This window comes from Bartonella vaga, from assembly GCF_037070895.1.
Classification (GTDB): domain Bacteria; phylum Pseudomonadota; class Alphaproteobacteria; order Rhizobiales; family Rhizobiaceae; genus Bartonella.
Genome location: NZ_JAYMZK010000006.1, coordinates 3,780 through 61,450, shown reverse-complemented (window position 1 = coordinate 61,450; position 57,671 = coordinate 3,780). Strand labels below are relative to the sequence as shown.

At 36.9% G+C, this 57,671-nt stretch carries 35 protein-coding genes, 1 tRNA gene and 3 pseudogenes; 26 read left to right on the top strand and 13 right to left on the bottom strand.

Annotated features, from left to right (window positions below):
- Positions 1 to 1,940: 1,940 nt before the first annotated feature.
- Complete coding sequence (locus WCP76_RS04900; RefSeq protein WP_336294567.1) at positions 1,941 to 5,039, bottom strand: autotransporter family protein; 3,099 nt, start codon at positions 5,037 to 5,039, stop codon at positions 1,941 to 1,943.
- 707 nt (positions 5,040 to 5,746) lie between these two features.
- The gene (locus WCP76_RS04895; RefSeq protein WP_336294566.1) at positions 5,747 to 11,155 is read right to left on the bottom strand and encodes an autotransporter outer membrane beta-barrel domain-containing protein; all 5,409 of its coding nucleotides are present in this window, start codon (positions 11,153 to 11,155) and stop codon (positions 5,747 to 5,749) included.
- A gap of 264 nt (positions 11,156 to 11,419) precedes the next feature.
- Here WCP76_RS04895 and WCP76_RS04890 point away from each other — a divergent pair, with 264 nt between their 5' ends.
- The 5 genes from WCP76_RS04890 (at position 11,420) to WCP76_RS04870 (ending at position 15,255) form a co-directional block, all read left to right on the top strand.
- The gene (locus WCP76_RS04890) at positions 11,420 to 12,349 is read left to right on the top strand and encodes a siderophore ABC transporter substrate-binding protein (protein ID WP_336294595.1); all 930 of its coding nucleotides are present in this window, start codon (positions 11,420 to 11,422) and stop codon (positions 12,347 to 12,349) included.
- 92 nt (positions 12,350 to 12,441) lie between these two features.
- Entirely contained in the window at positions 12,442 to 13,398 is a 957-nt protein-coding gene (locus WCP76_RS04885) for an ABC transporter permease (protein ID WP_336294565.1), read from the top strand.
- Positions 13,391 to 14,341 carry an iron chelate uptake ABC transporter family permease subunit gene (locus tag WCP76_RS04880; RefSeq protein WP_336294564.1) on the top strand — a complete coding sequence of 317 codons (951 nt, stop codon included), beginning with the start codon at positions 13,391 to 13,393 and terminating at the stop codon, positions 14,339 to 14,341. Before WCP76_RS04885 ends, WCP76_RS04880 begins: the two co-directional genes overlap by 8 nt.
- Complete coding sequence (locus tag WCP76_RS04875; RefSeq protein WP_336294563.1) at positions 14,338 to 15,096, top strand: iron ABC transporter ATP-binding protein; 759 nt, start codon at positions 14,338 to 14,340, stop codon at positions 15,094 to 15,096. The genes WCP76_RS04880 and WCP76_RS04875 overlap by 4 nt, the downstream gene beginning before the upstream one ends.
- Positions 15,097 to 15,181: 85 nt before the next feature.
- Positions 15,182 to 15,255: transfer RNA gene (locus WCP76_RS04870), tRNA-Gln, on the top strand.
- Between the two features lie 901 nt (positions 15,256 to 16,156).
- Here the strand turns inward: WCP76_RS04870 and WCP76_RS04865 are convergent.
- Positions 16,157 to 17,284, bottom strand: a complete 1,128-nt coding sequence (locus WCP76_RS04865; protein WP_336294562.1) for a metallophosphoesterase — start codon at positions 17,282 to 17,284, stop codon at positions 16,157 to 16,159.
- A 1,487-nt stretch (positions 17,285 to 18,771) separates the two neighbouring features.
- On the opposite strand from WCP76_RS04865, the gene WCP76_RS04860 reads away from it, so the two are divergent.
- From WCP76_RS04860 to WCP76_RS04850, 3 genes are all read left to right on the top strand, one after another.
- Entirely contained in the window at positions 18,772 to 21,879 is a 3,108-nt protein-coding gene (locus WCP76_RS04860) for an autotransporter outer membrane beta-barrel domain-containing protein (RefSeq protein WP_336294561.1), read from the top strand.
- 518 nt (positions 21,880 to 22,397) lie between these two features.
- Complete coding sequence (locus WCP76_RS04855; RefSeq protein WP_336294560.1) at positions 22,398 to 24,677, top strand: autotransporter outer membrane beta-barrel domain-containing protein; 2,280 nt, start codon at positions 22,398 to 22,400, stop codon at positions 24,675 to 24,677.
- 134 nt (positions 24,678 to 24,811) lie between these two features.
- Positions 24,812 to 27,820, top strand: a complete 3,009-nt coding sequence (locus WCP76_RS04850) for an autotransporter family protein (RefSeq protein ID WP_336294559.1) — start codon at positions 24,812 to 24,814, stop codon at positions 27,818 to 27,820.
- Between the two features lie 295 nt (positions 27,821 to 28,115).
- Here WCP76_RS04850 and WCP76_RS04845 read toward each other — a convergent pair whose 3' ends face one another.
- From WCP76_RS04845 to WCP76_RS04825, 5 genes and pseudogenes are all read right to left on the bottom strand, one after another.
- Positions 28,116 to 28,556, bottom strand: coding sequence for a flagellar protein FlgN (locus tag WCP76_RS04845; RefSeq protein WP_336294558.1), 441 nt, complete (start codon positions 28,554 to 28,556; stop codon positions 28,116 to 28,118).
- A gap of 1,268 nt (positions 28,557 to 29,824) precedes the next feature.
- Positions 29,825 to 30,826: a bifunctional riboflavin kinase/FAD synthetase gene (locus WCP76_RS04840; protein WP_336294557.1), complete on the bottom strand. Its 1,002-nt coding sequence runs from the start codon at positions 30,824 to 30,826 to the stop codon at positions 29,825 to 29,827.
- A complete protein-coding gene (locus WCP76_RS04835; RefSeq protein ID WP_336294556.1) occupies positions 30,826 to 31,671 on the bottom strand; it encodes a TIGR01459 family HAD-type hydrolase in 846 nt (281 codons plus the stop codon). The genes WCP76_RS04840 and WCP76_RS04835 overlap by 1 nt, the downstream gene beginning before the upstream one ends.
- A gap of 702 nt (positions 31,672 to 32,373) precedes the next feature.
- Positions 32,374 to 33,701, bottom strand: a pseudogene (locus tag WCP76_RS04830) (phage portal protein); the annotation flags it as partial.
- Between the two features lie 427 nt (positions 33,702 to 34,128).
- Positions 34,129 to 34,482, bottom strand: a complete 354-nt coding sequence (locus tag WCP76_RS04825) for a hypothetical protein (protein WP_336294555.1) — start codon at positions 34,480 to 34,482, stop codon at positions 34,129 to 34,131.
- Positions 34,483 to 35,601: 1,119 nt separating this feature from the next.
- On the opposite strand from WCP76_RS04825, the gene WCP76_RS04820 reads away from it, so the two are divergent.
- Entirely contained in the window at positions 35,602 to 35,826 is a 225-nt protein-coding gene (locus WCP76_RS04820; protein WP_336294594.1) for an EexN family lipoprotein, read from the top strand.
- Here the strand turns inward: WCP76_RS04820 and WCP76_RS04815 are convergent.
- From WCP76_RS04815 to WCP76_RS04795, 5 genes are all read right to left on the bottom strand, one after another.
- A complete protein-coding gene (locus tag WCP76_RS04815) occupies positions 35,801 to 36,262 on the bottom strand; it encodes a hypothetical protein (RefSeq protein WP_336294554.1) in 462 nt (153 codons plus the stop codon). The two genes, WCP76_RS04820 and WCP76_RS04815, sit on opposite strands and share 26 nt — an antisense overlap.
- Complete coding sequence (locus WCP76_RS04810; RefSeq protein ID WP_336294553.1) at positions 36,259 to 36,399, bottom strand: hypothetical protein; 141 nt, start codon at positions 36,397 to 36,399, stop codon at positions 36,259 to 36,261. Before WCP76_RS04810 ends, WCP76_RS04815 begins: the two co-directional genes overlap by 4 nt.
- Positions 36,400 to 37,231: 832 nt before the next feature.
- On the bottom strand, positions 37,232 to 37,411 hold the full coding sequence (locus WCP76_RS04805; protein ID WP_336294552.1) for a VirB4 family type IV secretion/conjugal transfer ATPase: 180 nt from the start codon (positions 37,409 to 37,411) through the stop codon (positions 37,232 to 37,234).
- A gap of 7 nt (positions 37,412 to 37,418) precedes the next feature.
- Entirely contained in the window at positions 37,419 to 37,772 is a 354-nt protein-coding gene (locus tag WCP76_RS04800; RefSeq protein WP_336294551.1) for a VirB4 family type IV secretion/conjugal transfer ATPase, read from the bottom strand.
- Positions 37,741 to 38,484, bottom strand: coding sequence for a hypothetical protein (locus WCP76_RS04795; protein WP_336294550.1), 744 nt, complete (start codon positions 38,482 to 38,484; stop codon positions 37,741 to 37,743). The genes WCP76_RS04800 and WCP76_RS04795 overlap by 32 nt, the downstream gene beginning before the upstream one ends.
- 367 nt (positions 38,485 to 38,851) lie before the next feature.
- Here WCP76_RS04795 and WCP76_RS04790 point away from each other — a divergent pair, with 367 nt between their 5' ends.
- The 17 genes and pseudogenes from WCP76_RS04790 to WCP76_RS04710 form a co-directional block, all read left to right on the top strand.
- Positions 38,852 to 39,169 carry a TrbC/VirB2 family protein gene (locus tag WCP76_RS04790; RefSeq protein ID WP_336294549.1) on the top strand — a complete coding sequence of 106 codons (318 nt, stop codon included), beginning with the start codon at positions 38,852 to 38,854 and terminating at the stop codon, positions 39,167 to 39,169.
- Positions 39,170 to 39,481 carry a VirB3 family type IV secretion system protein gene (locus WCP76_RS04785; protein ID WP_336294548.1) on the top strand — a complete coding sequence of 104 codons (312 nt, stop codon included), beginning with the start codon at positions 39,170 to 39,172 and terminating at the stop codon, positions 39,479 to 39,481. It abuts the gene before it with no gap.
- Positions 39,478 to 41,841 carry a VirB4 family type IV secretion/conjugal transfer ATPase gene (locus WCP76_RS04780; RefSeq protein ID WP_336294547.1) on the top strand — a complete coding sequence of 788 codons (2,364 nt, stop codon included), beginning with the start codon at positions 39,478 to 39,480 and terminating at the stop codon, positions 41,839 to 41,841. The genes WCP76_RS04785 and WCP76_RS04780 overlap by 4 nt, the downstream gene beginning before the upstream one ends.
- Entirely contained in the window at positions 41,838 to 42,284 is a 447-nt protein-coding gene (locus WCP76_RS04775) for a type IV secretion system protein VirB5 (RefSeq protein ID WP_336294546.1), read from the top strand. The genes WCP76_RS04780 and WCP76_RS04775 overlap by 4 nt, the downstream gene beginning before the upstream one ends.
- On the top strand, positions 42,271 to 43,236 hold the full coding sequence (locus WCP76_RS04770; RefSeq protein ID WP_336294545.1) for a TrbL/VirB6 family protein: 966 nt from the start codon (positions 42,271 to 42,273) through the stop codon (positions 43,234 to 43,236). Before WCP76_RS04775 ends, WCP76_RS04770 begins: the two co-directional genes overlap by 14 nt.
- 204 nt (positions 43,237 to 43,440) lie before the next feature.
- Complete coding sequence (locus WCP76_RS04765) at positions 43,441 to 43,755, top strand: type IV secretion system protein VirB7 (RefSeq protein ID WP_336294544.1); 315 nt, start codon at positions 43,441 to 43,443, stop codon at positions 43,753 to 43,755.
- On the top strand, positions 43,745 to 44,413 hold the full coding sequence (locus WCP76_RS04760; RefSeq protein WP_336294543.1) for a VirB8 family type IV secretion system protein: 669 nt from the start codon (positions 43,745 to 43,747) through the stop codon (positions 44,411 to 44,413). The genes WCP76_RS04765 and WCP76_RS04760 overlap by 11 nt, the downstream gene beginning before the upstream one ends.
- Positions 44,410 to 45,277: pseudogene (gene virB9, locus WCP76_RS04755) on the top strand (P-type conjugative transfer protein VirB9). Before WCP76_RS04760 ends, virB9 begins: the two are co-directional and overlap by 4 nt.
- Positions 45,270 to 46,427 carry a type IV secretion system protein VirB10 gene (gene virB10, locus WCP76_RS04750; RefSeq protein WP_336294541.1) on the top strand — a complete coding sequence of 386 codons (1,158 nt, stop codon included), beginning with the start codon at positions 45,270 to 45,272 and terminating at the stop codon, positions 46,425 to 46,427. The pseudogene virB9 and the gene virB10 overlap by 8 nt, the downstream one beginning before the upstream one ends.
- Positions 46,424 to 47,494, top strand: a complete 1,071-nt coding sequence (gene virB11, locus WCP76_RS04745) for a P-type DNA transfer ATPase VirB11 (protein WP_336294540.1) — start codon at positions 46,424 to 46,426, stop codon at positions 47,492 to 47,494. The genes virB10 and virB11 overlap by 4 nt, the downstream gene beginning before the upstream one ends.
- A 37-nt stretch (positions 47,495 to 47,531) precedes the next feature.
- Entirely contained in the window at positions 47,532 to 47,756 is a 225-nt protein-coding gene (locus tag WCP76_RS04740; protein ID WP_336294539.1) for an antitoxin VbhA family protein, read from the top strand.
- Complete coding sequence (locus tag WCP76_RS04735; protein WP_336294538.1) at positions 47,749 to 49,383, top strand: BID domain-containing T4SS effector; 1,635 nt, start codon at positions 47,749 to 47,751, stop codon at positions 49,381 to 49,383. Before WCP76_RS04740 ends, WCP76_RS04735 begins: the two co-directional genes overlap by 8 nt.
- Positions 49,384 to 49,575: 192 nt before the next feature.
- Positions 49,576 to 51,495: a Ti-type conjugative transfer system protein TraG gene (gene traG, locus WCP76_RS04730; RefSeq protein ID WP_336294537.1), complete on the top strand. Its 1,920-nt coding sequence runs from the start codon at positions 49,576 to 49,578 to the stop codon at positions 51,493 to 51,495.
- A gap of 598 nt (positions 51,496 to 52,093) precedes the next feature.
- Entirely contained in the window at positions 52,094 to 53,692 is a 1,599-nt protein-coding gene (locus WCP76_RS04725) for a BID domain-containing T4SS effector (RefSeq protein ID WP_336294536.1), read from the top strand.
- A 290-nt stretch (positions 53,693 to 53,982) separates the two neighbouring features.
- Positions 53,983 to 54,774, top strand: coding sequence for a BID domain-containing T4SS effector (locus tag WCP76_RS04720; RefSeq protein ID WP_336294535.1), 792 nt, complete (start codon positions 53,983 to 53,985; stop codon positions 54,772 to 54,774).
- Between the two features lie 269 nt (positions 54,775 to 55,043).
- Positions 55,044 to 56,180, top strand: a complete 1,137-nt coding sequence (locus tag WCP76_RS04715) for a BID domain-containing T4SS effector (protein WP_336294534.1) — start codon at positions 55,044 to 55,046, stop codon at positions 56,178 to 56,180.
- 341 nt (positions 56,181 to 56,521) lie between these two features.
- A pseudogene (locus tag WCP76_RS04710) lies at positions 56,522 to 57,671 on the top strand (hypothetical protein); the annotation flags it as partial.

Genomic DNA, 57,671 nt, shown 5'->3' with positions numbered 1-57,671 from the left:
TTTTAATCACAGCAAACGCCTTGGAAATACCCTACAACATACATCATAAAATGATCTGTTTTTTCCAATCGTAATATTAAAACTGTCAATATCATGTCTCTCATTAAACTGAAGACATTGACAGGAAAACTCTATTTACGGATCAAAAAAGTTTACACTCTATAGTAACCCCTTGACTAGAAAGTATGGATCATAAACACAAAAAAATCCCTAAAAAATTCATTTTATGCTGCATATTTTCATATATAGTCAGTTTCATTTATCGAATATACTTTCTTAGTTTTGTTCAACATCCAAAGGAAGCAGAGCTGTACGCACTTTTTGTACTTTTCAGCAAAATACCTCCTTCTATGTTATGATATTATAATTATATGCCCGTTTCCATAATCATATTCAAGTGCAGATAAGTTTGAAATACAACGATAATTTTCTGCCGTAGCTACGCAAAAAGTATAGACTTCATCAATTATTGAAAATTGACGAAAAACAGTCTGCGTAATTTCCAATAACTTAGTTTTGACTGCTAACATTCATTAAAACAACACAAATGCACCAGTTAGAAAAAAGAATGCCTAGCAATAACAATAGAATTGCGGCGTAACGAAAAAACTATCTCACTTGGATATAGAAGAATAACCTTTCGGTACAACAAAAACAAATGCAACAAGAGTAAAATCGGCATCAAGCGCAGTGGAACACTTCTCCTGGTACCTCAAGCTCAGTGACAACATACCTAACGGATATAGAAAAAGCAGAGCGACAACTCAGAAAACTGAAATTTAATGATAGCAGGTATAATAACAGTAAAAGCTAGTAAAGTAAGAAAGCTACTTGAATCTTCAATATTTTTTACAAAATCAATAAACGCGACCTTCATTTCAATAAGAGCGAGAAACAGATGAGGAAATATTTTCATAAAGAATGTGAATATAAACATAGTCAAATAAAGCACAAGAAGCAAATCCATATAACTTGTGAAATACAATTGAAAAACAATGTAGTGTAAAGTTCACTATAAAAATTAATATCCAAAAACAACTTTAATAAGCTTGCACCAATACACTACATGCTTTAGTTTTTAGGCTATTATCCATAACTCAACTCACAGCACTAATGCAGCAACGCACTTATATAAATTAAGATGAATAAATGTCTTGCAGACTATATCAATTGTTGTGTGCTAGCTTGAGAAAAAGTAATGCATATATTTTTATTTAAGAAATTTTTGAAACGGAAATATAAACTAATTTTGGAAGAATAGAGAAACATAAACCTTCATCTATTTTTATTAATCCTTGTATTCGACTTTTACGCTTTTCAAAATCCTTTAGAACCATATTTTTAAAAGAATTGAGATTGCACATCCCCTGATATTTTTGTTTTTTCCTTCTCTAATGGAGTCAAGCTCCTCACAAAAGAACGGTAGATGGCTACACAGCTGATTCGTCCACTTATTTTAAATAAAATACCTCTTGTTGTCCCTAGAGTTCGTCTCACGACACCATCTGTAAACAGTATAAGTAAAATCCATTAAACCCACTCTTTTTACTTTCATGAAAGAACAGGCTGATATTATTTTAGGTATCAGCTTTATGACTTCTCTATATTAAGACAATTTTTTAGGGCATGTTTCCTCCTTTTTTAAATGTTTTTTATTCACATACCTCTTTTGTGATACGTGAAAATAATTTTTATTTATTCATCGTGAGAAAAGTCAAAATGAGAGAATATTTGTGTATCCAGCACTCTTACTTAAGGTAAAATTAATTATCTTTTAAAAACAATGAATTGTAATAATACAGTAAATCTCCATCAAGCACATTTAATATATGGCAAGTGTCTATCACTTAAAAATGTTAGCAAGGTAAAGCTTACGAGGAAAAAAAAGTCGCAGGCATAGCTTGCGACTTTTAAAAATATAGATCAAAAATACTACAGCATTAAAAACGATAACGTAGCCCACCAGAAAAACTAGTTCCTGAAAAGCCGGCTTTAGTCAGCTTATGCTGATAAACCAAATCAGCGTGAAGCTCAAACTTTGGAGACAGTCGAGCATTAAAACCTAATCCTGTTTCTAATGCAGAACCCAAAGCTCCTAGCTGAAAAGCATCTTTAAAATGCACAAATTGTTTTCCTGCGAAACCATGGATAAGATGGAGCTTACCATACAAGGAAACAAGACGCGCCTCATCTATTGCAGTAAGTGTCTTTGTTAAACGTCCACCAACACGCATCACCCATTGATCAAGTTTCCCCATATCAATATCAAAATCGTCAATATCATGAGCCTTATCAAAGTAAAGACGCTGATAAACAACTTGAACTTGCGGATCAAACACAAAAGCGTCATCCCCTATGATAAACGCTTTACCAGAATTCAACGAAACGCTTAGAGGATTTCCTTTTAATGCCGCTGTCTTACCCCGTGCCCGTGTGAGAACATCACCCTTAAACAGACCATAGGATAAAAGACCATCAACATAAAAGCCTGAGTCATGCTGCATACCGCCATACGCAGTAACTGACCATTTATTAAACGCACTTTTTCGGCTTTGTTCAACATCTAAGGGTTGCAAGGAAAGCTTTTCGTAGGACCCTATAATCCCAAAAGATACGGTACTATATAGATTCTCGATTGTCTGCAGCAAAACACCTGCATCGATAGCGTTATAATCAAGATCACCTCCATAACCATATTCAGATGTGGACAAATTCGAGCTATAATGATGATTACCGCCATAACCACGCACAAAAAAGGCAGAGTTCTCGTTATTACTCAACACGCCCTCAGAAGTATTTCTCAAAATTTCTAACCGCTTGTTGTGATTTCCAACATTCATTAATCCTGTATGAAACAAGACATTCGGCAAAAGCAAATAAGTTGAAACTTGTGGAACAACGTCCTTCACCTCTGGCTTGGGAGCAGGTTCAGGATGGGGATGGGGAATCGGTATAAGATCAGGAACTGGACCAGGTTTAATATCAGAATCAATATACCTATTCTCGAGACGAAAATCCCAAAACTTTTTATCACCTTTAACTACTCTTTGAGAAATATCCGCCTCTCCTAAATCAGATTCTGGACCATAAGCATAAAGCTGATACCTATAAGGTGAATGTTCCAACGTAACATAACCACCATCTAGCTTAAAAGAATTTTTCTCCGCTTTTCCAGAAACCTGAATAATTGAGATACCTTGGCTATTTCCACCTTTCCCTGTATACCCCCCTGGACTTCCTGAAACAGGACGCACATGTACTGTCGATATTCCAGAAACATCACCATGAATTAAAATGCGATCGGTCTCTTGCTTATCAGGTGAACCACCAGTATTCAGATATGTGTTAAGATAAATATGCGCACCATCACTCACCTTATAAACTTCACCAGTTCCTTTTCCGATGTGGAGTGTTTGATATTCATAATTCGAAGAAGATTTTTGTTTTTTAAAATTGATAGAACTATCCTTTATAAGGCTTACTAATGAAACAAATGATTCATTTCTAGAACCAGGCGCATTCAGATTTCTGTGTTGATTTTGCTTCAAGATCCAGGTCGCACCATCACCTAAGTAAAGCTCAGAAGTAGAAACATCATCAACATAAGCTCCCCCTTCAAGGGTGGAAGCACTCGCCAAAACTTTTACCAAAGCGCCCTTTTCAACTCTTAACAATGCTTTCCCTGAAAGGGTACTTTGCATCAAATTAACAACGCCAAAAGTAGCATCGGTGCTGTAAATAGCCGTACTATCCGGAACTGCCAATGTTGTTTTTCTGATATTAACAGCCTCTATTCTGGATGGAATTTTTTCTTCTCCTAGATTTTCTCTACCCTGATATCCCCCAAACGGTGCCTCTCCCCGAAAATATATACCGTAAGATTTATCCCCATTCACTGTAATAGAAGAAGATTTAACATTAACCTCAGTTACCTTAGAATCCCTCGGTAAATTGCCACCCAATGGAACTGAGTTAAACGTACTTATTGTGTTTTCTAGCAATATAGCATGTCCATCAGTAACATCAACAATTCCATTAAAATTAACAGAACCACCTAAATCCATGAAAAAAACTGCATGTTTCTTGTCTTTGTCACCCTTACCAGTAACAGTAACATTACTCAAGTTAACCTCACCGCCTTGTGCTGTATAAACACCATGACTATTCGTGAAATTAACTTCTCCCTCTTTCATAAGGATCTTTGCATCGCCATAACTCCACAGACTGGCATTCCCATTGTCCGTCTTAATTTTTGTATTGCCTAAAATAACCAATGACTTTTCGATTGCTTTAACGGCCTTATTATTGTTCTCAATAATTCCCTTCTTTACCTCAATTATTCCATTATTAGCATAAAGACCTATACTTGCATTCTTGAGCATCAAGTTTGTTAAAGAAATATTTCCATTATCCAATACTTTTACACCATATGTAAAAGGCTTAGCTGGAATTTCACTGCTAATGGTTACATTTTTCCCTGAAACCTTCGCTCCATGCCCATGCACCTTTATAGCAAAATTAGAGGGATATGTCTCAACATTCTCATTCGTAATCTTATAAGAATGATTGTCGATATTACGATTTTTACACCCACTACACAGGTAGTATAATCCATCATGCACCACAAGCTGCAACTTGCCATCATGGCCGTGGATTGAATATTCCCTGGAGACTGGCTCACGCTCCCCACTCATCCCACTAAGAGGTTTTCTTTGGTCCCTATTTCCACCAAGAGGTGTTCTTTCTTCCCTATTTAAAGGATATCCTAGATTGCTTCTAGAAGCATCACTCTCCAACCTTTCAAGATGGCCATCGCTACCGACAGATCTTCTAGAAATATTTTCAGAAAGAGAATGAGGAGATACATTAAGTGGAAAAGAAGGAGGAGGCACAGGGGTAACAGTAATAGGAGTAACAGTAATATTGCAACCCTTGGGCTTGCACGCATTTGCATTAACCCATGCCCCAGCCTGTAGCAAAGAGAGGATAGCCGTTGTGAAAGTACATAAATACACATGATTTCTAAACAATTTAATCATAGTTCCCTCGAAACTTTATTCCCCTCTCATTGAAAACGAAAGTATCTGCAAAAACACACCAATGGCCATCCAAAAATACGAAAAAGATATAACCAAAAGGATGCGTCTACTGCTCATTTGAAGCGTGCAATGAATTATCCAAATAAACTTTTCGGAAGAGCTACGTACAACACACAAAACTACCTATAGGAGAATAATTACTCACACACAACTTATGCATGTATAGTGCATTATGAATTTCGTGTAAAGAAAAATAAAACCATCGCGTGTAATTAATTAACAACACAATCTATCTTTGCAATTTTTAAAAAATTGACTAAATCAGTAGAAAAATTAATTCTAAAAAAACTAGATTTAGTAAGAATATGGGGGATCAATTAGATTATTGTAATGCATGATTCTTTAAAAACTGCACACTGACACTGAGTTTCCTGCTGTTCTCTTTATTAAGGATTCTTCAAAATAAGATTACTCAATGTCTTATAATCCCTTTACAAAGAATTTTCAGAAACTCTATTTAATTAACATAAAAGAAAATTAATAAGCTCATAACGTGCTTTCACTCGCAAAACAAAAAGAAAAAATAACAATATTGTGTTTTTGCGATAATGTTGAAAGAGCAAAAAATTTTTTAATGAACACAGATATTAAAATATAAAAGGCAGCACAGTGTGCTGCCTTTTATATCAAAGTATGTATTATCTATACTAAAATTTATAGCCTATTCCCCCAGAAAAACTGACTCCAGAAAAACCAGCTTTACTAAGCCTGTGTTGATAAAGCATATCACCATAAAGCGAAAGCTTCGAAAACAACTTGGCATTAAAACCTAATCCAACTTCCAAAGCAGAACCAAAAGCACCTAATTGGAAAGCATCTTTAAAATGCACAACTCGTTTTTTCTCAAAATCATGAACAAAATGAATCTTGCTATAGAAAGAAACAGCGCGCTCATACCCGCCCCCCTCAGGAGTCTTGACTAAACGTCCACCAACACGCACCAACCACTGATGAAGCCTTCCCATATCAATGTCAACATGGTCAATATCGCGTGTATTATTAAACCGGAGCTGTTGATAAACAACCTGCACCTGAGGATCTAAAACAAAACCTTTATATCCTGTTGCAAATGCTTGACCGCTAGTCAACGAAACACTTAGGGGTTTACCTTTTAACGCTGCAGCCTTACCACGGGCAAGGGTAAGAACATCACCTTTGAGCAAACCGTAAGACAAAAGACCATCAACATATAAGCCCTCGTCACGCTGGATACTACTATATGCTGTAACTGACCATTTATCAAATGCACTTTTTTTACTTTGTTCAACATCTAAAGGACGCAGAGAAAGCTTTCCATAAGAGCCCATAGCCCCAAAAGACATAAAACCATACGTACTTTCAATTGTTTTCAGCAAAATACCTGCTTCTACAGCATGATAATCAAAATCGCCTCCGTACCCATACTCAAACGCAGATAAATCTGAAGCATAACGGTAATTACTTCCATATCCACGCAAAAACAAAGCAGAATTTCCATGCGTCCCAAACATTCTACCAGAATTCTTGCGAAGAGATTCTAACTGTTCGTTTTTATTCCCTATATCCGTCAAACCAGTGTGAAACAAAGTATTTGGTAAGAGAAGATAAGTCGGAATTTGCGGAACAACAGATCTTATACCCGGCATATGATGAGCAACACCAGGCGTAAAGTCAGTAACAATAGAATTATTTTCAAAATCAGCCACACCAACATATTGGTTTTCTAAACGGAAATTCCAAAACTTTTCTTCATTCTTAATGAATTTCTGACGGACATGATCCCCTTTCGAAGTAGCCTCTGGACCGTAAGCACGAAGAGTATATTTATAAGGTGAATTTCCCAGCGTAACGTAATCACCCTTTAGTCGGAAAGAATTTTCCGCTGCCTGCCCATAAACCTGAATAATCGAAACACTGTGAGCTCTTTTTTTGCTACGACCAACTTCTTGGACATTTCCTGAAACTGCTATCACATCTACAACAGTTTCTCCGGAAACATCACCAAGAATTAAAAGCCTATCACTTGCTTGAACATCGCTAGGAGTATTAGGATCCAAATGTGCCTTAAAATAAATCACAGGCTTACGCTCTGCCTTGTAAACCTTACCCTTTCCTTTTCCAATGCGGAGCGTTTGATACTTAGAATCCCTGGATAAAAACACAATCTCACTATCTGTAAGACTTACAGATGAAACACATGAACCCAAACAATCTGATGCTAAAATCTTTTGTTTATTATGTACACTAGTTGATATAAACCATTTTGATTTATTCAACAATTCAAATTCAGCAGAAGAACTATTATCAATATAAGCACTCCCTAAAATTATAGAATTATTAACTGAAAACGACACATTAGAACTATTTTTAGCTTGCAGTAAAATATCTCCAGAAAGAACTGTCTCCTTTTCTAACAAGAGACGACCAGTAGAATTATGACTATAAACAGCTACACTCCGTGGAACTTCAAAACGAGTTTTTTTCAATGAAACAACCCGTGTAGCACCAACATCCACAAGCGCTCTCTCCGGTGGACGCTCAGCACTCCGCTTACTCACTCTTCTTCGTTCACCAGAAGCTCTACCTTGGACAGGCAGCACTAAAGCACCAGAGACATTAGGTTTAGTTCGCCCCAGACGCTCATTTTGATTCAACTGATTCTGTCCTTCCCTTTTTGATCCATCAAAATACACACCATAGGATTGAGTACCCTCTACTTCAACAGTTGAAGAATCGATCTCAACACGATTAGGAAAGGAAAGAACACCAGCGTTTTCTCCCTCCCTAACGGCACCACCATTACTACTAAACCATACAGCATTGGCATCAGTAACAACATTTCCATCAGAAAAAATAACAGACCCACCATCACTTAGTAGAAAAGCCGCACGTCCAAGCGTTTTAGTAGGATCCAAATTTGAATATCCTTTTCTCACAGCCATGCTAACTTTATCTAGCCTCACACTCCCCCCTGTTTCTGCCCTAACACCCACCCCACTCATAGCAATAATCGACCCAGAATTCATTTCTATCGTACCACCATTGCTAGCAAGACCAGCTATAGCCATAGGCTCGCTCATGATAACATTTGTATTATCCAAACGAATAGATGAACTGGGACCTGTAAAAACTCCCACATAGCGAGCATCAATCCTTCCATCTTTCATTTCCACTTTTCCACCTCTTTGAGCCTCAAGCCCAATCATAGAAGAATTAACTACTGACTTATTGTTCAAAATAACACTTGCATCCTTCTCTGCAAGCACAGCACTAACAAGCTCTAACTTATCAAGATCAGCACCACTCCCATCACCAGGAGAAACCGTACCAACGACGGTAGTGTTCTCTAGATTAACAACCGTACCTTTGTTATTTGCGATCACAGAATGCTGAACGCCATCACCTGCCCTCAGGGTATTATTCTTTATTGTATGCTCCGCTCCATCACCACATAAATAATGAGTGGGTAATGCCAACTTATCACTATCCTCTATACCGTTACAGTTAAAAGAAACAGCATCTACCTCTTGCCTTTCAGATACGCTAGGCCTCATGGAAGCTGCAGATAAAATACGCCCTACAGGTACAGGCGGCAAAGAAGGAGATAAATCAGATTCCACTTCAACTTTTCCAGGTTTATTCACAGGTCTATTCAGTAGAACACGCCCTCCAGACCCAAAAGTCTGAAAAATAGCCTCATACTCATCATCTTCTTCATACTCATCTTCTTCTTCATACTCATCTTCTTCTTCATATTCACCATCAAGATCATACTCACGACCATTTACATGATCGTATATATGATCGTAATTATCATGCTCATCTTCTGGACGAAGCGCTATTGTATATCCCAGATCCTCTTCATCTACATCTTCATCATCCAAAGGAAAAATAAGATACAAAGACCCGTCGTCTGTTACACGACTTGAACTATAATTAAGCTCTTGTGCATCGCTACCCTCTATTTTACCTTCTAAGCGGAAATCCCACACCACCGGTTCATCTTCAGATTGATCATCTTGATCAACTAAATACCGACTGTTCAAATCGTCATCTGGCCCATAAGCATAGAGAACATATTGATAAGGCGAACCGTTCAGCGTGACATATCCACCCTTCAACTCAAATGAATCTTTTTGTGCATTTCCACGAACCTGGACAAGTGAAATGCTATAGAGTGCATTCCGATCTTGCACTGCATCATTATCGTCCGGAACGCGATTGTTGCCCGGAACTCGTCTAACAGCGTGATTCACATACACTTTAGTTTTTCCGGAAACATCACCATTAATCAAAAGTCTATCAGCTACTTGAGAACCATCTAACGTAATAGGAAAAACACCCACATTAACGTAAAGTTCAGAATCTCCCTTGGCACTATAAACCGTACCCATTCCTTTTCCAACAACCAGCTTTTGGTAACCCTTATCCTTATTCTTTGGAGGATAAAACCTAATAGAACTATCTGAAAGACTTACAGACGAAACACATGAATCATCACAATCCGTATAATTAAATTTTGAACCTGTATGCTCACTCTTCATTAAACTCCAAGATGATTTTTCAGCCAAGAACACCCCAGAATAACCGGCTTCATCAACACGAGCCCCACCTACGAGCGCAGAATTAAGAGCAAAAACAGATGCTTCAGAAGCAGGTCCAACCCTCAACAATAAATCACCAAAAACTCTTGATTTTTCCCTTAAAACAACGTACCCTCTCAAGCCTTCAGCATGAATAGCCACCCCCTCTGGAACTGAAAGCTCAGTACTGTCCAAAAAAACCACGTGCGCGCCCTTACTTCTGTCGAGCAGCCTTTCCTGACCAGGTGATGGATCATCACTTACAAAAAACATTCCAGAAGAGCGTTCACCCTTCACGACAATATCTGTTTCTTTCATACCAGCGCTAATTTTCCAAGATCCTAGCTTCATAGCATCTGTAACACGCCCCATGGTTCCAACAACATCAGCAAAAACATCACTATCAGCGTCTTTACTGCTTTCAAGCACAACCTCTTTTCCCGCCGTATCTTTCAATTTAATCGAGGAGACATTAAAACCTTTACCCCTACCCATGCTAGCAAAACTATTGCTGGGATCACCATAGATACCTAGGACAGCGACATTATTACCACTTAAAATCCCTTCATCGAAAAAAACAAGACCTTCATATGATAAGAAACCGTAACTTACCAACTTTTCCTTGCCAGGCGCTTCTGCCTCCCTATCATCAAGAGGAGGATTTCCCTCCCTGGGGTCGTTCACACTAATCCTAACACTCTCTAATTTAGATACCCCACCCATCTCTGTTATAACCCCGACTCCCCCTGCTGCAACTTTAATCGACCCAGATTTTACATTTATCACAGATTCAACATTTAAAAGACTAACCTTAGACACCTCAATGTCGACTTCATCCAAACTAACAGACGAGCCAAAAAGAGCCGCAACACCTACCTGAGAATCAGAAATTTTCCCGCCCTTCATAACACTCCTTCCCCCCAATTGAGCATTAATCCCGCTACCAAAAGTCTGAATATTAGTCTTATCTAATTCAACTTTCGCACCTGCTGCTGAAAATACAGCACTCCCGAAACCTGTTATAAGCGAAACGTCCGCTACCTCTTTCTCATCAGAAGCCACACCAGTAAGAGACACGCTCTCAAGTTTAACAACTGTCTCTGTAACATCAATAGGGCCTTCTGCAAATTTGCCGTTTTCTGAGCCAACTTCCACCAATTCAAAACTTTCTATAACTCCATAGCCATTCGTACCCACTGCCTGCACAGCGCTATCTCCGTACTTTTCTACAGTAATGCTCCCTTGCTGCACTGAGTGCTCTTTACCATCGTCACAGATAATAGGCCCCCACTCTACAACACTATCCCCCCGCTTCTCAGCATTAGGCTTAGTATTGCACTTATCTCCAACGATTACTCCTCCCCCATCCTGAACCTCAACAGCACCTTTCGCTATAGAGCCATTCCCCGTATAAACATCCATACCTTGCAAAAAGAAGAGAATGCTTGTTGTAATAGCATATAAATGCGTACGATTTTTAAATACGTTAATCATATGTCAAACTTTCTAAATAAAAGCCCATAAAATACAAAATTAAGATATACGGCGGATATACGATTCATTTGTAACATATATCGGACAGTTTTACAACATAATGTTATTTACTAAATTATCATATTGTGTATAAATATGTCTAAGTTGGGTTTTATATAGAGAAACTCTTAGCCAATATTTTTTGACTTAGGAAAAATCCTTGGCTAATATTTTTAAATTAGGAGAAATCTTTGGCTAATATTTTTAAATTAAAAGGATGAAATGATGAAAATAAGATATATAAAATGGACAGCTTTTTTCTTAGCTGTTTCAGTAATTTTTGCGACATTCTCCCAGGCGAATGCGAATATAACCATTAACCACGCCTCAGGCACTACATCTATTCCCACCACTCCTCAAAAGGTAGTCGTATTTGATCTCGCATCACTTGATAATATGAACCACCTTGGTATTAAAGCAGTTGCCGGTGTTCCAGAAGGAAAAAAACCCACGTATTTACAACAATTTGACGATAAAAAATATGAAATAATTGGCACCATTTTTGAGCCAGATTATGAAAAAATTGCAACCCTTCAACCAGATCTCATTATCATTTCCGCCCGGACTCAACCTAAATACAACGATTTGTCCAAAATTGCTCCAACTATTGATCTTACAGTGGGAAACAAAAGCCCTCTTGAAGATATTGAACGTAATATAGTCATCCTTGGAAAAGTTTTTAACAAAGAAAAGGAAGCTGAAAAAGAGATTGCTCGACTCAAGGCAAGTTTGGCAGAAGTTCGTAAGAATACGCAAGGGAAAGGTACAGGGCTCATTTTAATGACTTCTGGTGGAAAGATAAGTGCTTTTGGCCCTCAGTCACGTTTTGATATCCTCCATTCTAAATTCGGGATTACCCCTGCAACCGATAAACTAACTGTACAGAGACATGGACAAATCATTTCTCCAGAATTTATTCTCGAAACCAATCCTGACTGGTTATTGGTTATTGATCGCGATGCAGCAATCGAAAGAGAAGGGCAGTCTGCAGCACAAATTCTCGATAATGAGCTCGTTCACAATACAACAGCCGGAAAAAGAAACCAAATCGTGTATTTGGATTCTTGGAGCTGGTATCGCGCTAGTGGTGGACTAACTGGACTTTACCAGACAGTTAAACAACTCAATAAGGCCTTCACACAAAGCAAAAAATAAGTAAACAAATAACTTGCTTGCTGTAAAAATACAATTTAAGAGCAGAGGTTGTTTATAAGCAATCTCTGCTTTTTGTTAGAAAATAAATTAACGTGAAAAATTACTGGATAGCCGCAACAATTCTTATCTCACTATCTCTTCTCAGCATTTTTGTTGGTTATTCTGATGTGACATTTTCTGGTCTATTAGCAGGTGATCTACGTATGTGGCTTGTTTTCTGGCAAACACGCATTCCTCGTACAATTGCAGCACTTTTGGTAGGGGCATCGATTGCACTCTCAGGCATGATTATGCAATTACTCGCACGCAATCGCTTTGTTGAATCATCAACTGCCGGCACAATTGAATCCGCGTCTCTGGGAATTCTTTTCGTCATGATTGTCCTCCCTGATATACCTGTCTTAGGAAAAATGGTTATCGCAGCAATTTTTGCCATGATTGGCACATTACTTTTTATGTTTTTATTGCGCCAAATTCCTCTAAAGTCTATCCTTATCGTACCACTCATAGGAATTATGCTGGGATATGTGATTGGCTCTTTAACAAACGCTATCGCCGATCATGAGATGCTGCTTCCATCTCTTCAAGCCTATCTGTTTGGAAGTTTTGCAATGGTTATTGATGGAAAATACGAATTATTATGGCTATCTCTGCCTCTGTGTATTCTTGCCTATTACGCTGCTGATCGCTTTACAGCATCCGGTCTGGGAGAAGATCTAAGTAATAATCTTGGGCTGAATTACCGCGCTGTCATGTTCTTTGGTCTTTTTATTGTAGCATCAATTACCGCCGTCGTAGTTTGTACAGTGGGTCGTATTCCTTTCGTCGGACTGATTATCCCAAACCTTGTTTCAAATTTCATGGGTGACAATATGCGCCGTAGCGCTCCTTGGGTAGCAATAAGCGGTGCAGGACTGGTTTTAATCTGTGACATTTTAGGGAGAATAATTCACCCTCCTCTTGAGATTCCTATAAGCACTATGATGGGAGTTATTGGTAGTTTTATTTTTATTATGCTTCTTTTACTTTGGAGAAAGCGTCTTGGATAAAAAGAAATCAACAACGCTTATATTCGCAATACTTATCACAATAGCGTGCACGACCATCTGTCTTTACATGACATGGAATATTAATAGTTATACGTGGACGTTTCGTCTAACGAAACTCGTTTCTCTGCTTCTCATTGCATACACAATGAGCGTTGCTACCGTTTTATTTCAGACAGTTGTTAATAATCGCCTTCTTACCCCTTATATTATGGGATTTGATCAGCTGTATATTTTAATTAAAACCATTACGATTTATTTTCTCGGCTCTCTTTCTTTGCCCTTTTTAAATGAAGAAGGACAATTAATTCTTGAAGCTTTCATTCTCGCTATTTTTTCAATAAGTCTTTTCCACTGGCTCTTTTCAGGAAGCCTAAAAGGGCTTCACTTGACCCTAATGATTGGTGTTATTTTAGGCGGATTTTTTTTCAGTTTACGCATGTTCATGCAATTGCAATTAAATCCAGATCAAATGATAAGTTTAACAGACGTCATGTTTGCAAATTTTAATAAATTCAACACATCATTAATCGGCTTTTCCACAGTCATTATCCTCATTTTAAGTCTGATTAGTTGGCGTTCACATCACAAGCTTGATGTTCTTGCTCTCGGACGCGAAAACGCACTCAATCTTGGACTTGATTACAACCAAAGCGCTACAACTGTTCTTATTTTTGTTTCTATTCTTGTATCTATTTCCACCGCACTTGTCGGACCCATCACCTTTTTTGGACTATTAGTTGCAACACTTTCTTATGAACTTTCACCTCAAACAAAACACAGCGTTGTTATTCCAATTGCAATATTGTTAGCTACTATTTGCTTGGTTGGTGGACAATTTATTTTAGAACAAGTTTTCAATATGGCAGGACGTTTGAGTTTCATCATTGAATTTTGTGGTGGAATAACTTTTTTAATTTTACTGATGAAGGGAAAGTTAAAATGATTAAAATCAATCATCTCTCCAAGGCTTACGGAACTAGGTTGATTATTGATAATTTACACCTTCAACTTCCAAAGGGGGGAATTATTTCTCTCATTGGTCCTAACGGTTCCGGAAAATCAACTCTTTTAATGATGATAAGACGTCTTTTGCCAATTCATAAAGGCACAATTAATATCGATGATTGTGATATTTACGAAATGCCACACGATATTTTAGCGCAAAAACTCTCCCTCTTACGTCAAGATAATCCTTTATCCATTCGCCTAACTGTATATGATTTAGTAAGTTTCGGGCGCTACCCTTATTCAAAAGGCCGCTATACCAACGAAGATAAACAATTCATTAATAGCGCACTCCAATATCTCAACTTACAAGACTTAAAAGATCAATTTTTAGATGAACTTTCTGGTGGACAACGCCAACGAGCTTTTATCGCAATGGTGCTCTGCCAGAATACCGACTATGTTCTGTTAGACGAACCACTAAATAATCTTGATATGAAACATGCCGTATCCATGATGAAGCAATTACGCCGTACAGCCGATGAACTCAAAAAAACCATTCTTATTGTTATGCATGATATTAATTTTGCATCATCTTATTCGGATACTATTGTTGCACTCAAAAATGGTAAAGCAGCTTATTGCGGAACACCAAAAGAAATTATGCAATCAGAAATTCTTAAAGATATTTATGATGTAGATACTCAGATTAAAACAATCAATGGCATACCAATTGCTTTTTACTATCAATGAGCTCCTCTTTATAGCGATACACAAAAAGATTCTTTTTGCACTTGCCTACACCATAAACTCTGCTAAAAAGGTGACGCTCTCGTGTTGGGGAATAGTTTAATGGTAGAACAGCGGACTCTGACTCCGTTAATCCTGGTTCGAATCCAGGTTCCCCAGCCACTCCTTAATAATATCGGCAATAAGGATAAGGATTTAAGAATTTTTATCTTTTTAAATTTATTTCATTTTTTCCTAGTTTACAATTTTCTGATAATACACGGAAAATCTTTTATGTCTCATCCTCTCTAGCATTTAAAAATATCATATTTCTTGTTCTTCAACAAAGCCAAAAAAGCGTTTTTATTGATAATAACCATAACCCACGAATTGACTGCACCTGCTTTTTCCACTGTTTTAAACACAATACATGTAATCAATAAAGGTCTTCTCTCAAAATCTCTTTAATATATCTGAAAATAATACTTTACGTTTTTCTCAAAGAAAGTATAAAATTCTCAACACGATGTTACATATCATAGAATTAGTTAGTAAAACTGCACATTATAGGTGTTATTGAAACACATCGTCGAGGTATAGCACCGAAGAACGCCAGTGCTCTTGCCATCATATGTATCAAATTTACAAAAAGCAAAAGACTTTTTCCATAAAGGAAACTAAAAACACATAATGTTTTAAAAATTACCATTAACTGCATAAATTCGTGATACAGAATAACGGAAAACAAGCTATAGAAACAGCTCAATTGCTAATTCTAAGATAAAAGAGCACTAGAAAAATTATCAGTATCTTTCACACTACTTCTCTTCCTGTTTTTAAATATAAAAACCTCAGAAAAGAAAACAACCCTGAAATAAACGCCTTTTCCCATCCGAGTCAAACGCTGTACTTGTAATACAAATCTTACAATTACAATAACTCTATAAAAAGATACGCCCTCCAACTCCTGTAATTTATTCCGCAACGGTACTGAAATACCACAACGTAAAACCTTATTATGCACTCTGCAAGTTGGCATCTATAAATACCCATCCATTTTACGCTTAAAACAGAAGAAAATCTATTATAGTCGACTACAACTTGCTGAAAATTTTGTATCTTTTCCTACAATACCGAGATCTTTAATTAAAATAGGCCGTCCTATTTCACCATTATAAGCTTTAACGTGAATAGTCTTCCCTCTTACATCTACAAGGTAATAATCTCCATTAAAGAGCGCACCAGCTGTATAGACAGGAATATTACCAAAGACTTTATCATTTTTTGCACGACAATAAGACTGATAATGTGTGTGCCCAACAAATATGGCTTTCACATTATGAGCAGTAATAATTGACTTAAACCGCGACAAATCTTTAGCGTTCTCTTTACGAATGAAAAAAGATTCACCATCAATAGAAGCTGCACGAGCATCATGGAAATTAATAACTGTAACTTTACCTCTAACGTCAGCGGCAACTAAATCTTTTTTAAGCCAATCTAAAGACTTAGTGATCTGTACCTCCGTGAATTTTTCCTTCAAACGAACAGTATAACTTGGATAATTATGAAGCTGCACATAGTGAATATCCCCATAGTCCCAAGAATAGCTCAAACTCCCTCTTATTGAGCGGATATTTTTACCTAAAGTAGAAGCAAAATTTTCAGTGAGATCCATATTAAAATGAGACAATTGACCACGGTATCTTTTAATTTCAGATATCATTCTTGAAACTGCACTTATAGCACAAGCATCTTTATAATTAGATACCCCAGGAATCGCACATTTACCAACATTATTGGCATAATCATGATTACCTAAGCCCTCATAGACAGGAGAACCAAACATTTTATAAACATTTTTATAATCGTCATAGTTTCTTTTTTGGCCAAACTCCGTTAAATCACCATTGACAATATGAAACGCAACCTTGTGCCCTTTTATAGCTCTAGCAACCTGCTCATTTATCTTTAACCACGGCTCCCTGTTCGAGATTCCGTTGGGATCACCAGAATTCAAACGCCAGGGCTGTGGGTCAGCCATTATGACTGCAGTATAATTCTTTAAAGGAAACTTTCTTTCTGCAAACCGATCTATTAACGTACTATACCAATCCCCCCCCTCTTCTATCCTTTCAGAACTAAAATTAAGACAACCAGAGAAAAAAAAAGCACCTATGCCAATTGCTATATATCTAACATTATATTTCACAACCACATCGCCCTAAAAACACCTTTATTCAACAAACACTTTTAAGACAGTGATGGATTTTATTGTCAAAAATATGTCAAAAATTTAGAATAATAGAAGCATCATTCCTTAATGAAGGATAATTTTATACCGCGCATTTCAAGCCTTCAAATTGGTACTTCATTAAATAAGCTTTTTTCACTTTCAGTATAATTTGTTCCAATACATCAATGATGAAAAACTCTGATCAAAAGCTGAGCAAATGAAAATAAAATATCAATATGCCTTAAGATATAAAAATATTGAGCGCATAAGCGCACACTGGTAATTACAAAAATATTTGAGAAAAATAATTAACCCAACAGAAAAAGACCGTACTATTTTCTTCTCTGATCCCTAAAAGAAAAATTTCTTAAATTTAACTATTAACAGTTATGTTGGCTGCCAAATAAAAGCCGAAACACTGGTATGTTCTTGGACCTATTTTTGGTAAAAGATGCTATAGATTTTAAGAAAAAACTACGAAACATAACACATTTTCTTCTACTCACTTAAACGTAAAAGGTAGCATAATATGCTAGCCTTTTTATTCTATAAATCTGGACCACTCCATCTCTCTCTTTTCTACTATTACTAATACAAAGCAAAAAGGAAAACGTATTTTTAAATTACGAAAAACAAAAAAAGGCAGCTATCTCCAATAATCCAAAATTTTAACTAAAAAAGAATTTTTTATTTCTCTAATTATAAGCTTAGCATGAATATCTGTACGTGATCTTTCTTATCTTATTTGTAAATAAATACATGAATAACCCATCTGTTGTTATTTTTTGACCACCTCTTAAGAATCCGCCTTTGTAATATATGATGCAATCGCTCATTTGTTATAAAAGCACTATGTTCGCGTAGAACAAAAAGACGAAAATAATAAAGTAGCACATCTTACAACAACCCAACGGCTATGAAAGGAGTGAGAAAAACATTTACATGATAAACCCACTTGCTTTTAAGAGAACTGTATAGCGCTAAAGAGAATGGCTCAGAAAAATCCAATAATTTCTCAAATATCAAATGTATCAATTAATTCATAAGTAAATAATGTCTTTATAGATAATTAAGAGAACATTTAAAAATAAAATTATAAAAAAATTTTCTATAGATATTAATTAAAAAACATTTTTATAAAATAAATTACTAACAACATAGTAATTTATAAGCAAAGTAATACTAATAAATATAAATAATAATTTTTTAAAATATTAAATTAATAAAAAAAATTACTTATAAGTTTTTTAACTATTTTATAAATTATACGTATAATTTAAATTTAAATTTAAAATATAATTTATTTTAAAATAAAGTATTGTATTTCTCAATATAGGTTAAATTTAAACTTTACATAAAATTTTAAGTAGTATAAATATTTTATATCCTTCTCGTTATTCTCGTTAAACTTTAAGGACGACATATACAACTTATACGAAATTTATAAGTTAGGATGATATTGGATGTATAAAAAGTCTCTTTTATCATACACAGTTGCAGTAGCCACAATCTTGATCAGCACCCATTCCAACACTTACGCCCAGTCTTTTTTTGCTGGTAAAGAAGAAGATAGAACGGCTCCGACAGGAGAAAGCTACGAAAACATTTATGCACTAGACGGTGGTAAAATTCATGGTAAAGACCTAAAGATAACCGGTATTCCAATAGAAGAAGGCGCAAGTATAAGAGACATAAGTGGCGCAGAAGCAAGAAAATCCGGCAGCCTAATTGACTTAGAGGGAAATACAACGATAAAAAACGTTGCGAATGGTTTGTGGGCACGAGAAAGTGGCGCAATCAAAATGACCGGCGGCTCTATCCAGGTAAGAAAAGTAAGTATACAAACACCAATCGGTATAGAGTCTAAATCAAATGGTGCCCTCATATTAAACAATGTAGAAATTGAAGTAAGCGACCAAGACAAAGACCAAGATGCGCAAATAATAAATGGAACTGGAGCAAGCATAAAAAGCAATGGAACATTGAATATGACCAATGGATCTATTAGAGTTAACCACTTTGGTGCCATTTTTGAAGAGAGTGATAGTGACCAAAACAAGCTAGAAAATGTCAAAATTGATATAACAAATTCTGCAACTACCCAAAAAGACAGTGTGGGTATAAGTGCCATCAAAAAAAGCAAAGTCACTTTGAAAAATATAGCCGTCACAAACGCAAAAACAGGCGTACATGCAAGTGATAATTCTCAAATAACAGTTTCTGGCGGCTCAATTCAAGGAGATCTCATAGGAATACATTCTGAAAAAGAGAGCAAAATAACTCTTAAAAATAATGTCAAAGTTTTATCAAATGAGCATGGACTGTCTACAGATGGTTTGCAAACAAAAATTACTATGACGGGAGGAACGCTAACCACGTCTGGTTTGCAATCAGCAGTCTTTGCTGTATCTGGTGGACACATTGACCTTACCGATGTCGGTATACACATTTATGATAATAGAGTACAAGCGCAAAAATTACAACGGAAAGATATACAGTTAAAGACACAAGGACTACAAGCGCAAGATACACAATCAAAAATCACCATGACAAGAGGATCTATTACCGCAACCGGTATGAATCCTGCAATTTTAGCTGTTACTGGTGGCCAAATTCGTCTCAACGATGTCTCCATAAAAACCGATGATATTGGACTACAGGCACAAGGACAAGATTCCAAAATCACCATGACAGGAGGAACACTCATCAACACTGGGCATAACTCCGTCCTTTTCGCAACCCGTAGCGGGCAAATTGATCTGACAGGTGTTTACGTAAATACTGATGGTAATGGAATGACAGTACGAGGAAAACAATCAAAGATCACGCTCAAAAATTCAAAAATTCATGCCAATATCTTGCTAATAGGTGTACCTAATAAAGAAGTTTCTGGTGAATCTGATGTAATTGCAGATCATTCTATCTTAGAAGGCGCTGCGAAAGATTCAAAAGAGAATCCCACTCAAACAATCTTTAATCTTATCAATGGTACAACATGGTATTTAAAAGTGCCTACAAAGAGCAATAATGTTAAGAAGTTTGATCAATTTGAAAAATTACATTCTACCGTTTCAGTACTTAATCTCAAGGATAGCTCTATAATTTTCAACAGTCCGACGGAAGACCATTATCAAACCTTGCATATAGGAACTAAAACACCCAACGCTATAAATGTAAAAAATGAAGCAGTCTACAATGCAACCGGCAATGCAAAGGTTTACTTAAATGCTGAGTGGACTAGTGGCGCTGTAAAAGAACAACAAAAAAATGACCGTTTTCTCGTTCATGGAAATGCATCAGGCACAACAACTATCCACTTCAATAATCTTTTAAAAAGTGAAAAATCAGAAGTGGAAAGTGCCATACCCCCGAATAAGCGCGGTTTCTCACTTGTTCAGGTATCTGGAAAAGCAAACGAAACTACCTTCAAACTTGCAAATGGCTATACCACAATCGGGGGATTGCCTTATAAATATACGCTGAATTCTTATGGACCAACATCAAGTCTTGGAAAAGCTGATGCTCAGCAAAACCTCCTAGGAAATGATGAAAACTTTTGGGACTTCCGTCTGCAAAAAGCTTATCTTGATAGTGACACAAAAATCAGAGCACTCGTACCTCAAGTAGCAAGCTATCTGGTAATGCCTAATGTTATATTCTCTGCGGGGTTTACTGATGTAAATAATCAAAATACACTGTTAGACAGTATGACAACAAAAGAAGCTGGAGTAAAGGACAGTAACAAGAAAGGTATCTTCTTATCTTCTTACGGACAAAAAAGCACATTATCTTCCAACCGAAACCCATTACAATATGGCTATGGCGCTGATATTCTTTACACTGCTTTACAAACAGGCATTACATTAGCAGCACACGAAGATCAAAACATTGCTACACATTTCGGCATTCTAGGAACATATAGTAAACTGGCCTTTACTCCAAAGGGTATGGAAGGTTCTGAAAAAAATAAATTGGATAAATGGTCACTCACTCCATATAGCAGCGTCCACCATAACAGTGGTCTCTATGTAAATACACTCTTCTCTTACGGAGTCCTAAAAGGAAATATCACAACAGCCCTCATCGGAAATACCGCAAAACTCGATGATAGTAAAACATTGACTGCATCGACCACCATCGGTCAAAAATTAAAAACAACTACTGAAGGATTGGTCTTTGAACCGCAGGCGCAATTTGTTTATCAACGCCTTATACTGAAAACCCTTTCAGATGTAGATGGCTTTAAAGTGGACATGGGCACCCCTCATCAATGGCTACTGCGTGTCGGTGGGCGTTTAACGCAAACTGTGCTTCCTGCTGAAAAAGACCGTAGCATTTCTTTCTATGGTAAACTAAACGTAATGAAAGCTTTTCGTGATAATGCTACAATAAAAATTGGGGATACCTTTGATCTCGACTCTATGGCATCCTCCATTGAAGGAGGGCTGGGAGTAAATGCAAGCTTGTCACAGAATATCACGTTTCATGCTGATGTTAATTACCAACACAAACTCAAAAAAGCTGGCATATCTGGAGTTAATGTCTCCGGTGGAATGCACTATCGTTTTTAAAAAAATGCAATACGCACTTCACTAGAAAGCAGCGCAACGCACTACATTATTTTATTATAAAAATCAAATCACCTAACAAAAACCTCTTTTGTCTTGATGAAAATGCATATTGCAATCCTCCCCTTTCTTTATGAGTAGAGAGAATTTATTGAAGACTTTTTGCAAGCATATAAAGCGACATCTTGCAGATTGCAGATTGCAGATTGCAGATTGCAGACCAATTCTGTAAAAATTTCATGATGACAAGTTTTTTAATGGAGAAATTTTAAGATACTGTGATTCACGGTATTTTTTGAATATAGCTCAGTAAATTAGGTTTTTCAAAATTCATTTTTCCATCAGTTTGCATCACCATTTTCAAAACTTATCTGAAGCACACATTTAATTTATAGGAACGCCACAATATAGATTATTTTGTTCTTTACAAAAAAGTACGATAATATCAAATCCATTTTGATACTTATGCAGTGAGGGGAGCCAAACAAATATCAAGAACAATTAAAATTAAGGGCGTACCTATGTATAAGAAGAATTTTCTATTGTGTACAATTACTGGAGCTTTCATTTTTTCGCATTTCAATTCAACTTATGCACAGGTTTTCCCCCGTGAAATTCCCAAGGTTAATGTTTCTGAAGGAGAGGAAACTTTTGAAAACGTCATTATCCGTGATAGAATAAACGCAGTCAACGCACAGGATCCTAATACGGTGGTGACGATTAAAAAAGCAACAATAACTTCAGAAATGTTTTTATTAAATGCAACAAAAGGTGCACGTATTAATGCCAAAGAAGTCGATGCAAAAACGTTAATAAAAGGTTTAGGAATTGCAAACGGCATAATCAGTCTTGAAGATTCAATCGTAACCGTAAAAGGAAACCATGAAGGTTATGGTATAAGTTTCGATTTTATTCCAGAACATGTTAAAGTTGAAGGCAAAGAAGTTATCAATCAAGCAATCCTTACCAATACAAAACTTCTTGTGAAAGATGGTATTGGTATTTTAGGCCCCTTCTCAAATGGTGAAATTAAACTTAAAAATTCAGAAATTCATGCTGATGTGCTATTGCAAAATAAGAGTAAGCCAGGAGCTGATCCTGTAATGCTTACATTAACTGCTGATCATTCTGTTTTGATAGGAAGAGCAAAAACACTGCAAGAAAATACAACAGTTTTTACTCTGAGCAATAACAGCGAATGGCTCTTAAATATTAGTCAAAATGAAACGGACAATGATAGCAATTTAAATCTGTTGAATTACGAGCTATTAAACATTAATAAAAGAGCACATTCTACCGTTTCAGTACTTAATCTCAAGGATAGCTCTATAATTTTCAACAGTCCGACGGAAGACCATTATCAAACCTTGCATATAGGAACTAAAACACCCAACGCTATAAATGTAAAAAATGAAGCAGTCTACAATGCAACCGGCAATGCAAAGGTTTACTTAAATGCTGAGTGGACTAGTGGCGCTGTAAAAGAACAACAAAAAAATGACCGTTTTCTCGTTCATGGAAATGCATCAGGCACAACAACTATCCACTTCAATAATCTTTTAAAAAGTGAAAAATCAGAAGTGGAAAGTGCCATACCCCCGAATAAGCGCGGTTTCTCACTTGTTCAGGTATCTGGAAAAGCAAACGAAACTACCTTCAAACTTGCAAATGGCTATACCACAATCGGGGGATTGCCTTATAAATATACGCTGAATTCTTATGGACCAACATCAAGTCTTGGAAAAGCTGATGCTCAGCAAAACCTCCTAGGAAATGATGAAAACTTTTGGGACTTCCGTCTGCAAAAAGCTTATCTTGATAGTGACACAAAAATCAGAGCACTCGTACCTCAAGTAGCAAGCTATCTGGTAATGCCTAATGTTATATTCTCTGCGGGGTTTACTGATGTAAATAATCAAAATACACTGTTAGACAGTATGACAACAAAAGAAGCTGGAGTAAAGGACAGTAACAAGAAAGGTATCTTCTTATCTTCTTACGGACAAAAAAGCACATTATCTTCCAACCGAAACCCATTACAATATGGCTATGGCGCTGATATTCTTTACACTGCTTTACAAACAGGCATTACATTAGCAGCACACGAAGATCAAAACATTGCTACACATTTCGGCATTCTAGGAACATATAGTAAACTGGCCTTTACTCCAAAGGGTATGGAAGGTTCTGAAAAAAATAAATTGGATAAATGGTCACTCACTCCATATAGCAGCGTCCACCATAACAGTGGTCTCTATGTAAATACACTCTTCTCTTACGGAGTCCTAAAAGGAAATATCACAACAGCCCTCATCGGAAATACCGCAAAACTCGATGATAGTAAAACATTGACTGCATCGACCACCATCGGTCAAAAATTAAAAACAACTACTGAAGGATTGGTCTTTGAACCGCAGGCGCAATTTGTTTATCAACGCCTTATACTGAAAACCCTTTCAGATGTAGATGGCTTTAAAGTGGACATGGGCACCCCTCATCAATGGCTACTGCGTGTCGGTGGGCGTTTAACGCAAACTGTGCTTCCTGCTGAAAAAGACCGTAGCATTTCTTTCTATGGTAAACTAAACGTAATGAAAGCTTTTCGTGATAATGCTACAATAAAAATTGGGGATACCTTTGATCTCGACTCTATGGCATCCTCCATTGAAGGAGGGCTGGGAGTAAATGCAAGCTTGTCACAGAATATCACGTTTCATGTTGATGTTAATTACCAACACAAACTCAAAAAAGCTGGCATATCTGGAGTTAATGTCTCCGGTGGAATGCACTATCGTTTTTAAAAATAACTTTGATTCATATCTTGAAATGTAAAGAGTGCTAATGTATGTTATGTTTTGTAACTTACATTATGAACATAATGAGTTAAATCTTTTGTTTTTATCAGAAAGGGGGGAACTATTTAGGATATATATATATGAAGAAAAGCTTCTTACTATACACAGTTTCTGGAGTTTTGTTTTGCTCTTATTCTGGTTTATCTCATGCCTATAATGCAGTGACTCCACCACCCGCTACGAGTTTTACGCCTACATATCCTACGCATGATACCTTAAAGCCTGGGGAACTTACGAGCTCTCCATATAGTGAGTATATGGGACGAACGCCGCTTCAAAACTCAGATTCATCTGAAACAACTTTTTTGACAACTCCTCCCTCTTCATTTCCTGCAGGGGGTGAAGAATCTTTAAGTCCTGTACCTAGAAGTCGTGGACGACAGCTCCCCCTTACAAGAAGTTATACAACTGAAAATTCGTATCCTACAACAGAGTCTAGAATTTCTCTAACAGATACAGCGTCGTCAACAACAATTTCTAAACCTGTAGGAACTTTACAACCGTCACCCCATGAAGAATCTGTTCCAAAGCCAACGACAGAAACGCTTAGTAGACCAGAAAGACCTCAAGGAGGCTCCTCTTCTTCTGCAAGCCTTGACAATACAAGAAATCAGCCTGTTCCTTCTATATCCAGACCGTCAGTTCCTGAAAAACAAAAACCAAATTTACTGCCTGCACCTACAAGGGCAGTAATAAGAGAGCAGTCAGCGCCTAGAAAACCGGTACCAGAACAACCTCCACATGCAGCACCTGGAAAACCGCTACCAGGACAACCTCCACATGCACAGCTTGAAAAACCTGTACAAGCTGAAGATGTAAAAAATGGGATTGAGGCTAAAGATGGTAAAACCATCACCCTACATAACGCTAAAATTCAAGACAAAAATTTTGCTGTCATAGCACGAGGAAAAAATGCAATAGTCAATATGACGGGAGGAACAGTTACTTCAGATTTTGTTGCATTTAGTGTGTCAGATGGCGGAATTATTGATGCCAAAGGTGTTACTGTAACAGCAGGAATAGTTGGGGTAGTAAACATGAATGGTGCAATCAATTTAAAGGATTCAACCATACATGTCACGGCTGATCATATTGCTGAAGGAATTATTTTCCGCAATAGCATCTCTGATAACCGGGGTCAAAACCCACCTAAACCTAGACGAAGAAATTCACGTGCTGCTGAAGGAAAAGCTGTTGCTGTTCAAAGTCCGAACGTTAGCAATAACGTTATTCTAGACAATACAAAGCTTTTCGTTAAAAATGGTATTGGTATTAGCGCTTATGGAACACACGAAAAGGGTGAAATCAGCCTCAAAAATTCAGAAATCCATGCAGATGTTCTATTAAAAAATACAAAAGAAGAGAAAGCTCCAGAACACACTATTGTATTAACTACAGATCGTTCTCTTTTAAAAGGTCGGGCAAGAACGCTAAAGGAGAGCAAAACTGTTTTCAATCTAGAAAATAATACAAAGTGGTTTTTAAAAGCGAATAAGAACGCAAGAAATAATGACGATAAAGATCCTAACCATACAAGGTTTGGTGTTGATAATAACTCGTACTCTAATCTTTCTGAACTGAAGCTTATAAACAGCGTTATTGCCTTTGATGAGCCAGAAGCAGGACGTCATCAAGTTTTGTTTGTAGGAGCTAACCCGCAAAAAAAAGACCAAGCTCCTAGTGAACTACCGGTTTATACTGCAACAGGTAATGCAGAGATTCATTTGAACTCTAAATGGAGCGATCATTCTCCAGTAACTGAACAAGCAACTGACCGTGTTATAATTAATGGTAATGTATCAGGAAGTACCGTAGTTCACATAAATCTCCAAGGAGATGATAAAAAAATAACAGATAAAGATGCTGTTAGAGAAGACCACGAAGTTGCATCTTCTTCAGAAACACATGGAATTTCAGTCATACAAGTTTCTGGAAATGCTAGCGAAGATTCATTTAGGTTAGCAAAAAAATATACAACAATGCGTGGTTTACCTTATAGGTATGTACTAACTGCTTATGCACCAGGTACCTCTCGTGCTAGCCAAAACCTCTTGGTTAATAATGATCGTAATTTTTGGGATTTCCGACTGCAAAATGCGTATATTGATAAAGATAAGAGGATTAGAGCGCTTGTACCACAAGTAGCAAACTACTTAGTCATGCCAAACGCTTTATTTTCTACTGGATTCACTGATGTAAACAATCAAAATGTGATGTTAGATAATATGCGAGCAACAATATTTGGACTAGAAGATAGAAAGAAAAAGGGGATTTTCTTATCCTCATACGGTGAAAAAGTCACCTTATCCTCAAATTCTAATCCATTACAATATGGCTATGCCTCTGATGTGAACTATTTTGCTTTACAGGCGGGTGTTGTGTTATCTGCTATAGAAAGTAAAGATCTTAACACATATTTTGGTCTTTTAGGGACATACGGAAAACTTGCTTTTACTCCAAAGGATATGGAAGATTCCGAAAAAACTACTCTTGATAAGTGGTCAGTTACTGCTTATGGTGGACTTCAGCATAACAGTGGTTTATATGTGAACACACTCCTTTCTTACGGATCCCTGAAAGGAAGTATTGCTACAGCATTTATTAAGGATGCTGCAAAATTAGACGGCACTGAAATATTGAGTGCATCTGCTACTATTGGTCAAAAATTGGAAACTGATGTTAACGGATTGGTGTTTGAGCCACAAGCACAACTTGTATATCAAAATCTCATGTTTGATATTATCTCAGATGCTGATAACCTTAAAGTAGATATGGGTAGGATGCATCAGTGGTTGATGCGTGTTGGTGGGCGTTTAACGCAGACTCTTGCCTCTAATGTAGAAGATCATATCATCTCCTTCTATAGTAAACTGAATATTATAAAAGCTTTTGGTGATGATAAAACGATAAAAATTACCGACACATTTTATCTCGATCACATGGGATCTTCAATTGAAGGTGGTGTTGGTGTTAACGCACATCTTTCCCAGAATATAGTACTCCATGGCGACATTAGCTATAGGCACAAACTGCAGAAGGCAGGTATATCTGGAACCACTTTTTCTGGTGGGATACGTTACCGTTTTTAGAATGGAACCATGTTAATCTCAATAAAAGGCAACGCTTTGGGGTGCCTTTTATTGGTTAAGGTGTATGTTACTTATAAAAAACGCTAAAAAAGCTATTTCTGATAACAAAATGGAGTTACACAACAGCTACCCTAAAAATTGCTCTGTCCTACCGATATAAATAGTGCGAAGCGGGTCTCCTTTAAAAGGTAGGCGTAAAAGTTGCGTAAATTATGAAACCAAATATAAAATATCCCAAAGAGAGTACAACATCTACAGCTATTAGACAAATCTCTAATACTACATAATATTGTAGTCACTTAGAATGCTCGGTATTAGCTGGAATTAGGTCAGCGCTCCCATCTGTTTCCTTTGTGCGAACAGCTTGTGCCGCATGGGAAAGCTCGTTCACTGCATTCAAATGTGCTTGAATTAATCCAGTATTACGATGTAGTTTTTCTTGTAAATCCAATAACAAGTTTTCAACCTCATTCTCAATATCCTCATTCATGTAGCGTTTCATATCGCTCATAGCTTTATTAAGGTCACGCAAGCCACGGGTTTTACATAAATTTATTTCTTCGTAATTTGGAACACCATTACTCTCTAGCATATTGCTTTCATAATCAACCACTTGTGCCAACCCTTTAACAGCGGCTACAAATTTTGTCATCGCCCAATCACGATCAATAAGATTATTATCAAGAACTTTTACTTTTGATGCAAAACTCTCATCACCACATTGCACTACAGACATCTTTATTTCCCCTTCAAAAATATCATTCAATCTTACTATCAACTAAGAAAGATTAAACAGCTTTTATTCACTTCCAATACACCCATGTGCAAATTATTGCTCCGACAAAAGCGCGACAATCATTAAAAGTATATACCTATTAAACTTTCGACATATTAATAAAACATTTTTTTATCTGTTTTCTCAAAAACCACCATTGGCATAATACCAATTCACTAAAACGCTGCAAATCCTTAAATCAGTACGCAGTAGATACTAGAAGCTTCAAAATTTGCTCTTCTTATTTTCAATAAAAAACAAATATTGAAAGCAACATATACCAACAAAATTTTGTAAAACGCAGAAACGCACCCCCTTTGAAGATTTAAGCATTTTTCCCTCCACAGCTTGTAGCTCCTTATACAGCCAACACTCTACAGCTTTTTTCACTACACAGAATAGCTTGCGTTAACTCAAAAAGATCTACTCTTTTCGCCTGTTCTTGCTTTACACATGCAGCACTTTACAGACAATACAACAAGAACACCTTTTGAACTACTCAGCCACACAGTAATATAAAAAAGATATCTAAAATAGCTAAACAGCCACAAACTTTTCTTTTATATCATTCGCTTTTATATCATTCGCTTTTCTTTGCAATTGGTATATAATATAGGATTTATCTACCCCTTTCAAGAGTTTCTAAAAACCGTACAGTCTCCTGTAATCCTTTAACAGTATAAACTCTTACACTCACCCCATATTGATGCTTTTCCGCACTTATTTATAATGATAAACTTCTTGTAGATCATTTCACTAAAAAACGTACAATTCACTATTAATATAGCTTTTTTTCATTATTAAAATGGATCCTCGTAAATATAGCATAAAAGTATCTTATATTCCCAACCGCACTGTTCAACATAAAAAAATTAGATATTAAAACCATAAAAGTAACTTTAAAAACAGCATCCATAATTCTTCTTGCCTATGGACATTACGGAAAATCTTTTATGCATTTTTATCGTTCAGCTTTGATCTTTTAATCACTTGTTTTAAGGATTCAGAAAGAAAAAAGTTGTAAAATTTCGAACTGGAATAGAATCCATAAAATTTCATAAAGTTATGAAAAAGGATTAAAATAATGCCTAAATCAAGTCTTCAAACATTCGCTTCGCCCTCTCAACAACGAAAAGTCCATATATTCCATGATGTCTTAGAATATATTTTCGTGATTATAGTCACTCTAAGTGCCATTTTTTCCACTCTTATATCTTTTTCAGATCAGCTTAGGGCATATTTTTAAAAGTCAGCAGCTTATCTAACTGTGATAATGGCTGTATTGCCGCTAAAATTTCTTTTGCTTTTTTTTCATCACGCTGCATCTGCGCAATCAAAGGCTCAAGCCCATGAAATTTTTCTTGTTTTCGCAAAAAGTGTAAGAAAGAAACAGTACAACTTTCTCCATAAAGATCACCATTAAAATCAAACAAATAAGTTTCTAGAAGCGGCACCCCATCTTGAACGACCGTTGGCCGACAACCAAAACTTGCAACCCCATCAAGCAAAATACCATTAGCACGGCGCAATCGTACCGCATAAACACCATGCGCCAAACTAGCTTGAGGGGGTAAAGTCTGATTAGCGGTAGGAAAACCTAAAAGACGACCAAGTTTTTCGCCTTGAACTACATCTGAACGTATCCGATAATGATATCCTAACAGCTGAGCTGCATTTCCCACCTGACCTTGTGAGAGAAGATAACGAATAAAACTAGAGGAAATTAACTGAGACTGTGGATCTTCTGTGCTACACAAGCAAGGAATTTGAACAACTTCAAATCCACACTCCTTTCCTCTTTGACAAAGAAGATATGAATTTCCACTTTTTTTATGACCAAATTGAAAATTTTCACCCGTTACAACAACCGAAACATCAAACGTTTGTTTTAAAATTACATTGATAAATTCATCCGCCGAAAGAGAAGAAAAATGTGCATCAAAAGGCTGTTCAATCACACCGTCAAATCCCAAAATTTTAAAAATTTCAGCCTTTTCAGTAGCTTCTGTCAAGCGGTCAACAGGAGCAGAACGTTGAAAAAAACTTCTTGGATGTGGTTCAAAACTTAAAACAAGAGCTGGCTTATTTTTTATGCGTGCTAAATCAAGCGCCTTTTGGAGTACCACCTGATGGCCACAATGAACACCATCAAAGTTTCCAAGCGCCAACACTGCCCCCCGCCAAGCCAAAGGAAGCATATTTGTCCCCTGAAGACGTAAAAAATCAGACATTATTGAAGTGCCCACATCATCGCTTGTGGTTTATAACCATAACGTTCAAAAAAAGACTGCAAAGCTTCTTGATCTAGCACACCATTTTGCATATATTCACCACGGTGGATGCCTCCCATAATATAAAGCGCATCAAGGCCAAAATGAGCTGCGCCTTTGACATCAGTTAAAAGACCATCACCAATGGCTAGGATTTGACTTCTTTCCACTTTTCCCCGGATTGTTTGGAGTTTTTCGAAAGCACACTCATAAATAGGTGCGTGGGGTTTCCCGGCAATGCGCACTTCACCTCCTAATTGTTGATAAAGACGAGCAAGTGCACCGGCACACCAAAATTCCTGACTTCCATAATGTACAATCACATCAGGATTTGCACAAATAAAAGGCAAATTCCGCGCACGTATGCGACGAAACATATCCTCATAAGCAGCCGGATCCTCATCAAAATCTTCAAGAAAACCACTACATACAACTACAGAAGCTTCCCATTCCTCAACAAGTTCACAATCTAACCCTTCAAACAGCATCAAATCACGTTGCTGACCAATAAAAAAAACTTTACGAGGTGCAGCGCGAATGAGATCGCGTGTCACATCACCTGAAGTGATAATAGCATCATAATAACCACTATGAACATCCATACTTTGCAACTGAGCAATAACATCTTTACGCAACCGAGGTGAATTAGTTAAAAAAACAACATTTTTTCCCATCTGCCGAATTTTATGCAGCACTTTCAACGCCGGTTTGAATGTGTTCACACCGTTATGCACAACACCCCAAACATCGCAAAAAACAGCATCGTAATGCTCTATGACAGCATCAAGATCGGTAAGTTCATTCATGTTACACCTTGTTTATATGTTTGTCATTTATCAAACTGTCTTTTACTTTTAAAATACTTACCGGAAGATAATTCTTCTGTCATCTATTTTCTCAACACTGCATTTTTCCTCTTAATTGCTTTGCATCGCTTACATAGGTCATAAAAATGATAAAATAAATAAGTTATGGAAGTGATATAAAATTCTGAAATACCTAAGTTTTCATTTCGAAAACGAACGAATAAATACTTTAATGAAAAAACTTTCCAAAATAAAAAGTCCTACTTCTTTTTGGCGTACCATATTGTTTTTGTTACAAATATCTTATTCATTTTGTGTATTTTTTTAGTGTCTTGATAAATAAAGGGTAAGGGAATAAAATTTTCAAACGTGATTTTGCGCACGTAGCTTGCCATTTAGTTTTACACCGATTTATTTTTTTCTGTTCCATAACGTCGCAAAAATTCTTTTGCATCTAGACCTATTAAGTGTATCCGGTCCCTTTGTTCACTTATAAAGCAAATGCGGTTGATTATATTTTCTTCGTTAAATCGACAATAAAAGCTTTTTTATATTGCATTTTTAATTTTTTGTTATCCACTGCTTCAAATGCATGAAGATATTGTCCAGCGCCTCTATAAGATTTGCAAATTCAAGAATGAATAAAAAGATGATGGACACGATCCATTTCATAAAACGAGACATCTTTTTCACATTTTGTTAGGTAACAATCATTTCTTGAAGCATTTCTTTTTCTGCTGAAATATCTTTGAGAGGATCAAGCATTTCGAGCGACAGGGCAAAACTTTCACATTGGAGCCATGGTAAGGAATTTTCTTCCTACCCTGGCAAATCAACACAGCTACCAAGCACAGCCATTTCAACAAAGCGTTCCCAAACAAGACGGTTGAACTGAAAGGCAATAATATATTCCCGCCATTGTTTAATGTGGCGCCTAAACTGAATTATCGATGTGCACACATTAGAAAAGTTGCTCCTTGCTACATCGCCAAGCACAACAGCATAAGACATGTTGAGGGCTGCACAAATCTTTAAAAGATTGTGGAATTGAAAAGCTTCATAAGAACCACCGACTTCTACAGTATTGGAAATTTAATATCCATATTCTCTCCTGCATAAATCGCTGCACCAAATGTTATGATAGGTAAATCTGATTGTTCTTCAAGATTATTTTTTTTACATTTATCTTGGTTATCAGGGCACCTCATACCATAAGGATCAGTTCCTGTGACGATCATTGCAAAAAGAGCAGCGGTTTTTTCTATCAAGCTCGGCATCATAATAAGCCTCAAGCTGAAAAACCTTTGTTATACAGCGTATTTTTGGTAATCTAAGCAACTGACCAGCAATACGCTTTTCTTTAATGTGGATTACCATTTCAGCAGGTACCCGCACACGCTCTTGGCTTCCAAACGCTCTGCTCAGTGGGCCGCTATCATAAGGATGATACTGCCAAAATGATAAACAACACGCTTCCCGCTGGCATTAAACTTAATCCCCATGCGGATATAATTTCCCTCAATTTCAGCAATCCCGCTATAAGTTAAATCAAGCATTTTTGCTGAATAAATTTGCAATTGAAGAGGCACACCAGAACGCCCATAAAGTGCAATCTCACAAAACATTCGCCCATTAAAACTTCTCGAGCAATCGTTGCTTGTAAACCATAAAAATTAGCATCCTCATCATAATCATAATCATAATCAGCCTCATCAATCCATTGCCACAAAAGATCAAGAAGCTTCTTCTTTTCTTTTTGAAAACTGCAATGCGAGGATAAGGTTTGATTCCATCACTAACAGCTGCTGAAACCCATTTTTCTGTGACTGAACCATAAAGGACTTCATTGTCATAAAGCCATCTTGAGCGTGCGATAATGGTATCACCTGTTGCTTCAATCGCTTGGTTAATATGTTTTGTAGCAAGGTTTAACCCACTCATTCAACGGCTACGGCTAGCGGCTTCAAAAGGCCGATTATGATTACTGAAACTGCGAAAAAGTCCGTTACTTTACTCAATAATCCAGTCATTAATAACCACGTCTCGCATCAATATAGTGAGTACATAAGTAAAACGATTTTATCCATTACAATTATACTGGTTGCAGCACCGTTACTCTGCACTACGCTCTAACAAAGCGCTGAAAATTATTTGCAAAAATCTTAGCAAACACTGATTAATAAAATTGTTACGGTAAGGAATGTGACAAAAAAATAAGTCCTACTTTTGGTTATATTCATTGTAAATGAAGCAGTAAAAATTGAACGCTATCTCGATATATTTTTAAGGATAGTAAAATGAAAATATATCTTGTCTATAAAATTTTTGCAAAAAATCTATTGCTAAACATTAAAGCGTAATATATGTTCATTCGAAGGAAGGGGTTGCTTTATCCCCCCCCCCGCGTAAAAGCAAAGTGCGACCTCTTTCTTATTTTTATCAAAAGAACTGGTTCTTTTAAATCCCCTCTATGATTCGTTTTACCAAAAGAGCCAGTTCTTTTTTAGCGTTCAGATAAATATCAAACATTCGAGGATGGTTTTTGGTGCATTTTTTAGCAATCATGCCACGAAAATATCTCCACTGGTAATCTGATGAGCTTTCCGTAATCTTTTTCAAGAATAGCACCAATAACAAAAGCTGCTTTTTGAAGCCCCATATCTTTTTTTCTTTTTCAACAACATGGAATGAAATTCCAAGCATTTTAGATAAAAAATCCCTAAAATAGATTAAATCTCTTACAGATGCTAAACGATTATCAAGATACATATACGCCACATGAGGCAATACTTTTTTTAAAAAAAAGTTCATTAAACAAATCCGAACGTATTCCTGTCCTATCAAATAGACCTATTTATCGCTAAAGATATAAATTGATAACTGGTCTGGTTCTATTGGGAAAATAACTATCGAAGTGAGGGAAAAAAGCAAATCTTTAAGAACAGCAGGAGCAAGAGGAACAGATCATTCTAGCACAGGGGAAACTTCCTATTCGTTGTGGATGATCTATATATTTTAGACGAAAAAATTTATGGAAATCATATCTTGTAATAAACATAGCAATAACAAAATAATTGCAAATCAAGAATCGCATCCCCTCCCCCCCCCAAAAAAAACGGTCTGTAATAAGCCGTGTATTTCTTTTTATGCTTTTCCTTCTCCTTTTTAATTTTCGCGGACTAATTCGCGGTATAATAAGTGGAATAGCATCCTTGAACTTTTTGGGGATTCTTATGTCCTTTGTTATATTTTATATAGTAGGACCAAATGATCCTAATTTTTCCTTAGTGTTAAAAATTTTTTCAGTAAGCCTGCTCATTTCAATGTATATTCTCTGCATAACTGCAAATTGGTACTATGACATCTTATTATTCAAATTAGCGCCTCCTAACTATAAACTTGTACTCTTTGAATAAAGTAAAGCTTACTTCGTGCACTCATAATTTAAAATGAGAGGCTGGTTATCTATCATTATTAACTCTTGTAGAATAATAATTTGTCGTATATTTCTTTCCCTAAAATGAGAGATTGTTCTATTTCCTCCTCTAAAATTTATTTTCAATCTCTTACTTCAAAAATCCGTATAAAAAAGGTCAATTGCAACGCTTAGGTATGACTGTGGATCCCAATAATGTTCGTCAAGCTTTATTTCCTGAGAAGGCAAAGGTGCTTGATAACCCTACAGGTACAGCGCCTGGTTTTTTTCTATTTTGTCTTAAGTTTTAGCTCTTTCCTTCTCATATTTTATTATGAAAGACTTATAAGATATTTACAGTAATTGTTCATGCATTCTCTCAAACAATACTAATTTAAAAACGAGTAATTATGATAACTAAACCTGCATTCTGATACAGCAGAGAATTACCTTGTATCCTGGATAATACTATTAATACATACTATATTAAAAGAGGAATAAAATGAAAAAAACTCATTTTAATATCTATGGCTATATTACTCATATCTGGTTGTCAAAAAACATATAGCGTAGAAGATTTTAAAAAAGATAACAGATTGAGAGAAGAATGGAGCAAAAAATGTGCTCTTTCAGAACCAAGTATTCAGTCATCTCAAAATTGTGAAAATGTATTAAAAGCAAGTACTGAAATGTTTTTTCATCAGGAACGAACCTCTACAGATCGTGGACACGCATTTTAAAAATACCAAAAAAAGAGGCAAAAGCCTCACTTATTTCTGTTTGGGGATTACTAATATTAAAATCCTGCATGTCGTTATCTTCTAGTGATATTGGTGGAGCACTAAGTTCTAAATTTGCTGTATCTTCCATACCATGCACTGAAATTGCAGCTAAAACTCCTGCAGTTTTTAAGGCGGCATTAGCGGCACTTCCAATCCCTTGAGAAGCAGAACTCATTTTAGATTGTCTTGTTTCCGTTGAAGCTCTGGCATCACCTGTTATGCGAGGGTTTTTGTTAGAATATTGAGATTTGCTATCACTGTTTTTAAAAGGATTCCCCGTCATTTGAGAAGCATTGACGCCACCCTTTCCCATAGAACTACCTATGCCACCACCAACACCTTCCATAGCACTACCATTCCATATTCCTCCCATACCTCCTAGTCGACAACTCATGCTGCACCTGTGACCACCATAGCGCTACCCATGCTACCCAACATTCGTCCAGCTGCTAATCCGGTAACAGCACCTATAGTAGCACTAGCCATTGCTCCAATAGCTGAACCACTACCATTGCTTGAACCAGATATCAAAATGCTAACAATCTCAGGAATAGTTTTTTATAAATATGCGCTAAATACTCTGTACAAAACTGACTAAGAAAAAAAATAGACCCCGAAAAAATAAATATTAACCGAGATATTCTTTTTGGTATATGTGTAGAATGATTTTACAATTTTCCTCCATTTAATTCTAACATTCGCTGTATACTTACACAAACAAAAGTCTTATTCTTATTTTCTCAAAGCGAATGACCTTTATCGCAGGATAAGGTCTATGTTTATAACCTTAGCTTGCATTTTTTCATAAAGTTTTCTCATCGTCTTCATATTGTCTTTTCATGCGTCAATGATTAATTTCTCAGGTGCTTTTAGACGTACTTTATTAGTATTTGTTATCCGTGTGTAATTGAAATACCATTGTTTGCCGGCCTCACCATAAGGCAAACCTTTTTTCAGATTTTTTGGTAAGCTATACTCTTGGTTGATTCCTTTATATATGTGGGATCAGAAACTATCTGTACAGACTCCCTCAATGACATTTATTTCTGTCAATGCCGTTTTAAAATTGCTCGTCATTTCTTGGCTATTGGCATATATAAAGAAAACTATTTGCTACAAAATTATGCTCCGCATCAAGCAGTAACGATAAATCGCTACTCTTTCCAACATTGCAATATAATTGCACAGTTCATTTCGCATATTGTTCAATTTTTTAGAAATGATGACCTCCTATCACAACATTTTTTCTAACAAATCTGTGCCATATTCCTCATTTTTTATTAAACACCATATCACGAATAAATTGCGCACCATTCTTGCTGCTTAAGAAATAAGAGCGAGTAAAGCAGGCAGTTCAGCTAATTTATCCTAACCACGCTTCCATCGTATTGGCTGTTTCAATGTGAGCAGCAGAACCCTTGTATTCAATTTCGCGTTTAACTAACCTGGCATTTTCTGCCAAAACTTCACAATTCTCATGCATCAAAACAATTGTTGGAGAATAATAACCACAAGCAACAAGATATGATCGAGCTCCATTCATTGCTGTTTCAGCTTATTGTGTCATCAACAAAGCATTTGGTTTTAAAAACTTGTGAAAAAAGCCCCTTTTGTTGCCATTTCAATCGATATTTATTTAATGCAGCAACAGCTTCGTGCCAGTCTATAAAGATAAAACGACTTGAGCATCTATAATGTAAAGGTAGACCATCAATTGAAATACATGCGATAAATTTATCCCCAAGTCGTGGGGTATCTCCATGCCACAAATCGGTATAACCAAGCCATGAATCCAAATACATTGGACAATCTGGTATTCGAAGTGCAATCACTTCACCATTAATCACATAATGTAAATGATTAACAAGTTGGTCATAAACTTGTAAAGGGATTGTAAGATCCATTATCCCGACGCCATTGTAAAGGATCGGTGAAATTACTTGACCAAAGACCAATTTTGCTATTGCGTGCTGTCTCTTCAGCCTTACGGTACTGTACTGGAATAGGGTTTTTATTCTCTTTTGAAAGCACCAACATACCCTCTGCAAGACCTACTTCAGCTAAATCAACTCCGTTAACGAAACATTGGGCATAAGAAACATTATTTTGCACAATAACCCGCTTACAAGACAAATTCTGACCAAGTGTTTTTGTAACTAGCCAAGCCGTTGTAACCGCACCACAGGGCCATTCTTGACCATTGAGCTTTGCTTTTTGGCGCGGTGCACAAGTATCCACACCATATAGATGAATATTGCGAGTTATATGTGTACGCCAAGACTGCTCAACAGAGGTTAATAATTTAAATGTAACACCACTAATAACAGATGCTCTACCCTGGAAAACAATATCATTGCCCGATGAAAAACTCCTCTGCAAATTAAGATCCGATTCGTTTTTCACTAATCGTCGTTTTGTTATGGATTCTGTTGGCTCTTTCTCTTCAAAATGCCCATCAACAATATTTTGGATATCGCGAATCGTAAACGTTTTTAGAACACTCCAATCTATTTTATCTTTATATTGCCGCAACCCCCAGAACATAGAACCTATAATGTATACAATAATTATAAATTTAAATCGCACTCGCTTAATACACTCGCTCAAAAAATGCATTGTTTCGCTGCCCTTTCACTATTTTGATCAACAACCGCCTTGCTCCTGCAACGAAAAATTCTATGCAAGATATGTTGAATATTAAATACATTTTGTAAAGAAAAATATTATTTCTTAAAATGTTAGCCATTACCACTTTGGAAAACCTGTAACTTAAAATTGCCATTTTCATGTAACACAGTTCCGAGGCTGAAGTCTTCTGTCTCTAGAAGAGAGTTTTTAGAGTAAGCAAGAACCTACTACTAAAGTTTTTATAAACAAAACAAATGAGGGGTATTTGGGGCTGGAAATTTAATGCCACAAAACTCTTTAGCTATGAAAGACAAAAGGATGTCAATAGTTAATAATTCTTTTAAAGAGAGGTAAAATGACAAACAATATATCCAAGAACATTGTGTTTATCATTATCGTGCTGGTTTTAACTGCAGTCTTTGTATCGCATCCCTCTTATGCCTCCACTGCGCCTAATGGATTGGGAAATATTGATACTGTTTTAAATAGTATAGTTAAAATGATGACGGGAACAACAGCAAGGCTCATAGCGATTATATGTGTTGCTGCCGTGGGTATTGGCTGGATGTATGGCTTTATTGATTTACGCAAAGCAGCATATTGCATTATTGGCATTGGTGTTGTTTTTGGAGCTCCCACTCTCGTTACTACATTAGCAGGAGTCTCACCATAAATGAATGAAGATACTCTCTTTCTTGCTTGTACACGACCTACCATGTTTGCGGGTGTTACAATGGAAGCAATGGCTCTAAACGTTATGGCAACGTGTATTCTTTTCATTATATCAAGCGATTTCCGCATGATTGGTCTCGGTGTTGGGATGCATTTTGTTTTACGCGAAATAACGAGACATGATCACAACCAATTTCGCGTATTATTTGCTTGGCTCAATACCCGAGGAAAACAAAGAAACCTAAAAAGATGGGGAGGAGGGTCTACATCTCCATTACGCCTTGTTCGTACTTACAAGGAACTACGCATATGAACCAAACATCAGTCATGAAAAAGGAGCTTTTGCCTGAAGAATCCATCCCTTACGTGCGCTATGTCAATAAACATGTCATTGCATTGAATTCACGCTGCTTAATGACTGTGATAGCTGTTGAGGGAGTAAATTTCGACACTGCAGATATCGATCAATTAAATTCCTTACATGAGCAATTAAACACTCTCTTGAAAAACATCGCAGATGAACGCGTTGCTTTATATTCTCATATTATTCGTCGACGCGAAGTTATTTATCCAGAAGATCATTTTTCTTCATCTTTTGCCGCAACATTAAATGAAAAATATAAAAAGAAAATGGTTTCGCAAGAGTTGTATAGAAATGACCTATTCGTTTCACTACTTTGGAATCCTGCATCAGATAAAACGGAGAAAATAGCTTCATTTTTTCAACGCTTAGCAAAAGCAAAAAAAACGCAATCCGAACCAGATATGGAAGCCATTCGTAAAATCGAAGAGTTAAGTCGAGATTTTATAGAAGGTTTAGAAGCTTATGAAGCTCGACTCTTATCGATTTATGAACATGATGGCCTTTTATTTTCTGAACAAAGTGAGTTTCTTCACCAATTGGTAGGGGGGAGACGTGAGCGTATTCCTCTTACATTTGGTACTATTGCATCAACGATTTATTCTGATCGTGTTATTTTTGGTAGAGAAATTATAGAAATTCGTCATGAAAGTAATCAGCGTTTTGTTGGCATGTTTGGGTGGAAAGAATACCCCTCTAAAACGCGCCCCGGTATGACGGATGGCTTACTGACAACACCGTTTGAATTCATTTTAACTCAGTCTTTTGTCTTTAAAAGTAAAGCAGCTGCCGGTGCCATTATGGGTCGTAAGCAAAATCAAATGATTAATGCAGCTGATCGCGCTAGCTCACAAATTGAAGCGCTTGATGAAGCGTTGGATGATTTAGAGTCAAATCGTTTTGTTTTGGGTGAACATCATCTCTCTCTAGCTGTTTTTGCTGATGACACTAAAAAATTAGCTGAAAACTTATCAAAAGCGCGTTCCCATTTAACCAATGGTGGAGCGGTTATAGCCAGAGAAGATTTAGGGTTGGAAGCTGCATGGTGGGCGCAATTGCCCGGAAATTTTAGCTACCGTGCACGATCTGGCGCCATTACCAGCAGAAATTTTGCAGCTTTATCACCCTTCCATTCTTTTCCGGTTGGTAAATTAAAAGGTAATGTTTGGGGATCTGCTGTAGCATTACTAAAAACACAAGCTGGTTCACCTTATTACTTTAATTTTCATTATGGTGACCTTGGCAATACATTTGTTTGCGGTCCATCTGGATCCGGTAAAACGGTGATTGTTAATTTCCTTCTTGCTCAATTACAAAAACATAATCCTACAATGGTCTTTTTTGATAAAGATCAGGGTGCAGAGATTTTTGTGCGGGCTGGAGGTGGAAAATATAAACCTTTGAAAAATGGGCAGCCTACGGGTATCGCACCCTTGAAGGGCATAGAATACACCGAAAGAAACAAAATCTTTCTTCGTAATTGGATCTTGAAACTCGTTACAGCTGAAGGACAAACAATAACAGAACAGGAGCGGCAAGATATTTCTAGAGCTATAGATTCCTTGGAAACTTTACCTCTTGCACAACGCTCTCTTGGTGCTCTTCAATTGTTTTTTGATAATACCTCAAAAGAAGGAATTGCCATAAGGTTGCAGCCATGGATTAAAGGGAATGCTTTAGGTTGGGTTTTTGATAACGAGCAAGATGATCTCAATTTAAATGCACAGTTTATTGGCTATGACATAACAGATTTCTTAGACAATGAAGAAATTCGGCGTCCCTTAATGATGTATCTGTTTTATCGTATTCTTGATCTTATTGATGGACGACGCATTATTATTGCCATTGATGAATTCTGGAAAGCACTTGAAGATGATTCATTCACAGCTTTTGCACAAGATCGTCTCAAGACGATCCGTAAACAAAATGGCATGATGCTTTTTGCAACACAAAGCCCAAAAGATGCTTTAAAATCAACAATTGCACATACAATTATTGAGCAATGCCCCACCCAAATATTTTTTCCAAATCAAAAAGCAAATTATGATGATTATGTTGAACATTTTAAACTAACTGATCGTGAATTTGAACTGATACAATCAGAATTAAGCAGAGAATCTCGTCGTTTTCTTATCAAACAGGGACAAAATTCAGTCGTTGCAGAGCTCAATCTGCGAGAAATGAAGGATGAGATCGCCGTCCTAAGCGGTACAACTAAGAATATTGAGCTCATGAACCAAATTATCAACCAATATGGAACAGATCCGGACGAATGGTTACCCATATTTCATCAAAGGAGAGAAAATCAATGAAAAAATACGGTTTAATAATGCTCTTATATTTGTCTTGCGCCTCTCATGCAATGTCACAAACTACCATCAATGTGGATGAATATTATAAAAATGCACTAGAAAACACGCAAAAATTAGACGCTGCAAAATCAGAAACAGCTGAAACCATTTATGCAAGTGCAGCAGAAACGACAAAAAAAATCCAAGAAATAAATAATAAGCTTGAAACTGTAAAGTCACAAGAAAAGCCTGAATTAGAAGCATTACAGACTCTTCAAATAGAATTAGCCATTCTTCATGCAAATCTTCAAGTGGATGCTTTAAAACTTCAATCTTTAGCTATGATTAAAGCAAGAGATACAAAATCAAAAGAAGAAATGCGTGAAGAAGAGATACAAAAAGAACACAAAGATCTTGAACAAAAGTTAAAAGAAAAACTTGAGAGTTCTAATGTCCGACTTTAGTTTCGCTCCATTTGAAAGCATTTCTAGTTATATTGTAGCCCCACTTGACAATGTGATGAATACAACAGTGAGTGGGTTGTCTTCTGCTATTTCAGCACCGCTTAATCTTGCCTCGATCATTTTCATTTTTTTATATGGCTATAACGTTATGACGGGTCGCGTTGCTCTTTCAATGCATAGCCTTCTCAATAATGTCGTTAAAATCGTTGTTGTAACAACAATGGCAACGAATGCGGATACATTTAATATCTATGTGAAAGATGTTTTTTTTAATGATCTAACAAATGCAATTGGGAATGCACTTAACCACAATCCCACTGGTTCCAATGTCTTTGATTATATTTTGTTAAAGACAAGTTCTCGCTATCAAGAAGTTTTATCTAAAGCTTGGTTCCTTGAAAAAATCATGGTTGGCCTTCTTGGCTCTTTAATGCTTATGGCTGTTATCGTCTTTTGTATAGGTGGTTTTATTGTCCAAATGTTTGCACAAGTTGCGCTCGTAATGATTATAGGTCTTGGGCCACTGTTCATTAGCTTGTATTTATTTAATGCAACCAGAAAATTCACCGATGCATGGATTACTACATTGGTCAACTTTACCATCTTACAGGTCCTGGTGATCATGTTAGGAACGATTTTGTGCCAAATTATCCTACGCGTTCTCAATGGTACATATGATACAATCTATTTTCTTTTCCCACCTGTTGTTGTCATCTCGATAGTAGGAGCCATTCTCTTCCGCGCACTTCCTGGTATCGCCTCTGCTCTTTCTTCTGGTGGACCGTACTTTAACGCCGGTATATCTTCAGGAGGACAGATTTTCACGATGCTCTCCAATAGTGCTAAAACAAGTGGTAATGTCGCAAAAAGTGCAGTTTCAAAACTCTCTGGTGCAGCAAGTACCGCAGCAAAAGCCGCAAAAATGGGAGCTCGAGGACGTGGTCGATTTTAATGTTAAATACCTCTTTAAAAAAATCGACGCCCTTGCTGCTCCATTGTGTGCGTTCAAGAGAGCACAAACTACGCATATATTGCATAAAACATTTGGTATTCTTTATTTCACTAGCGCAATAAAAGTCTTTCATACCATACTTCTTTCAAATTGCGCAAAGCAAGAGTCCCCATACTGATTTCAAAGTATTTGTGAGTTCAAAAAATGAAACGTAAAGTAATTTTTTTTGTCATTCTAACCCTTACTCTTACTGGCTGTGCCTCCATAGTAGGCCCCAAAGAACCACCACGGTGTAATGGAAAAAATACCCGCCCTTTAAATAGAGATAAATGGAACTGGGACAACGAAAACATCATCCCACAAAGAAGAATTGTAAAACCTGTTCAAACACCTACCATCCTCAACACTTTGGAAAGTGAAAAAGCAACAATTAGCATAACACCGAATAAAACTACATTAAATCCTATAAGCCATGAAACGCGCTTGAATAACACTGTGGAGGTAACACGTGAAAAGTGACGCACTTGAAGAATACATAAAAGAAGCACGCTCATTCGACGTTGATCGTATACATGGCATGCGATTACGTATGAAAATTGCCATGGCTTTGACAGTGCTTTTTGGATTGATGACGATCGCCCTAGCTTTAGCTGTAGCAGCATTAACGCCCTTAAAAACTGTAGAACCTTTTATTATTCGAGTTGATAATTCAACAGGTATTGTTGATACGGTTAGTGCACTAAAAGAATCTCCCAACGATTACGATGAAGCGATAACACGTTATTTTGCTGGCAAATATGTTCGTGCACGCGAAAGTTTTCAATCATCAGAGGCAGAACATAATTTTCGCTTGATTTCTCTTTTATCTTCACCACAAGAACAAAACCGTTTTGCAAAATGGTATGCAGGCAATAACCCAGAAAGTCCGCAAAATATTTATCATAACATGACCGCTACGGTTACAATAAAATCGATCTCCTTTTTAAGCAAAGATCTTATTCAGGTACGTTACTACAAAACGATCAGAGAACCCAATGGAAAAGAAAGTATTTCTCATTGGGTTTCTATCTTAAATTTTTCCTACATTAATGCACACATTTCAACGACAGACCGCTTAATAAATCCCCTTGGCTTTCAAATATCTGAATATCGATCCGATCCAGAGGTGATACAATGATCAGATTTTTAAAAATAATCTTTTTAGCTTTCATTGTCATAATAAGCTTTTTTACAGCTCCGTTGTTTGCGGAAGTAGCCCCTGTAAGTGCCCGCAAAGATGACCGCATTAGATTTGTCAATTATGACCCACACAATGTTACACAAATCATCGGGTCTATTCGTTCTTCGGTTCAACTTGAATTTGCTGATGATGAAGAAGTTATCTATGTAGGAATTGGCAATTCCGTTGCTTGGCAAGTTGCACCAGCCGGCCATTTTGTTTTTCTAAAACCGCGCGAAGTTCAACCAGTCACTAATTTACAAATTGTAACAAGTCGTCAAGATGGCGCACAACGATCTTATCAATTTGAGCTAAAAGTCCGTGAAGGCGATGTTTCAGCGGGGAATAATACATATTTTTTAGTAAAGTTTCGTTATCCAGAAGATGAAGCCTTGCGTAAAAAATTAGCCGAAGCAGCAAAAACCGCACAGTACGAAGAAAACTTTCTTAATGATGTTTTAAATACCCATGAAGATTTTGGACCACGCAATTGGGCTTATGAAGTGCAAGGTTCACCATTAATTGAACCAAGCTCTGTCTACGATAACGGGAAAACAACAACCTTTACATTTTTAGGAAATATTGAAATCCCAGCTATTTATCTTGTCTCGTTTGATGGGAAAGAATCTCTCGTTCCAAAATCGATTAAAGGTAACAAGGTCATTGTTCATGCCACAGCTGCTCAATTTGTTTTGCGCCGTGGAAATGACGTTCTGTGCGTCTTTAATAGGAGGTTCGTGCCTGAAGGGATTAATCCAGAAACCGGCACAACATCACCATCTGTACAACGTAAAGTGAACACAGGAAAACGGCCATGAATGAAGAAATGGATGAAAAGAACATAGATGATCGCTGCACAATAAAAGACTCTCAAGGAGGAAAACAGCATAGCAATATAGGTAAAGCAGTCGCTCTTATTGTTCTTTTCAGTGTCTGTATTTACTTAGCATATTCAACAATTTATACAAACAAAAAACAACCCGTAGAACTTCCTAAAGAAGTGACAATAAAACAGACAGAACTTTTTTTTCCTGTACAACAAAAGCCTATATCCCCTGAACAAACCAAACAAAATGACGCTTTGTTGCCCAAGGTTGAATTACCAACGCCCCAAATAAATAAACCAAATTCCGATGATCCACTCTTGGAAGCGGCACAGCGTGCTCCTGTATTAGCCTATACAAACACACAGCAAAACAAAGCAAATACAGCAACAAATAGTGGGGCTTTACTTGGAAAAGTCGAAAACAAGCCTGATGAAACAGCGCAACGCTTTAATCACCTTCTCAAGCCAACAACCCTTGACAAAGTTAATGCCTCGACACTTGGTAATCGAAACTATATCATCGCGATGGGTACTCCTATTCCATGCATATTAGAAACAGCAATCAACAGTGATCAACAAGGATTCACCAGTTGTATTATCTCCAGAGATATCTTGTCAGACAATGGTCGCGTTGTTTTACTTGATAAAGGCACACAAATTGTTGGTGAATATCGTGCCGGATTGAAAAAAGGTCAAAAGCGTCTCTTCGTGCTGTGGAATAGAGCCAAAACACCCAATGGTATCGTTATAACATTATCTTCACCAGCTACAGATTCCTTAGGACGTTCTGGTATCGATGGAGAGGTTGATAATCATTGGCTTGAACGGATTGGCTCTGTACTTTTTGTTTCAATTATCAAAGATGCAACAAACTATGTTAAAAACCGTTTTACGAGCGAACCTGAAAAGAATAGTACTGAAACAGTTTCTACAGGATCAAATATTGCAAATATTCTCGTCGAAAATTACGCTAATATTTCTCCAACCTTGACTAAAAATCAAGGGGAAATGGTTAATGTTTTTGTTGCCCGCGATTTAGATTTTTCTAATGTTTATAAATTGAAATTAATCGAAAACAAAAAACAGATTATCAATCGCTCCCTTTCAAGAAACTTTTATAAAAGTTCTGCGAGGACTGCGAAATGAACCAAAATGTACATCAATTAAACGATGAAACCGTCACAATTGTTTTAACAAAACTTGAACCAATCGATGCATTTCTAAAAGATGAAAACCTTTTTGAAATTGTAATAAATCGTCCCTATCAAGTAATGACTGAAGGAATTGAGGGGTGGAAAACAATAGAAGTCCCCACCCTCTCCTTTAATGAGCTTATGGGAATTGCTAAAGTTGTTGCTTCCTATTCTAAGCAAAATATATCGGACAAAAATCCAATATTATCTGCGACCCTACCAAATAATGAACGGATTCAAATTGTTATTCCTCCAGTAATGGAAAAAAATACAATCAGTATGACAATTCGTAAACCATCATCGCAGAATTTCTCCCTCGAAGATTTAGCAAATAAAGGCCTTTTTTCTCTGTGTGAGCAGGTATCTTTCACACCATTAAATGATTATCAATCTCGTTTTAACGAGCTCAAAAGCGCTGAGCATAACTTAGCAACCGCCTATTGCAATAAGGATTTTGTATCCTTTTTAAATCAAGCTGTAAAATGGCAAAAAAACATTTTGATTTCTGGAAAAACCGGCTCAGGAAAAACAACGTTGTCAAAAGCATTAATCGCCAAAATCCCTAATGATGAGCGTATTATAACCATTGAAGACACACCAGAATTGATTATTCCACACCCCAATCATGTTTCTATGATCTATTCAAAAGATGGACATGGTTTAGCCTCTGTTGGTCCCAAAGAATTGCTTGAATCTGCTTTACGCATGCGTCCTGATCGCATTCTTTTACAAGAGCTTCGAGATGGTACAGCCTTTTATTATATCCGCAATGTAAATTCAGGCCATCCAGGCTCAATTACCACTGTTCATGCCGCAACAGCTCTTGCTGCCTTCGAGCAAATGACTCTTTTGGTCAAAGAAAGTGATGGCGGAGGTGATTTAGAGCGTGATGATATTCGGGGTCTGCTAATTTCAATGATAGATATCATTATTCAATGTAAACGGGTTGAAGGACAATTTAAAGTCACAGAAATATATTATGACCCTTTCAAACAAAGAAACATCTTTGGAGGCAACTAAAAGTAAATTACGCCTACTGTTGAAAAAGGGAAAGTAAATGAAAACAAAGACACCAGAGAATCCTTTATCTTACACACCAGAAGAATTGAAAAAGCGCCGCGAAATAGTTGATGCAGCCATTAACAGCTATGCACTTGAGGGTGTTACACCTCATCCTAAAACGCTCGAAATTTTAGAAAAATATGCAAGAGGAGATACCTCATTAGAAGAGTTTAACACTCTTATGGAAAATGCTGTATTACAAGGAGACAGTGATGCCTAAAGAACAGCTAGAAAAAACAAATGGATCACCTACAACACCTTCTCCGTATAATTATGTCTATCTTCATACTGATACACTGAAAAATAAATATGGCATACAAGATCCGATTATCTTTAAGGAGAGATGTGCCCGTGATGTAGCACAAGCACTTATTAATATAAACGAAGAAACTCTACCTTTAAAATTTGATTCCCACTATCTAAAACATCTTCATAAAGAAATGTTTATGAGTATGTTTGAATGGGCCGGATGCACCCGCAACGAAAAATTTACATTTTCAGATGGCAGCACTGCCTTCATGCCAATATTCCGTGAAACAGGTTTAGACACTGTTTTTGCAACCGGTGACGAAATCCAAGAAAACTTACAAAAGTTAGATCAAACGCTTTCTGCTCAAGAAAATTTGCAAAATTTATCACGTGAACAGCTTATTTCTAAAACATCAAAGATATTTATCTCTCTCAAACATACACACCCTTTCAGATACGGCAACGAGCATGTAGAACAGCTTTTTTGTGAAAAATTTTTTCAAGCAGCAAACCATCGACTTGACTTTTCTCTTGCAACATCAGAACGCATAAAACTTGCCAGTATTGCGGCAATACGAGATGGAAATCTAGAGCCTATAGAACATCTGTTTGAAGATATTTCCAATCCCAAAAAACAAAAGATGTTAAAAGATGTTTTAAAGACTATGGGAAATGATGATATTTCTTCGCTTTCTGTTATGGTTGCAAAAGAAGGTGAAATCTACAGTGGCGTCTATAAAGATACTTGTTCAGAAAGTTTTATACTCAAAGGAGATGGCACTCTCATCATTGGAGACAAAAGTGATCTCACAAAACAGCAACTAAAAAAATTACAGACTGGTGAAACGTTTACTTTTAAAACTCCTATAAAGTCACTCTTCGACAAATTTTTTATCCCAAAAAATCCATTACCTCCTCTAACAAAAAATGAAATTGCCGAAAAGCTTTCCGAAGATGCTTGTGTCCACACATGCTATAAGCAAGTCCAGAAGTTATCAAAAATTGTTTACGGAAATCCGAAAGCATTAAACAAAAAAATGATAGAGGTGATTAAAAATCCAAACTATGGCCAACAGCTTGTTCAAGAAATTGAACGATCCCCTAGCTCTATTGCCAACCTTGCAGGCTTTGACTTCTTTTATTTTAAAAATCAAGCCCGTGCAAATTCTGAAAATCATATTTCTATGCTCTGCTCTGCTGTTGCCAATTACGAGAGTGCTATCAGATACGCTCAGAAAGAAATCATTCAAGAGCATAAGGTAGAACAAGAGCGCTGCAAACAGGAAGTAAGCATGCCAAGTAAAAAATTGCAGGATTTTCTTTCTTTGTCAAAAGATTCTCAGAAAGAAGCTTTAGATAACTCTCTTACACTTCAAACAGAACTTTGTACTTTTCAAAAAAGTATCCGTAACCGTCTTTCAAAGAGAGATTATGCAGCGATCAATGATAATGATTATAAGGCACTCGCTAAAAGTATTGGTGTACCAGAAGAAAAAGCAAAAGGGATTGCAGAAACTGTTCAGAAATTCCCAAAAGTACAGCAGCCACCACAAATACGCCCACAAAACCGCCTAAAAGCGTTCGCTATTTCCAGCTAATAATTGTGAGGTCTTACTCTTCTTTGTTTGAATATACATAACTGAAAAATATCGTAAGACCTCCTACTTATAAAATAAAGAGGATACCTAAGGTTCTGTTATCAATTTTGAAAGTATCTCCTATGACATCCCCAGTTATTTTACACCATATCTCTTACAATATATTTCGATGAAAAATGAAAGTAAGACGTGATGAAATATAGCAAAACACAACTGGTACGTATCTTAGCACCAATCCCTTTAGGGGGGGTGACGATATTTTTCGTTCCTTATTTGTTATTGTTTATTATAAATGAGCTACACGAAAACCAAATTTATTGGTATCTTCGTTCAAAACCCTTATTGGTGCTGATACTAATTTCTATTGCTTCATTGCTGTATACTCTCACCCAAAAGCTACACTTACGCAAGGCAATCACGACTGTCTCAGCTATTTTTTTTGGGGTTATAGCTCTTTATTACATTGGTAGTGAAATAAAACGCTTAAGCCCTTATGTTGGTCAACAAGGAATAACTTGGAGTTATGCTTTGAAGTTTATGGATCCTATGGTTGCTTTTGGTACAATCATCGGCGTTTTTCTTTTAGTAATTCAATTTAAAACAACCTCTCCACGTACAAACAATATAAAGCGTGCAAAAAAAGGAGTTTTTGGTGACGCTTCATGGATGAATTTAAAAGAGGCAGCTCAAATTTTTCCTTCCGATGGCCAAATTGTTGTTGGCGAAAGGTACCGTGTTGACCAAGATAGCGTACGTAACATCCCTTTTGCGCCGGGCAATAAAACAACATGGGGAAAAGGTGGGAAAGCGCCTTTGCTCACCTTTAATCTTGATTTTGGTTCAACCCACATGATTTTCTTTGCCGGTTCTGGTGGATACAAAACAACAAGTACAGTGGTTCCAACATGTTTAATATATCCAGGATCTGTTGTTTGCCTTGATCCTTCAACCGAAGTTGCACCAATGGTCAAATTTGCACGGCAAAGGATGGGCAATAGAAATGTTATCGTTCTTGATCCTAATTCAATCTTAACAAAAAATTTTAATGTACTTGATTGGCTTTTAGATGATAGCGTACCTCAAACACAACGTGAAGCCAATATTGTGAGTTTTTCCAAATTGCTTCTCACAGATAAAAAGTCAGATAATTCTTCAGCAGAATATTTTTCGACACAAGCGCATAACCTTTTAACCGCTCTTCTTGCGCACGTTATATTCTCTAGTGAATATGAAGATAGTGAACGCAACTTAAAAACATTACGCGGGATTTTGTCTCAATCAGAAACAGCTGTTGTGGATCAATTACGTACGATTCAAGCAACAACATCTTCCCCTTTTATTCGTGAAATGGTAGGTATTTTCACAGAAATGGCAGATCAAACTTTTTCGGGAGTCTATACAACTGCATCAAAAGATACCCAATGGCTTTCTTTATCCAATTACGCTGATCTTGTCTGTGGAAGTGACTTTGCATCCTCAGATATTGCAAATGGAACTACAGATGTTTTTCTTAATCTCCCTGCAAGCATTTTGAACAGTTATCCCGCAATTGGACGTGTAATTATTGGAGCTTTTTTAAATGCAATGGTTACAGCGGATGGGAACTATAAAAAGCGTGTTTTATTCGTCTTGGATGAAGTTGATCTTCTTGGTTATATGAATATTTTAGAAGAAGCACGTGATCGTGGTCGTAAATACGGCACATCCTTAATGCTTTTTTACCAATCCTCTGGTCAGTTGGTCAATCACTTTGGAGAATCGGGAGCACGATCATGGTTTGAAAGCTGTTCATTTGTAAGTTATGCCGCTATTAAAGACCTCCAAACAGCTAAAGATATTTCAGAGCGCTGTGGTCAAATGACCGTTGAAGTGACCGGAACAAGCAAATCAAGGGGCTTATCTTTAGGAAAAAGCTCTCAAAACATCAATTATCAACAAAGAGCACTTATTTTACCCCATGAAATTATTCAGAATATGCGTCAAGACGAACAAATTATCCTTATGCAAGGACAGCCCCCTTTACGGTGTGGTCGAGCTATCTATTTTAGAAGAAAAGAGATGTTAGAAGCTGCTGCAAAAAATCGCTTTGCCCCACAAGCAAAGAAAAACTGAAAAAGGCTCCCCTTATGGGTACTGAGCATCAAAACAATAAAAATAGCATAAAAGCTAAAAAGTGGAGGATTATATTTCACAAAGACTCATTAAAGAAAAATTTTGATGTGACCAAACAATAAAAACACGGAGAAAAATCCGCGAATGTTGCTTTTAGGTGTGCACTTACAGATACCAGCGCTCTATATGCAAAACCACAAAATAACCGATGCTAATCATGGTTACCGCGTCTAAGCTTTAAATACCCATAAAAAAAGAGCTTTTGAAGATAACTCGCCTAAAAGAAAAATACTTATAAAGCTTGCATTTATAATAATGATACATAACACTGGAAAGCACATAAGAGATGACTTTCTACAAGCAAATAAAAAAGAAAATGGGCATGAAAACAGTCCAAACGGTGTTGACTATTCCTTACACAAAAAGAATGACAAAAACCCTATAAGGCGGTTGGTACAAGCAGTAATACTGATGCACTTGTAAGAATAATTCTGCTCCCAAAAATTCTAGCAATCTCAAAAGAATATGCGAAAGAAAAATTTTTACACGAAGATTTTGACACACTGACAAACTGCTTTATCCGATAAGGAGATAATACATGTTAGAGCATAATTATCTGTATAAAAACAGTACAACACTAAAAAATAAATACGGCATAAGAAACAAAAAAAAGCTGTATGAGCGCTGTGCCCATGATGCAGCCAGAGCAGCTGTAAATTTTCGCTATGAACCACCACCCAAAAAATTTAATATTGCTTATCTGAAATTAATTCACTGGTCCCTTTTTCATAAGAGTTTTGAATGGGCTGGTCAAACTCGCGATAAATCCTTTGTATTTGAAGATGGCACTACTGCTCGTATGCCAAATATGCGACCAAAGGGTCATGAGTTTTCTTTTGCCACCGGTTCACAAATTCAAACAGAACTTAAACAATTAGAGCAAATGCTTACCAAAAAAAATAACTTACGAGGTTTATCCCGCAAAGAATTTGCCGAAAACGCCGCTGAAGTCTTTATAGCGCTCAATCATGTGCATCCTTTCAGAAAAGGCAATGGACGCGTACAACGAATGTTTTTGGAAAAAGTTGGACAAGCAGCAGGACATAGAGTCGACTTTTCTTTCATAACGCAAGAGCGCATGACTTTTGCTTGTATTGAAGCAATGCAACATGGAAACCCACAACCGATGAAAGACCTTTTTGAAGATATCACCAATCCGAAAAAAGCACTTGTTTTAAAGGAATTCATCTCAAAGATGAAAAGTATTGAGCATGAAAAAATCAACAATTGTATTGTCATCGCAGCAAAAGAAGGTATCATCTATAATGGCGTTTTTAGAAATTTTTTAGCAGAAGGTTTTGTCATAGAGGTAGAGGGTACTTTGGTCATCGGTCATAAAGATGATCTTTCACCAGAACAAATTAAGTCATTACAGAATGGTGCACACATCTTCTTTCAAGCATCCAATTTTACAAACCTAAAAGAAACGCTGATCCCAAAAGAGAGATTAGCACCTCTCACGAATGAAGACTTATTTGCCAGAACTTCAGAAAATCCCTTTGTCCAAGCATTACAAAAAAAAATAGAGAATTTATCAAAACTTGTTTATGGAAATGCAAAACTCTTAAATCCCAGAATAGATATAATTAATGCAGATCCAAAATTTGGAAAACAATTTGCTACTCAAATTATAAAAAACCCAAAATCGATTTCTAAACTTACAGGTAACACAATATTTGGTATCAAAAGTCCAGATCGCAAACAGGCAGAAGAGAAGGTTCTATTACTAAGTGAGACATTTTATGATTATGCCAAAACGGTACAGAAAACAAAGGAGGAAATTTTAGAACAGTACCAAAGAGAGCAACAGCGCTTAGGACAATCTGTCGAAAAGCCTGAGAAAAACTTACAAAACCTTTTTGCCTTATCACCAGAGCAACAAAAAGAAGCTTTATCTCAATCTCCTGCGCTCCAACAACAAGTTCATCTTTTTGCGCGCCAGTTACAAAATCGATTATCGCCAGAAGATCACAAAGCCATACAAGAAAAAAAACATGCAAAACTTGCTGATATGCTTGGCGTGTCAGAAAGTAAAGCAACAGAAATTGCTACAATTGTAAAACAAACTAAAGAAGCGCAGTATCAGATGCGCGCCATAAAAGCCAATCGCATCTCATCTCTAGCTTTTACTGGTTAAACAGGAAAGCTGCTTTGGTTGTCAAATTTATTCCTTAGCGCAAACCATCTTATTTTGATTGTGCCAAGGCAAGAGTTGTTTTGTAATGTTACAAAAAATATCTCTCAAAATAGCTTCTGTAATTTTATGTTACTTATTCACAAAATTTCACGAAAAAACTGCACAAAGGCCACAAAGTGTAGTTATGGTGTTATAAATAGCGTGATATCTTCCTTTGTGTAAAGACCATCAAATAAAGGTGGAGAATGCACTAAAGAGCTTTTCTAAATAATTATTGAAAGGAAACATGCATGAACCCAGATTACTCCAAATCTTCCTCAGAAAAGAGAGAGGAAAGCCTTTATGCAAAAGTTAATAAACAACCAAGAGGCCCAGCAGAAGTTATCTATGCAGATGTAAATGTAAAAAGAACTAGAGAACACAAAACAAAAAACCAACAAGAAGAAGTTGTCTATGCAGATGTAAATGTAAAAAGAACTAGAGAACACAAAACAAAAAACCAACAAGAAGAAGTTGTCTATGCAGATGTAAATATAAAAAGAACTAGAGAACACAAAACAAAAAACCAACAAGAAGAAGTTGTCTATGCAGATGTAAATGTAAACAAATCTGAAGAGCAAAGAAGGCGACTCTCTGATCATCTTAGAGAAAATGTAGACGTCCAATATTGTGCAGCAGAAGTTAGTTATTGGTCTAGAGTTGTTTATGGCAACCCAGGTGCTTTGAATAAACAACTTGAAAATATTCGGAAAAATCCTGAACAAGGAGAGCAAATCTCAATGAGTGTTGCTGCAAACCCTAAAGGTATTGGTAAACTTGCTGGCAGAAAAATTCTAGGAATGAAAACAAGTTCTCGCAGAGCGGCTGAAGAAGGTTTTACTCCCTTATGTGAGGCTATTGACAGGTATGTAAATGCTGTAAAGACAGTAGAAAGAAATCTTGGAGTTGAGAAAAAACAGGAAAGCCCTGGTAGACGAGAAGATATAAAAATGAAAGATGAGATGGTACTTCATCACTCACGTGCTGTGAAACAGCAAGGGCGTTCGCAAAGTGCAGGAAAATCAATGGCTTTTGCTTTTTAAGCATATGTAATTCAAAATTATATATAAGCTTTTTCTTTTAACGATTTTTTTGGCGTAAGTTGTTTTCTGGGAATTACGCCAAAAATTTTATGTAACGTTACAGAAAGCATCCACAAAAATAATTCTCTATCTATGTAACTTATGGATAACGTAGGGTCTTTGGGCAATCATTCTAATTGATGTCTTCCTTTGTATACAAGCTATCAAAGTATGAAGGTAGAGAGTACACGAAAGAGGTTTTCTAGAGTAATTATTGAAAGGAAACATACATGAAAAAAAGTCTCTACACTTCTCCTACATCATACAATTTAGGAGATCACGTAACTGCTACCACACAAGGACGAAGGCAGGGTTTTTCCGAAAAAGAAATGGTCACTCTAGTTTTGTATCACCCGTTGGTTGGATTATATCAGAAAAAAATCCAAAACTTGTCTAAAATTCTTTATGGGGATAAAAACGCTTTACAGGTAAAAATGGATGAAATTCTTAAAAATCCCTCTGTGGGAGATAGTTTGTCATGGCAAATTTCAGCATACCCTGCATCTGTTCATCGTCTTGCTGGTATTAATGTATTTGGTTTTAAAACTAGTAAGCGTAAAAGAGCTGAAGATAGTTTGATAACTCTATGTACCGCTATTGAGTGTTATACAGAAGCTGTAAAATATGCAAAAGAAAGCCTGTTACAGTTTCCAGACACAGAGCTAAGACGCTGTGCGGAAACATTAGGCGATGACGAGGAATTAATACGCTATGCACAAGCAATCGGCAATGATGAAGTGATTAAAGCTCTGCGGAGTCCACAGCGTTTTCAAGAGGAAAAAGCCTTTTTAAAAGCAGAAGAAGAAAAAGTTCTTTTAAGGGTAGAAATTAATAACATAGTTCGTGAGAGTCCATCGGTAAAAAGATATCAAAGGCAAATTCAATATTGGAGCAAAGTTGTTTATGGCAATCCAGATATTTTGCAGAAAAGAGTTGAAGAGCTGCTCCACAATTCTACTACAGGAGAAGAGTTCGCATGGCAGCTTGCCATGAATCCCCAGTCTTTTGGCAATTTTGCCGGCATCAGTATGTGTGGCTTTAAAAATAGTGCACGCAGACATGCTGAAACAGGTCTTTCACATCTGATTAATGCCGTTGAAAATTGTGAAAATGCTATAAAACAAACACAAGAAGACATTTTGCAGATCTATAAGGAGAAGCTAATATGTCGTCAGTCTTCTGTTCAAGGGGCTAAAGACTTGCATAAACAGCAAGGCCTATCACAACCTTCTAAACTGCCTGGACACCCATCAGAAACCATACATCGTGCAGTTGCTGGGACTTTCAACCTTACACATACAAATGAAAAAGTACAAGGTCAGCATTCTAGCAAAATTACAGGATCCAAAACACTGGTCCTTAACTAGCTAAAATTACATGAGTTTTAGCTTTCAATATAGCTTTTTACTGCAATTTTTACAAAGTAATTTGCGCAAATATGCTGGAGGGTGCGCCACAGCAAAGAAGAATATGATAATTAAAAGATCTGCATCAAAAATTTTAATAAAAGCTAAGATTTAATTAATAGTGCCACAAAAAAACTTCATAAAAGACATAAAGACCAATTACGATGATGGCGTATGGTACTAATCTTCAGAGGTCATTCAAATTGTTATCTTCATATACAAGGCTATTAAATCATGAAGGTGGAGAGTGCGCCAAAGAAGTTTTCTAAAAAATTATTGAGAAGACTTGAAAGGAAATATGTATGAAAAGACAATCTTCCTCCTCTGCGTCTGGTTTTAGACAAACATTACGAAATGGCGCGGAATCTTTTTTTAGAATGTTTAATTTAAGAAGGAGGGGAACAGAAAATGTTGAAGTGGACTCAAAAGGAGTTCAACAAGGGTCAGGGACATCGCGTGATGAAGAAAGAGAAAAGAAAGTCACCTACTCAATGCCAGCTCCAGAAAAGCCACCGCGTCTGCATCGTAAGGTTAATGAGGACGAGGGAGATAAAGTTATCTACTCAATGCTAGCTCCAGAAAAGCCACCGCGTCTGCATCGTAAGGTTAATGAGGACGAGGGAGATAAAGTTATCTACTCAATGCTAGCTCCAGAAAAGCCACCGCGTCTGCATCGTAAGGTTAATGATGACGCCGGAGAGGAAGGGGTATATTTATTACCTACCAAACCAGGATCATCCGGCAACCCAGATAAAGTGTACGTTGTCAAAAAGCAAAAAGCAGAAGAGATAATCTACTCAGAACCCACCCCGCCAGGATCACCTGGCAGGCCAGATAAAGTGTACGTTGCTCAAGACCAACAAGTAGAAGAGGTAATCTACTCAAAACCCACCCCGCCAGGATCACCTGGCAGGCCAGATAAAGTGTACGTTGCTCAAGACCAACAAGTAGAAGAGGTAATCTACTCAGAACCCACCCCGCCAGGATCACCTGGCAAGCCAAATAAAGTGTACGTTGTCAAAAAGCAAAAAGCAGAAGAGATAATCTACTCAGAACCCAGCTCGCCAGGATCACCTGGCAGGCCAGATAAAGTGTACGTTGCTCAAGACCAACAAGTAGAAGAGGTAACCTACTCAGAACCCACCCCGCCGCACATCTATGCAAACGTTAGGATCGTTAATAGAACGCAAAAACGTCACAAAGATAAGAGGGTTGAAGAGAAACTAGAAGAGCACATCTATGAAGATATTGGTGAACCGGAACAGTTTTCCAGAGAGAGAAGAATACTTGAAGGGGGACAGTCAGAAGAGTCCGTCTATGAAGACATTGGTGAACCGGAACAGTTTTCCAGAGAGAGAAGAATACTTGAAGGGGGACAGTCAGAAGAGTCCGTCTATGAAGACATTGGTGAACCGGAACAGTTTTCCAGAGAGAGAAGAATACTTGAAGGGG

Excerpts from the sequence above, each read along its gene's own strand:
- WCP76_RS04785 (WP_336294548.1), top strand. The coding sequence starts at position 39,170 with ATGAATGAAGATACTCTCTTTCTTGCTTGTACACGACCTACCATGTTT.
- WCP76_RS04725 (WP_336294536.1), top strand. The coding sequence starts at position 52,094 with ATGTTAGAGCATAATTATCTGTATAAAAACAGTACAACACTAAAAAAT.
- WCP76_RS04735 (WP_336294538.1), top strand. The coding sequence starts at position 47,749 with ATGCCTAAAGAACAGCTAGAAAAAACAAATGGATCACCTACAACACCT.
- virB10 (WP_336294541.1), top strand. The coding sequence starts at position 45,270 with ATGAATGAAGAAATGGATGAAAAGAACATAGATGATCGCTGCACAATA.
- WCP76_RS04765 (WP_336294544.1), top strand. The coding sequence starts at position 43,441 with ATGAAACGTAAAGTAATTTTTTTTGTCATTCTAACCCTTACTCTTACT.
- WCP76_RS04895 (WP_336294566.1), bottom strand. The coding sequence starts at position 11,155 with ATGATTAACGTATTTAAAAATCGTACGCATTTATATGCTATTACAACA.
- WCP76_RS04850 (WP_336294559.1), top strand. The coding sequence starts at position 24,812 with ATGAAGAAAAGCTTCTTACTATACACAGTTTCTGGAGTTTTGTTTTGC.
- WCP76_RS04795 (WP_336294550.1), bottom strand. The coding sequence starts at position 38,484 with ATGCATTTTTTGAGCGAGTGTATTAAGCGAGTGCGATTTAAATTTATA.
- WCP76_RS04860 (WP_336294561.1), top strand. The coding sequence starts at position 18,772 with ATGTATAAAAAGTCTCTTTTATCATACACAGTTGCAGTAGCCACAATC.
- WCP76_RS04845 (WP_336294558.1), bottom strand. The coding sequence starts at position 28,556 with ATGTCTGTAGTGCAATGTGGTGATGAGAGTTTTGCATCAAAAGTAAAA.
- WCP76_RS04835 (WP_336294556.1), bottom strand. The coding sequence starts at position 31,671 with ATGAATGAACTTACCGATCTTGATGCTGTCATAGAGCATTACGATGCT.
- WCP76_RS04890 (WP_336294595.1), top strand. The coding sequence starts at position 11,420 with ATGAAAATAAGATATATAAAATGGACAGCTTTTTTCTTAGCTGTTTCA.
- WCP76_RS04720 (WP_336294535.1), top strand. The coding sequence starts at position 53,983 with ATGAACCCAGATTACTCCAAATCTTCCTCAGAAAAGAGAGAGGAAAGC.
- WCP76_RS04715 (WP_336294534.1), top strand. The coding sequence starts at position 55,044 with ATGAAAAAAAGTCTCTACACTTCTCCTACATCATACAATTTAGGAGAT.
- WCP76_RS04775 (WP_336294546.1), top strand. The coding sequence starts at position 41,838 with ATGAAAAAATACGGTTTAATAATGCTCTTATATTTGTCTTGCGCCTCT.
- WCP76_RS04770 (WP_336294545.1), top strand. The coding sequence starts at position 42,271 with ATGTCCGACTTTAGTTTCGCTCCATTTGAAAGCATTTCTAGTTATATT.
- WCP76_RS04805 (WP_336294552.1), bottom strand. The coding sequence starts at position 37,411 with ATGAATGGAGCTCGATCATATCTTGTTGCTTGTGGTTATTATTCTCCA.
- WCP76_RS04825 (WP_336294555.1), bottom strand. The coding sequence starts at position 34,482 with ATGAACTTTTTTTTAAAAAAAGTATTGCCTCATGTGGCGTATATGTAT.
- WCP76_RS04840 (WP_336294557.1), bottom strand. The coding sequence starts at position 30,826 with ATGTCTGATTTTTTACGTCTTCAGGGGACAAATATGCTTCCTTTGGCT.
- WCP76_RS04900 (WP_336294567.1), bottom strand. The coding sequence starts at position 5,039 with ATGATTAAATTGTTTAGAAATCATGTGTATTTATGTACTTTCACAACG.
- WCP76_RS04780 (WP_336294547.1), top strand. The coding sequence starts at position 39,478 with ATGAACCAAACATCAGTCATGAAAAAGGAGCTTTTGCCTGAAGAATCC.
- WCP76_RS04790 (WP_336294549.1), top strand. The coding sequence starts at position 38,852 with ATGACAAACAATATATCCAAGAACATTGTGTTTATCATTATCGTGCTG.
- WCP76_RS04875 (WP_336294563.1), top strand. The coding sequence starts at position 14,338 with ATGATTAAAATCAATCATCTCTCCAAGGCTTACGGAACTAGGTTGATT.
- WCP76_RS04800 (WP_336294551.1), bottom strand. The coding sequence starts at position 37,772 with ATGGATCTTACAATCCCTTTACAAGTTTATGACCAACTTGTTAATCAT.
- WCP76_RS04740 (WP_336294539.1), top strand. The coding sequence starts at position 47,532 with ATGAAAACAAAGACACCAGAGAATCCTTTATCTTACACACCAGAAGAA.
- WCP76_RS04815 (WP_336294554.1), bottom strand. The coding sequence starts at position 36,262 with ATGAGTTGTCGACTAGGAGGTATGGGAGGAATATGGAATGGTAGTGCT.
- virB11 (WP_336294540.1), top strand. The coding sequence starts at position 46,424 with ATGAACCAAAATGTACATCAATTAAACGATGAAACCGTCACAATTGTT.
- WCP76_RS04855 (WP_336294560.1), top strand. The coding sequence starts at position 22,398 with ATGTATAAGAAGAATTTTCTATTGTGTACAATTACTGGAGCTTTCATT.
- traG (WP_336294537.1), top strand. The coding sequence starts at position 49,576 with ATGAAATATAGCAAAACACAACTGGTACGTATCTTAGCACCAATCCCT.